Here is a 46,869-nt window from a genome sequence, read left to right as displayed (position 1 = left end):
CGCGGGGGAGAGGGGCGGCACCGGTGCGCAGGAGCTGACGGCGGCCCCACTGAGGACCGCCGGACATCAGTGCGAGCCCTCCTGGTACTTCTCGTCGGCGCCGTCGAACGCCTTCACAGTCGCCTGGACGACGGCGGTGCTGCCGTCGCCGAGGGTGAGGGTGATCTCCACGTCGGTGCCCGGCTCGAGCTTCTGGGTCAGCTCCATCAGCATGATGTGGTTGCCGCCGGGGGCCAGCTCCAGGGTGCCGCCGGCGGGCACGGTGAAGCCGCCCTCCTTCGGCTGCATCGCCATCGAGCCGTCGTCGTTCTGGATCGTCTCGTGCAGCTCGGTCATCGCGTTGACCGTGGTCGAGGCCGCGGTCACCACCACCGGCTCGTCGCCGGTGTTGGTCAGGACGCCGAAGGCCGCGGTCATCCCGCTGTCGGCGGCCTTGACCCACGGGTCGGTGACCCGCAGCGAGCCGGCCTCGTCGGTGCTGGTGGTGGTGGCGCTGCTGCTCGGCGAGCCGTTGCCGGCGTCCGTGCTCTCGTCGTCGCCGCATCCGGCGAGGGTGGTGGCCAGGCCCAGTACCAGGGCCGCGGTCAGGATCTGCTTCTTCATCAGGGGTCCGTTCGATGGGCGCGCCAGGGCGCGCAGGGGAGGACCGCGCCCGCACGCGAGGTCGGACGACGTCGCGCAGCAGCTGACCGGGAGCCGATCAGCGCGGGGCGGTGAGGAGTGAAGGAGAGAGCAGCCCGGGCGGGGCACGTGCGCCGACCCGGCCGGAGGTGAGGCGATCACGGAGCACCAGCGCACGGCCGACGGCCGTCTGCCGGGCAGCCGGGACGGCGACGCCGAGGGGCGCAGGCATCGCGAAGAGGCGCGACAGCGTCGCGCGGGCGAGCTCCACCAGCGCGCGGTCGAAGCCGAGGGCGACGATGACGGTGGCCGCCGCGACGGCAGCGTGCAGGGCCAGCATCAGTGCGGGCATGCCGACGGAGCCGCCGTGATGTCCGTGGTCGGGCGTCGCCGGAGCCATCGTGAGCGAGTAGTGGCCGACCGCCTGCGCGAGCACCGCGACCAGGGTGATCCGGGGCAGCGCCGCCCGGTCGGACCTAGCCGTGGCGACGGCCACGGGCAGGGTGATCAGGCCGACCATCAGCCCCGGCATGACGGCGACGCTGCCGCCGGCCGCGAGGTGGGCGATCAGCGCCCCGATCCCGGCCACGCCGCCGGTCACCAGGCCCCGGAGCGCGCGAAGCCCGGCGCCGCGCACAGGCGCGGAGGTCGCACTCGCCATCGGGGCTCCAGGGTCGGCAGGACGGGTGCTCCCATCGTAGGCGGGACGCCGCAGCAGCCCGGCCGGTGGTGGTGCATCCCGGCCGATCCGGTTAGCATCAGGCCGACCTGAACACCGTTCAGTTCTTTACCCGTGCCCCGTCAGGAGTCGAGATGACCACGCAGTTCGACCAGTTGGCCAGCCGCATCCTCGAGGGAGGCGCTGCGACCGAGGCCGACGCCCTCGCCGTCCTCCGAGCACCGGACGCCGAGCTGGTCGCCCTCGTCGCCGCGGCCTCCCGGTTGCGCCGCGCGCACTTCGCCAACACCGTCAAGGTCAACTACCTGGTCAACCTCAAGTCCGGGCTCTGCCCGGAGAACTGCAACTACTGCTCCCAGGCGCTCGGCTCGCAGGCGCCGATCCTCAAGTACTCCTGGCTCTCCAAGGACGAGACCCTCGATCAGGCAGGCGCCGGCCTCCGCGGGGGAGCGACCCGCGTCTGCATGGTCTCCTCGGGCCGCGGACCGTCGGATCGCGACATCGAGAAGGTCGCCGAGATGACCGAGGCGCTCAAGCAGGAGTACCCCGACGTCGAGGTGTGTGCCTGCCTCGGGCTGCTCAAGGAGGGACAGGCCGAGCGGCTGCGCGGCGCGGGGGTGGACGCCTACAACCACAACATCAACACGGCGGCCTCGCACCACGACGCCATCGTCCAGACGCACACCTACGCCGACCGGGTGGACACCATCGGCAGGGCCAAGACGGCAGGGCTCTCGCCGTGCTCGGGCCTGATCGCCGGCCTGGGGGAGAGCGACGAGCAGCTGGTGGAGGCGCTCTTCGCGTTGCGCGACCTGGACTCCGACTCGATCCCGATCAACTTCCTGATGCCCTTCGACGGCACCCCCTTCGAGAACACCTGGGAGCTCACCCCCACCCGGTGCGTGAAGATCCTCGCGATGGCCCGCTTCGTCTGCCCTGACAGGGAGGTCCGGATCGCCGGCGGCCGGGAGATGCACCTGCGCTCGCTGCAGGCTCTCGCGTTGCAGGTGGCGAACTCGCTCTTCCTCGGCGACTACCTGACCTCCGAGGGGCAGGAGGCCCAGCGCGACATCGAGATGATCCGCGACAACGGGTTCGTCGTCCTCGGGGCCGAGGAGGAGACGTCGCACGAGACCCTCGGCGAGCCCTCGATCCGGCAGCGCGGCGCGGGCACCGCCACGCCGGCCAACGCCTGACATGCTCGTCACCCGCGACGACGTCCTCGCCTTCGATCGCGAGCACCTGTGGCACCCCTATGCCTCGATCGCCGACCCGGCACCGGTGCGTCAGGTGGTCGGCGCCGCCGGGGCCCGGCTGCGGCTGGCCGACGGCGCTGAGGTGGTGGACGGGATGTCCTCGTGGTGGTCGGCGATCCACGGCTATCGGCACCCGGTCCTGGACGCCGCCGCGCACGCCCAGCTCGATGAGTTCGCCCACGTGATGTTCGGCGGCCTCACCCATGCTCCGGCGGTCGAGCTCGGACGACGACTGGTGGCGATGACGCCGGAGCCCTTGCAGCGCGTCTTCCTCGCCGACAGCGGCTCCGTCGCCGTCGAGGTGGCGATCAAGATGACGCTGCAGCACCAGCGGGGGTGCGGGCGCACCGAGCGCACCCGGATGCTCACCGTGCTGGGCGGCTACCACGGCGACACCTTCCATGCGATGAGCGTGACCGACCCGCTCGGCGGCATGCACCGGATGTGGCGCGGCATGCTGCCGGAGCAGGTCTTCGCGCCGCAGCCGCCGCGTGCGGACGCCGGCGCGTGGGAGATCGCGGCGTGGGCCGACGCGTTCCGGACAGTGGCCGCGGCGCATGCCGGCGAGCTGGCCGGGATCATCGTGGAGCCGCTGCTGCAAGGCGCCGGCGGGATGCACCCGTACCCGGCGGCCTGTCTGGAGACCTTCCGCGAGGTGGCCGACGAGCACGGGCTGGTCCTGGTCTTCGACGAGATCGCGACCGGCTTCGGACGGACCGGGCGACTCTTCGCCTCCGAGCTGGTCGTCCCCGACATCCTCTGTGTGGGCAAGGCATTGACCGGTGGCTACCTCTCGCTGGCGGCCGTCCTCACCAGCGACGAGGTCGCCCAGGGCGTCTCGGCCAGCGACTCGGGCGTGATCATGCACGGGCCCACCTTCATGGCGAACCCGTTGGCCTGCGCCATCGCGTCCGCCTCCCTGGACCTGCTGACCAGCAGCGACTGGGCCGCCTCGGTGCAGCGCATCGGCACCGCCCTGCGTGCCGGACTTGCCGGGCTGCGCGGCCTGCCGGGCGTTGCCGACGTCCGCACCATCGGCGCGGTCGGGATCGTCCAGCTCGACCATGGCGTCGAGGTCGCCGCCGCGACCGATGCCGCACTGGCCCAGGGCGTCTGGCTGCGGCCCTTCCGGGACCTGGTCTACGTGATGCCGCCGTACGTGACCAGCGACGAGGAGCTGGACCGGCTGGTGCGGGGCGTCGAAGCGGCGGTGCGGGCCGGATGAGCGGGTGGCAGCGCTGGCTGGCCGAGCAGGCCGAGGAGCGCGAGGCGGCGGGGCTGACCCGCCGGCTGCGCGAGCGTCGACTCGACGAGACCGGGCTCGACCTGGCCGGCAACGACTACCTGGGCCTTGCCCAGCACCCGGAGGTGCGCCAGGCGGCGGCCGAGGCCGCGGTGGCCTGGGGTGCCGGCGCCAGCGCCTCCCGGCTGGTCTCCGGAACCCTGTCCCTGCACGCCGAGCTCGAGACCGAGCTCGCCGGCTACCTGCGCCAGCCCACGGCGCTGGTGCTCTCCACCGGCTACCACGCCAATCTCGCGGTGGTCACCGCGTTGGCGGACCGCGACACCCGGATCATCTCGGACGCGCACATCCATGCCTCGCTGATCGACGCCGTCCGGCTCTCCCGAGCACGGCTCAGCGTGGTCGCGCACAACGCCGTCGGTGCGGTGCGCGATGCCCTGCTCCAGGCGCGGGCGGACGGCGAGCGGGCGCTGATCCTGGTCGAGTCGGTCTACTCGGTGCTCGGCGACGCCGCGCCCCTTGAGGAGCTGGCGGCACTCGCCGAGCAGTTCGGCGCGCTGCTGGTCGTCGACGAGGCGCACGGGGTCGGCGTGCACGGCGCGGGCCTGGTGGCGACGCTCGGGCTGGCCGGGCTTCCGCACGTGGTCGTCAGCGCCACCCTGTCCAAGTCGCTGGGAGCGCAGGGCGGTGCGATCCTCGGACCGGCCGCGGTCCGCGAGCAGCTGGTGAACCGGGCCCGCCCGTTCATCTTCGACACCGGGCTGGCTCCGGCGCCGACCGCGGGAGCGTTGGCGGCGCTGCGGGTGATCCGCGGGCGCCCGGAGCTCGGCGCGCTGGTCCGGCACCGGGTCCAGCAGCTGGCCGCCGCGTTGGCGGTCCCGGCTCCTGCCGGAGCGGTGCTCTCGGTTCCCCTCGGCTCGCCGGCGATCGCCCTTGCTGCACAGGCCGCAGCCGCCGGCCGCGGGCTGCGGGTGGGCTGCTTCCGCCCACCCTCGGTGCCCGACGGCGTCTCCCGTCTCCGGGTCACCGCCAGTGCCGGGATCGGCGAGGTCGACTGGCAGCATGCCGTTGCCACATTGGTCGACGTCGTCAAGGAGCATCGATGAGCAGGATCGTGCTGGTCACCGGCACCGACACCGGGGTGGGCAAGACGGTCGCCACCGCAGCCCTGGCCGCGCACGCCCGCGCGGACGGGCAGCGGGTACTGGTCCTCAAGCCGGTGCAGACCGGGATCGGCGGCGCTGACCCGGACCCGGCCGACTGTGCGGAGGTGATCCGCCTGGCCGGGGTCGAGGCGGTGGAGCTGGTCGCCCTCGACGACCCGCTGGCACCCGACACCGCCGCGCGCCGTCAGCAGGTCGCCCTCCCGTCGGTCGCCGAGCACGCGGAGCGGATCCGCGCTGCGGCGTCCGGCTACGACCTGGTCCTGGTGGAGGGCGCCGGTGGGCTGCTGGTGCGGCTCGATGGGGACGGCGGCACGCTGCTGGACCTGGCGGTGCAACTGCGGGATCGGCTGGGCGACGGCGACGCCCTCGAGGTGATGATCGTGGCGCGGGCCGGGCTCGGCACGCTCAACCACACCGAGCTGACGGCGCTCGCCCTGCGTGACAAGGGGATCGAGCCGGCCGGACTGGTCATCGGCTCCTGGCCGCAGCACCCGGGCTTGGCGGAGCGCTGCAACCGCGAGGACCTGCCCCGCGGCAGCCGGGTGCCGTTGGTGGCCGTGCTCCCCGAGGGGGCGGGGCGGTTGGCACCGGCGGCTTTCCGGGCCGCCGTGCCCACCTGGTTCGGCTGAGCGCGGGCTACCTCCGCCAGGCGCGCTGCACCCGAGCGCTGACGTGCCCCTCGCGGACCCGCTGCGGATGGTCGCCGGTGTTCACCCGGCCGACGATCCGCTCCCGCTTGTAGTCGTAGACGACGACCTGGTCGGTGCCGCTCATCGACATCCAGCAGGTGTTCGAGTACGGGCTGGTGGTGGCCCAGTAGGGCTTCAGGCCGGCGTTGAACACCTTGTGCCGCCAGGCGCCGGTGCGCAGGTTGCCGATCCGCACGATCGCGCCGTAGTCCGACATGGTGCCGGCGACGCAGAGCTTGGTGCCGCCCTTGTTGATCGCCATCCCGTGGTGCGCGGAGTCCAGCACGTACTCCTCGCGGGCCATGGTCCTCACCGACTCCTTGATCGGCAGCGGCACCAGGCGCAGGACGCGGCCGGTGCGCGGCTCGGGCACGCCGCCGAGGGTGTAGTCGACCTTGTCGTTGAGGTCGCTGCCCTGGGTGTCGAAGACGACGACGCCGTGGAAGAAGGAGACCTGCAGGTAGAGGTAGCGCTCGTTGGGCGAGATCGCCATCGGCCGCACCGCCGAGCTCATCTGCGGGTAGCCCGCCTCGGCGAGCTCCTTGCCCAGGTCCCAGCGCTGCAGGATCTTGAAGTCGGAGTTGCGCACGATCTGCAACCAGCGGTCGGCCTTGATCACGTTGCCGAGCTCGCCCAGCTCGCCGGCGTCCAGGGGCGTGTAGACGCGACCGATGCTGGCGTGCACGATCCGCTTGCCGCCGTCGATGTAGTTGGACTCGTGCGGGGTCTCGCCGGAGGCGAAGGTGCGCAGCTTCTTGCCGGTGTTGGGGTTGCCGCGTCCGCCGAGCACGTACTCGTGGACCTTCTTCGCGGTGGAGTCGGAGACCAGCAGGCGCCTGCCGTCGGGGGAGACCTCCATGTGGTCGGTGCGGAACCCCTCCATCTGCTGCTCGGCCACGATCCTGTTGCTGGCCAGGTCGATCCACACGACGTCGCCGAAGCTGGGGCGGGAGACCGCGACCAGGTTGCCGTCGCGGGTGGTGAACAGGTCGTCGACCAGCTGGTCGTGGCCCTGGCCGATCACCTGCTGGATCAGCAGGTAGAGCGCGAGCCGCAACGGGTTGGTCCAGATCTGCTGCATCTCCTCGGCCTTGTCCGGCACGATGTTCAGCGTGCGCAGGGGCCGGTAGGTGTGGGCGTCGGCGATGGTGGCGGTACCGCCCCAGTTCGCCCCGATCACCATCACCTCCCGCTTGCGGAGCCGCTTCTTGCGGGGCTTGGCGGCCGCCTCCACGGGCGCCGACGCCGCGGCGGGCACAGCGGCTGCAGCCGGTGCCGGCTGCGGGCGGGCGGGGTCGCCATCGCTGGCGATCACGCCCCAGGTGGCAGCGGTCAGCAGGGCACAGAGCGCAGCAGTCCTTCGCATGGACTCTTCAACGAGACCTGCCGCTCCCGGTCACGCACCGCCCACGTACCCGGGGGGGACGACGGCACCGAGGGTGGCGGTGCTCACCCGCTGGCTAGGCTCGGGCCATGAGCGATCCCCGTGGGAACACCGTCGATTCGATCATTCGCCGCAGCGCCGGTCGGCAGCCCGATCGGGTGGCCCTGACCTTCGCGGACCGGAGCTGGACCTACCGCGAGCTGGATGAGGCGACCAGCCGGGCAGCGGCCCACCTGCTCAGCCTTGGCCTCGCCAAGGGCGACCGGGTCGCGACGGTGGGTGCCAACTCCGACGCCTATCTCCTTGCGTACCTGGGTTGTGCCCGCGCCGGGCTGGTGCACGTGCCGGTCAACTACGCGCTGACCGGACGCGAGCTCACCTACCTGCTCGCCGACTCCGGCGCCCGGATCGCGCTGGTCGACGTCGACCTCGCGGACGCCGTCGAGGGCGTGCGGGCCGACACCGCCGTGGAGCAGGTGCTGGTGCTGCACGGCCGCGAGGACGCCGTCCTGGAGGTCTGGCGTTCCGGCGAGGTGCCCAGCCTGGACGTCGAGGTGGCCGACGGCGACCTGGTCCAGCTGCTCTACACCTCCGGCACCACCTCGGCACCGAAGGGCGCGATGATGACGCACCGCGCCCTGATGCACGAGTACCTGTCGTCGGTCCTGGCCCTCGACTTCGACGCCGACGACGCGCCCTTGCACTGCATGCCGCTCTACCACTCGGCGCAGATGCACGTGTTCCTGCTGCCGTACCTGATGGTCGGCGCCAGCAACCACCTGCTGCCGCGCCCGGACGCCGGCGCCCTGATCGCGCTGGTGGAGGCCAACCAGCACCGGGCGCTCTTCCTCGCGCCCACCGTCTGGGTGCCGCTGGTCAACCACCCCGACTACCGCCCGGAGCGCTTCGCCTCGCTGCGCAAGGCGTACTACGGCGCCTCGATCATGCCGGTCCCGGTCCGCGAGCGGTTGGGCCGTGAGCTGCCCGAGCTCGGCTTCTACAACTGCTTCGGGCAGTCCGAGATCGGTCCGCTGGCCACCGTGCTGCGTCCCGAGGAGCACGCCGAGCGGCCCGACTCGTGTGGCCGTCCGGTCACCTTCGTCGAGGTGCGGGTGGTCGACGAGGAGGGCAACGACGCCGCGCCCGGGACGCCGGGGGAGGTGCTCTACCGCTCGCCGCAGCTCTGCCTGGGCTACTGGAACAATCCCACCGCGACCGAGGAGGCCTTCCGCGACGGCTGGTTCCACTCCGGCGACCTGGTGGTCCGCGACGCCGAGGGCTACCTCGCGGTGGTGGACCGGATCAAGGACGTGATCAACACCGGCGGCGTGCTGGTGGCCTCGCGCGAGGTCGAGGACGTGCTCTACACGCACCCGGCGGTCGCCGAGGTCGCGGTGATCGGCACTCCCGACCCCAAGTGGATCGAGGCGGTGACCGCGGTCGTGGTGGTCAAGGAGGGGGCGAGCGTCACCGAGGCCGAGCTGATCGCCCACGCCCGGGAGTCGCTGGCGCCGTTCAAGCTGCCCAAGCGGGTGGTCACGGTTCCCGAGCTGCCCCGCAACCAGAGCGGCAAGCTGCTCAAGCGGGAGCTGCGCGACACCCTCGCCTAGCGCTCGGCCGGCGCGGCATTTCCCCAGATTCCGGGATGCCCCGCTCGCCGCCGGCTCATAGCGTCGCAACGTGGAGCGGGGAAGAGCGCGGGTGCGCGCCACGGTGTCGGCGGCGATCGCCGTGGCACTGGTGGCGGTCTCCTGGGTGGGCATCGGCGTCCCGCCGGCGCAGGCCGCCCCGCCCGCCACGCCGTGGACCTGGGGCGGCAACTCCTACGGCGAGCTCGGCACCGGTGGCACGGCGTCGCGGCTGACCCCGGCCGCGGTCGGCCTCGACGACGTCGTCGACCTGCACGGCGGCCGCGAGCATGTTGTCGCGCTGCGCGCCGACGGCACCGTGTGGACCTGGGGCAGCAACCAGCACGGGCAGCTCGGCACCGGCGGCACCGCGAACCGGAGCACGCCCGCCCAGGTGCCGGGGCTGAGCCAGATCGTCGCGGTCGAGACCGGGCACAACCACTCGATGGCGCTGGGTGCCGACGGCCGGGTGTGGAGCTGGGGCTACAACGCCGACGGCCAGCTCGGCGACGGCACCACGACCCTGCGCCGCACCCCGGTGCCGGTCAGCGGCCTGAATGACGCGATTGGGATCGCCGGGGGGCGCGACATGGCGTACGCGATCCGCGCCAACCGCACCGTGGTGGCGTGGGGGCGCAACGACGAGGGACAGGTCGGCGACGGCAGCACCACCCGACGCCTGACGCCGGTCGCGGTCAGCGGGCTCAGCAACGTGGTCCAGGTGGCGGGCGGGCGCGATCATGGGCTCGCGGTGCGCACCGACGGCAGCGTCTGGTCGTGGGGCTCCAACGACTACGGCCAGCTGGGCCTCGGCAACGCCGGGACGGCGACCGATCGACTGATCCCTGCGCAAGTGGTGGGCGCAGGGCAGGTCGAGGTGGCGGCGGGAGCGCACCACTCGCTGGCCAGGGCCGCCGACGGCACGGTCTCGTCGTGGGGCCGCAACTACCGGGCGAACCTGGGCGACGGCACCACCACCCAGCGCACCCGCCCGGTCGCGGTGCGCAACGTCGCCGGCGCGGTCTCGATCGGCTCGGGGCGCGACCATGCCCAGGCGGTGCTCGCCGACGGCCGGGTGATGGCGTGGGGCGAGAACGGCGCCGGCCAGATCGGTGACGGCACCACCGTCGATCGGCCGCTGGCGGTGCAGGTGCCGGGCGTTGCGGACGCGGTGGCGGCCGGCGGCGGAGGGGCTGCCTACTCGGTGGTCCTGGTCGCCGACCAGGCTGCCCCCAACGCGCCGCCGGTGGCCCGTGCGGCGGTCTCCTGCGACGGCACCTCGTGCACGTTCTCAGGTGCGGCATCGACCGACGCCGATGGCCAGATCGTCAACTGGGCCTGGGCATTCGACGACGGCGGCACCGCGAGCGGGGTCGAGGTGACGCGGACGCTCACCCCCGGCGCCCACCAGGCGACACTGACGGTCACCGACGACGACGGTGCCTCCCACAGCGCGACGATCTCCTTCGACGTCGACGAGCCGCCGGTCGGTGGCGAGGTCGCCTTCGTGGCGGGGGCGGCCCAGAACGCGAACACCACGCAGACCGCGGTGGTGGTGCCGGCCGCGGTACAGACCGGGGATCGACTGCTGATGATCGTCACCCTCAACCGGGCCGGGGCGATCACCGTCCCCGCCGGGTGGAGCAGCCTCGGCGTGGTCTCCGACGGCGTCGACGTGCGCTCGTGGGTGCTGACCCGCGCGGCGCCTGCCGGGGCGGCCGGAACGACGGTGCGCGTCAGCCTGGACGCCTACTCCAAGGCGGCCACGCATCTTGTGGCCTACCGCAGTGCAGGCGTGCCGGTGGCGACCGGGCGCGCCGAGCCCGGCAGCACCGCGGTCCATGCGGCACCGGCCGCCAGCGTGCCCGCGTCCGGCAGCGCTGCCCTCTGGCTGTGGGCCGACAAGGTCTCCGCGCCGCACGGCTGGACCCTTCCGGCCCCGGTGACCTCGCGTGGGGCCACCCAGGGCAGCGGCGGCGGGCTGCTCACCTCGGTGGCGGGGGACCGGCTGGCGCTGCCCGCGGGCGCACTCACCGCCGTCAGCGCGGACGCCGGAGTCGTTGCCAGCAAGGCGATCAGCTGGACGGTCGTGCTGCCTCCTGGGTGAGCATGCCGTTCGTGGTGCGCGGAGGCCGGATCTCGCCTAGCCTCCGAGCATGGTCGAACTGATGGTGATCCTGCTGCTCATCTTCGCCTTCGCCGCGATCTTCATCGTCTGGCTGGTGCTCCTCATCGAGGCCGTCCGCACCCCGACCGGCGTCTGGCAGGCAGCTGGGCAGAACCAGGTGGTGCACATCCTGCTGATGGTGGTGCTGGGTGCCCTGGGCACCCTGATCTATGCCCTCACCGCGCGCCCGCAATTGCGCAGCGCCGCCCAGCCGATCCGCTGAGCGGCGCTGTGCCGCGGACCTGGATCAGCGGGCGAGCACGCTGCGCGCCATCACCAGACGCTGGATCTGGTTGGTGCCCTCGTAGATCTGGGTGATCTTGGCGTCGCGCATCATCCGCTCGACCGGGAAGTCGGAGGTGTAGCCGTAGCCGCCGAGCAGCTGCACGGCGTCGGTGGTCACCTCCATCGCGATGTCGGAGGCGTAGCACTTGGCGGCGGCACCGTAGAAGCCGAGGTCGTCGTCCTCACGCTCGGACTTGGCGGCGGCCACGTAGACCATCTGCCGTGCGGTCTCCACCTTCATCGCCATGTCGGCGAGCATGAACTGCAGGGCCTGGAAGTCGGCGATCCGCTTGCCGAAGGCCTGGCGCTCCTTGACGTAGTTGGTCGCGAACTCCAACGCGCCCTGGGCGATGCCGACGGCCTGGGCGCCGATGGTGACCCGGGTGTGGTCCAGGGTGCGCAGCGCGAGCTGCAGGCCGGTGCCGGGCTCGCCGATCATCCGGTCGGCGGGGATCCGCACGTTGTCGAAGAGCAGCTCGCGGGTGGGGGAGCCCTTGATGCCCATCTTCTTCTCCTTCTCACCGAAGGTGAAGCCCTCGTCGGACTTCTCCACGATGAAGGCGGAGATGTTGCGACCGCGCGGGCCGTCGGGGTCGGTGACCGCGAGCACGGTGTAGAACTCGGAGACGCCGGCGTTGGTGATCCACGACTTCTGGCCGTTGAGCACGTAGTGGTCGCCGTCGAGCCGGGCCTTGGTCTTCATCGCCGCGGTGTCGGAGCCGGCGTGCGCCTCGGAGAGGCCGTAGGAGAAGCCGGCCTCGCCCTTGGCGAGCGGGGTCAGGTACTTCTTCTTGAGGTCCTCGTCGCCGCCGAGGATCAGCGGCATCGAGCCGAGCTTGTTGACGGCGGGGATCAGCGAGGAGGAGCCGCAGACCCGGGCGACCTCCTCGATCACGATGCAGGTGGCGAGCGCGTCGGCGCCGACGCCGCCGTACTCCTCGCCCACGTGCGGGGCGAAGAAGTCGGTCTCGATCAGCGCGTCGTGCGCCTCCTGCGGGTACCGGGCGTTCTCGTCGACGTCGGCCGCGTGCGGCGCGATCCGCGCCTCACAGACCGCGCGCACCGCATCCCGGAGCTCCTCATGGAACTCGGAGGTGCGGTAGAGGTCGAAGTCCTTGTTGCCAGCCATGCGTGGTGTTCCCCGTTCTCAGCGTGCGTCGTAGGTGTAGAAGCCCCGGCCGGTCTTGCGGCCGAGCAGGCCGGCGTCGACCATCCGGTTGAGCAGCGGGGGAGCGGCGTAGAGCTGCTCCTTGAACTCCTCGTACAGCGACTCGGCGACGGCCTTGGTGGTGTCCAGGCCGATCAGGTCGGCGAGGGCGAGCGGGCCCTGCGGGTGGGCAGCGCCCAGCACCAGGCCGTTGTCGATGTCCTCGGCACTCGCGAAGCCGGACTCGTACATCCGGATCGCGGAGAGGATGAAGGGGATCAGCAGCGCGTTGACCACGAAGCCGGCCCGGTCCTGGCAGTCGATCGCCGACTTGCCGAGGTCGTTCTCGACGAACTCGCGAGCCAGCTCGGTGACCTCCTTGGCGGTCACGATGGAGGGCACCAGCTCGACCAGCTTCAGCACCGGCACCGGGTTGAAGAAGTGGATGCCGAGCACCCGCTCGGGGCGCGAGGTGACCACGCCGAGCTTCATGATCGGGATCGAGGAGGTGTTGGAGGCGAGGATCGCGTCGGGGGAGGTGACGATCTTGTCGAGCTGGCGGAACAGGTCGGTCTTGGCGGTCTCGTCCTCGACGATCGCCTCGATCACCAGGTCGCGGTCGGCGAGCTCGTTCAGGTCCTCGACGACGCGGATCCGGGCCATCACATCGGCGGCGGAGTCGATCTTGCCGCGGGCCTCGGCGCGCTGCAGCGACTTCTCCAGGCGGGCGTGACCGGCGGCCACGGCCTGCGGCGACGACTCGGCGACCACCACGTCCTTGCCTGCGCGTGCGCACACCTCTGCGATGCCGGCCCCCATGAGCCCGCATCCGACGACGCCGATCCGCTCCATGCTGTTCCCTCCTCGGGCTCGACCGGGTAGGTCGAGAAAGAATTGTCGGTACTCCGTACCTTAGACCTGGAACTCGATACCAACAAGTGGTACTGATGGGCCTGTAGCGTTCGCGTCCGTATCGCCCAGCCACCCAGGAGGTCCCTCGATGCCCGCCACGTCGACTGCCCGCGACCGAATGGTGGCCGCCGCCTACGAGCTGTTCGAGGAGAACGGCTACGACGAGACCACCGTCGACCAGATCGCGGAGCGGGCCGGTGTCGGGCGCACCACCTTCTTCCGGATGCTCGGGTCCAAGGAGGCGGCGATCTTCCCCGAGCACGACGTGCTGACCGCCCGGATCGAGGCGCGGTTGGCGGCGGCGACGCCGCGGACCCGGCAGCTCGCCATCTTCGAGGCGGCCCGAACCGTGCTCGACCACTACCTGGCCGAGGGCGAGCTGGCGCAGGCCCGCTATCGGCTCACCCGGACCGTGCCCGCCCTGCGGGCGCGCGAGATCGCCGGCATGCAGCGCTATCAGCAGATCTTTCGCGAGCACCTCGCCGGATGGCTCGGCGAGGAGAACGCGCTGCTCGCCGAGGTCGGCGCGAACGCCGTGGTGACCGCGCACAACCATGTGCTCCGGCGCTGGCTGCGCGGGCTCACCGAGGAGCCGCATGCCGAGTTCGAGGCGGCGATGGAGCAGCTGACGGCGTTGCTCGGCACGGCGGTCCGCCAGGCCGGGGAGGGCGCCTCCTTCGCGGCGACCCCGGCCGCAGGCGGCTCGGTGGTGCTGGTGCTGCCCAGCGAGCTGAGCCCGGAGCAGGCCGCAGACGCCGTCCGCGCAGCGCTGTCCTGAGCGGCGGCGCTCAGCCGCCCATCATCCGCACCGCCAGCCGGGCGAACTCGACGGCGATCTGCTCGGTGCTCAGCTCGCCCTGCGGGCGGAACCACTGCGGCAGCGAGGTGCACATGGTGGAGACCGCGCGCAGCGCCGGCAGCGGCGTGGCGTTGGCGAAGGTGCCGTCGGCGACCGCGAGCAGGGCCTGCTCGTCGATCAGGTGCTGCAGCTCGTTGCGCCGCTGACGGATCCGGGTGGCGGCGTCGCCGTGGAAGCTGCGCATCTCGCTGGCGCCGACGAAGGCGAGATCGGGGCGATGGGCGTGGAAGAGGGCGAGGGCCTCGACCATCCGGGCGAACCGCTCGGCGGGCGTGCCGTCCTCGTCGCGCGCCGCGCCCACGCGCCAGCGCAGCTCGCTCATGGTGAGGTCCATGGCCGCCTCGAGCAGCCGGTGCTTGCTCTCGTAGTGGTGGTAGACCCCGGCCACGCTGAGGCCGGCCTCGGCGGCGATCTCGCGCATCGTGGTGGCGGCGAAGCCGTGCTGGACGAACAGGTCGAGGGCGGCGCGCAGGGCGGGGTCGAGGTCGAGGGGCGCGAAGCGGCGCCAGTCGGCATCGCCGGCGGGCCCCGAAGCCGGGGGAGCAGGGGCCGGCTGGAGGAGCCGCTCGGGGCCGACGTCGAGCGCGACGGCCAGGGCGTGCAGTCGCTCCACGGTGACGCCGACCTTGTCGTTCTCGATCGCGCTCACCGTCGCGCCGCTGACGCCGAGCGCTGCGGCGAGCGCGCGCACCGAGAGTCCGCGCTGCTCGCGCAGAGCTCGGATCGTGGCTCCCATGTGTTCAGTCATCCTGAACAGCCTAAACCTCTAGCGCTTAACTGAACAACACCGTACGATCGCTAGGTCTGTTCAGTCTGCTACTGGGAGTGACCCTGCGATGACGCACAACCCGCAGCTCGAGGAGTTGATCCGCCCCAGCGCCCTCGGGCCGGCGCTCGCCCGCGCCACCGACGACGACCGATGGATCGGCCTCGACGCCTCGCTGATCAGCGGCGGCAAGTCCAACCTGACCTTCCTGCTGACCAGCGAGGCGGGCGAGCTGGTGCTGCGACGTCCGCCGACCGGCAAGCTGCTGCCCAGCGCCCACGACATGGGGCGCGAGGCCAAGGTCCAGCGCGGCCTGGCCGGCACCGGCGTGCCGGTCGCCGAGGTCGTGCTCAGCGACGACGGCGACCTGCTCGGCCTGCCCTGCTACGTGATGGAGCGGGTGCCGGGCCACATCGTCCGCGGCGAGCTGCCGGCCGGCTACGCCGACGGCGCCGAGCAGCGCGAGGCGATGAGCTGGGCCTTCGTGGACGTGCTCGCCGACCTGCACGCCGTCGACTACGAGGCGGTCGGCCTCGGCGACTACGGTCGTCCGGCCGGCTTCCTGGAGCGCCAGGTCCGGCGCTGGACCGGGCAGTGGGAGGCCAGCCGCACCCACGACGTCCCCGACCTGGACGAGCTCGCCCGTCGCCTGGCCGGTGCCATCCCGGCCCAGCAGCGCAACGCGATCGCGCACGGCGACTACCGCTTCGACAATGTCGTCTTCGCCCCCGAGAACCCGGGCACGATCGGCGCCGTCCTCGACTGGGAGCTCTCCACGCTGGGCGACCCGCTCGCCGACCTCGGCCTGCTGATGCTGTTCTGGGCAGAGCCGGGGGAGCAGTTCCCCGCGCTGATCCCCGGCGTCACCAACCAGGAGGGCTTCCCGAGCCGGGCCGAGGTGCTGGAGCGCTATGCCAAGCGCTCGGGCGCGGACCTGACGGACCTCAATGCCTACATCGCCTTCGCGCACTTCAAGTTCGCGGTGATCGCCCAGGGCGTCGCCGCCCGCTCAGCCGCCGGAGCGATGGGCGGCCAGGACTTCGGCAACCTCGACGAGGAGATCCGCACCCTCGCCGCCGAGGGCCTCCGCCTGCTCTGATCTGCACCCGACGCCGACCCCAGGAGAACAACGATGGACTTCGCACCCTCTGCCGCCGCGGCCGAGTACACCGAGAAGATGTGGGACTTCATGATCTCCCACGTGCTGCCGGCCGAGAAGGAGTGGCACGCCTACCTCGCCGAGCACGGCGAGCATGCCTACCCGCCGATCATGGACGAGCTCAAGGCCGAGGCGCAGCGGCGCGGCCTGTGGAACCTCTTCCTGCCCCAGCTCTCCGGGCTCTCCAACCTCGAGTACGCCCAGGTCGCCGAGGTCAGCGGCTGGTCCCCGGTGATCGCGCCCGAGGCGATCAACTGCCAGGCGCCCGACACCGGGAACATGGAGACCCTCGAGCTCTTCGCCACCCCCGAGCAGCGGGAGCGCTGGCTCGAGCCGCTGCTGGCCGGCAGGATCCGCTCGGCGTTCGCGATGACCGAGCCGGAGGTGGCCTCCTCGGACGCCACCAACATCGCCACCTCGATCGTGCGCGATGGAGATGAGTACGTGATCAACGGCCGCAAGTGGTGGATCACCGGCGTCGCCGACGAGCGCTGCGAGATCTTCATCGTGATGGGCAAGACCGACCCCGAGGCGGCGCCGCACCGCCAGCAGTCGATGGTGCTGGTGCCCCGGGACACCCCGGGCCTGACCATCGAGCGGCACCTGCCGGTCTTCGGCTACCAGGACCAGCACGGCCACTCCGAGCTGGTCTTCGATGACGTCCGGGTGCCGGTCGCCAACCTGCTGGCCGAGGAGGGCGACGGCTTCAAGATCGCCCAGGCCCGCCTGGGCCCGGGCCGGATCCACCACGCGATGCGCGCGATCGGGATGGCCGAGCGGGCCTTGGCGCTGATGGTGCGTCGCGCCCAGGAGCGGGTGGCGTTCGGCAAGCCGCTGGCCGAGCAGGGCGTGGTGCAGGAGCTGATCGCCAACTCCCGCCTGGAGATCGACCAGGCCCGGCTGCTGGTGCAGAAGGCGGCCTGGCTGATCGACCACCACGGCGCCCGCGGTGCACGCACCGAGATCGCGGCGATCAAGGTGGCCGCGCCGAAGGTGGCGTGTGCGGTGATCGATCGCGCGATCGAGGTGTTCGGCGCGGCCGGCGTCTCCGACGACACCCCGCTGGCGTACTTCTACGCCTGGGCGCGGGTGCTGCGCATCGTCGACGGTCCGGATGCCGTGCACCGGCGCACGATGGCCCAGCAGGAGCTCAAGCGCGAGCGTCCTTTCGTCGGCTGAGGCGTTCCTGTCTGACCCTGTTGAGTGGTCCCGCTCTGCACCCCCGAACGAGCATTGGTGCAGAGGGGGACCACTCAACGGTTTCGGGCGCGGGACAACAGCCGACCGAGCCCACGTCGCTTGCCGGCGCCGGTCGACACCCGGCCGGCCAGGACGTCGTCGAGCAGGGTGCCGACGCTCTCGCCCGCGCAGCGCCGGTTGGTGCCGATGCCGCCCGAGGGGCCGCGCTTGATCCAGCCCGCCACATAGGCACCGCGGACGCCGTCCACTCGCCCGGCCTCGTGCGGCACGGTCGCGCTCTGCTCGTCCCAGGGCAGGCCGGGGACCGGCTGGCCGCGGTGGCCGATCGCCCGGATCACCCGCGCGGTCGCGATCTCGGTCGTCCCCACGCCGTCGCTGACGACGAGCGCGCGGGTCTCGAGGTCGCCGCGGACCTCGGTCGGAGTGGCCAGGAAGCGGACCACGATCCGGCGCCCCGGCGCCGGCGGAAGCGTCCAGTCGAAGACCCGGCGGGCCACGCCCTGGAGGGTGGCGGGCTTGCTGTCGCGGGCGGCGTCGTCGATGGTGGCGCCGATGCGGGGGTCATGGTCGTCGACGACCAGCTCGATCCCCGGCAGGTGGCGCAGTGCCAGGATCTCGGGCCGGGTCCAGGCCGCGTGCTCGGGGCCGCGGCGGGCCAGGAGCACCACCTCGCGGACCTTCGAGGTGCGCAGCGCCGTCAGGGCGTGCGGTGCGATCGCGGTCGCGGCGACGTCCTCGGGGGCGCTGAGCAGCACCCGTGCCACGTCCAGGGCGACGTTGCCGGTGCCCACCACCACGACCCGCTCGGTGTCGAGGTCGACCGCGTCGGCGGCGACGTCGGGATGGCCGTTGTACCAGCCCACGACCGTGGTCGCCGGCAGCGAGCCGGGAAGGTCCTCGCCGGGCACGCCGAGCCGGCGGTCCGCGGGGGCGCCGACCGCATAGATCACCGCATCGTGATGCTCGAGCAGGTCCTCGTGGGTCAGCCCGTCGCCGACCTCGACGCCGAGGGCCAGTCGCACCCGCGGGTGCTGGTGCAGCCGGTGGAACTTCTCGGCGACCTGCTTGGTGGCGGGGTGGTCGGGGGCGACGCCGAAGCGGACCAGCCCGTCGGGGACCGGCAGCCGGTCGATCACGGTGACCTCGGCGTCGGTGTGCAGGATCAGGTCCTCGGCCGCGTACATGCCGGCCGGGCCGCTGCCGATGACCGCGACCCGCAGTCGCGGGAAGTCGGCGCCGAGCACCCGGTCGAAGTGGGGCGCTCCCCAGGCGTGCAGGGTGGGGGAGTCCTCGGCGCGGCGCGCCGGCTCGGTGCCCTCGAAGTAGTCGGCGTTGATCGTCGCGTACGCCTGCTCCGGGCCGGTCAGGGTGAGCACCGGACGCACCGCGTCGACCGGGCAGGCGTCGGCGCAGGCCCCGCAGTCGATGCAGCTGCGGGGGTCGATGTAGAGCATCTCGGTGTTGCCGAAGGCACGCTCCTCCGGCGTCGGGTGGATGCAGTTGACCGGGCAGACGGAGACGCAGGTGGCGTCGGCGCAGCAGGTCTGGGTGATCGCGAAGGCCATCGTCGAGGCCGGTCTCAGAGCAGGTTGGCGCGCCGGTAGACGGCCATCGCGGGACGGGTGAGCAGGCCGCAGGAGTCGAGGAACTCCATCAGGCCGGCGCAGCTGGAGCGCAACATGGACGCGAAGTGCTGGTTGTCGCGAGCCTCGCGCAGCGCGCGCTTGCGGTCCAGGCCGGCGTTCTCGTAGACCGCCGGGTTCCACATGCTGTCCACGATCGCCAGCGCCGCGATCGCCACCACCAGCGCGCTGACCTGGCGGCGCAGCCAGCCGGCCGCGGCCATCTTCTGGCGGGTCTCCTCGCGGGCGAACGCCATGTGCCGCGACTCCTCGATCACGTGGATGTTGTTGATCGTGCGCACGAAGGGCACCACCCGCTCGTCGCGCATCCAGTCGCGCTGCATCACGTCGAGCACCTCCTCGGCGACCAGGATCGCGGCGTACGCCGTCTCGCCGGAGGCGATGGTCTTGAAGCCGCGGCCGAGCTCGACCACGAGCCGGTTGGGGCGGTAGGCGGGGGCGCCCAGCTTGGCCGCGCCGCGGGCGAACATGATCGAGTGGCGGCACTCGTCGGCGATCTCGGTCAGCGCCCACTGGAAGTCGGGGTCGGTCGGGTCCTTGGCGTAGAAGTCGCGCAGGATCATCTGCTGCAGGATCATCTCGAACCAGATCCCGGTGCTGGCCACCGACGCCGCCTCCTGGCGGGTCAGCGCCTTGCGCTGCTCCTCGGTGAGCTCGTCCCAGTACGCGGTGCCGTAGAGGGTGGACCACTCCGGGCTGGTGCCGTGGAACTCGGTGTCGAGCGGAGTCTCCCAGTCGACCTCGGCGATCGGGTCGCACGAGAGCATCGCCGAGGAGGCGAGCAGGCGCGGGGTGATCGACTCGTTCGGGGATGCGGCGGTGGCGGTCATGCTCGTTCCTCCAAGGCGGTGCGCGAGTGCAGACGCGACACGTTCTATGTGTCATCACCAATGTCACATAGAACGTGTCGCGTTGCAAGAGGCGGCGCGCCGCCTGCCGCGACTACTTCACCAGACTCGCCTGCAGGGTCACCTTCTGGTGATCGCGCAGCGGGGTGCCCTGGCAGGTCCAGGGGCCACCGGTGCGGCAGCGGAACGCGCGCGAGGTGTTCGCCGCGGTGAGCGTCACCTTGCTGACCCCGCGGGTGTTGAACGCCACCCGGGCCGCGCCGCGGCCCTTGCGGATCGTGATCGTGCGCTCCTTGACCGTGCCGTTCGTGCGGTGCACCAGGACCCGGGCGCGGATGTCGCTGCTGGGGCTGGTCACCACCACCCGCAGTCGCCAGGTCTTGTTCAGCCCCGACGCCGGCCGGAAGGCGTGGTTGATCGAGGTCAGGTGGTCCAGGCGCGCGCTCTGCGGCCCTGCGGTGCGCTTGCTGCGCCCGAGCGTGGCGGTGCGCGCGACCCGGGCCTTCGGGTAGGCGGCACCCTCGGCGTAGTAGTGGCGCGGGGCGTTGTTGGCGACGGCGAAGCGGAGGAACTCCGCGGACAGCGAGCTGTTGCGCGCACGCAGGGTGCGCTCGATCGCCTGCAGGCTGGTGGTCTTCTTGCGACCGAGCCGGGTCCACAGGCTGCGCACCAGCGCGTCGCCGTGGCGCTGGGTGAGGAAGCCGAAGAAGACCCAGTTCCCGTAGGCGGCGAAGCCGAGCCGGTCCAACGGCGTCCGGGTGCGGCGCAGGCTGCTCAGCCGCAGGTACTGGCGGTTGTCGTTGACCTCGTCGTAGACGACCTCCTCGATCCAGGTGGCGGTCGCCTCCATCAGCCAGGAGTCGGCGCTCTTGAGGTAGCCGAACTGGACCAGGTGGAAGAACTCGTGCGCCGCGGTGACCTTCAGCGACGACTCCGGGGGCAGGGTGAACTCGGCGAAGTCGTCGTCGAGCACGAGGTAGCCGGGCTGCCTGCCGCCCGAGGCGGCGTCCAGGGTGGCGTAGCCGTACATGCCCTTGGCGCCGATGTTGCCCAGGTAGACGTCGACCAGGTCGGGCGTGGTCACTCCGGCCGGGTTCCCACGGGTCCCGTCGCCCACCGGGCGGCGGTAGCCGAGGTCGCCGACGATCCGGTCCCAGGACTCCTCGACGACCTGCTGGGTGCGCTGCACCCACGGCGGCACGGTCGCGCCGTTGCCGTCGGAGCCGGGCGGTGCGTGCTGGGTGGTCTCGGTCCAGTGCAGGCAGACCTGGGCGCCGCAGGTCGTGAAGATCTCGGCGCCGGCGGGGTAGCGCAGCAGCTTCGTCGAGGCGCTCGGGTCCGTGGGCCGGGCCAGCAGCCGCTCGGCGGTGCGCCGCTCGGCGGTGGGCAGCTCGGTGAGGTTGGCGCCGAGGGAGGCCAACGCCGTGGTCAGCTCGCCGCTCTCCGGCTCGGCCAGCACCTGCTCGACGTCGTCCAGCGCGGCCAGTGCCTCGGCAACGGGGTCGGTAGCGGGCGGCTCGTCCGCGGGCGGGTCGGTGACGGCGGGCTGCCCCGGCAGGCTGGAGGTGTCCGCCGGAGTGCCGTCGTCGGCGACGCCTGGCGAGGCGCTCAGCGTGGTGAGCACCAGTGCCAGGGTGGTTGCGGTGGTGAGTCCGGCCAGGCCCGAGTAGACGCGCATGGGCCCCAGGCTAGGTCAGGGCCGGTGGTCGGCGTCCATCCGTGACGGCGCCCACGCCGCAGGACTCGGGGGCCGAGCCCCGAAGCTGAAGCGCGTCGGCCTCAGGCGATGCCGGAGATCTTCTCGATCAGCGCGGTGGTGGAGATGGCCGGCGTGCGCGGCAGGTAGACGACCTCGCAGATGTCGGAGAACTCGTCGAAGCGCCCGGCCCAGTCGTCGCCCATCACCAGGACGTCGGCACCGAACTTCTCGATGTACTCGCGCTTCGCCTCCAGGGACTCCTCGACGAAGACCTCGTGCACCGGCTTGAGCGCGGCGACGATGGCGAGCCGCTCGGCCTGGCTGAAGACCGGGTTGCGCCCCTTCTTGCGGAAGTTGAGGGCGTCGGCGGAGACGCCGACCACGAGCCGGTCGCCCAGCGCCGCGGCGCGCTCGATGACCCGAAGGTGTCCGACGTGGAAGACGTCGAAGGTGCCGAAGGTGATCACGGTGCGAGCCATGCGGCGCATGCTACGCGGGGGTGGCGGCACCTGACACAATCGGCCTCGATGACGATTCCGTTGATCACCCCTGCCCCCGAAGCCGATGCCGAACGCCGCCGCGCCCTGCGCCGGATGCGCAGTGTGGCCTTGGGTCTGCTGCTGTTCGCCGCCGTCGTCTTCTGGCTGACCCGCGACGGCGAGGGCTTCTGGGGCTATGTCAACGCCGGTGCCGAGGCGAGCATGGTCGGCGCGATCGCCGACTGGTTCGCGGTGACCGCGCTCTTCCGCCATCCGCTCGGCCTGCCGATCCCGCACACCGCGCTGATCCCCAAGCGCAAGGACGACCTGGGCCGCGGCCTCGAGGAGTTCGTGGGCGAGAACTTCCTGCAGCCGCAGATCATCTCCGAGCGGGTGCTCTCCGCCGAGCCCACCCGCCGGGTCGGCGCCTGGGCAGCGGAGCCGGCCAACGCCCGCCGGGTGGTGGCCGAGGGCACCGAGCTGACCACCATCGCGCTGCGCAAGGTGAAGGACCAGCACATCGTCGAACTCGTGGAGCAGGCGCTGGTGCCGCGCTTCCGCGAGGAGCCGATCGCCCCGATCCTGGGCAGCTTCGTCACCGAGGCGGTCCGCGACGACCTGCACCACGGCCTGGTCGACCTCGCCCTGGAGGAGCTGCACGGCTGGCTCAGCGAGAACCACGACACCTTCACCGAGGTGCTCAGCGAGCGCGCTCCGTGGTGGGCGCCGCCGCGCCTCAACGACGCGGTCACCACCCGGCTGCACACCGAGGCGCTGCGCTGGCTGGACGACATCCGCCAGGACCCGCGGCACCGGGCCCGTCAGGCACTCGACTCGATGCTGCGCAAGCTCGGCGAGGACCTGCTCTTCGATCCCACGACCGCGCAACGTGCGGAGAGCCTCAAGCTGCGCCTGCTCGACCACCCGCAGCTGGCCGCCACCGCGATCTCCCTGTGGAAGGGGCTGCGCAACGCGCTGCTGGAGGCGCTCAAGGATCCGAGCGGTCCGCTGGCCCGCCGGCTGGAGAGCGAGCTGGCGGCGCTCGGCGAGCGGCTGCGCGAGGACCCGGAGCTGCAGCGGCGCCTCGACGCGATGGCCGCCGACCTGGTCGTCTTCGGCGTCGAGCGCTACGGCTCCGAGGTGACCTCGGTGATCACCCAGACCATCGAGCGCTGGGACGGCGACGAGGCGGCCCGGCGGATCGAGCTGCACGTCGGGCGCGACCTGCAGTTCATCCGGATCAACGGCACCATCGTCGGCGGCCTGGTCGGCGTGCTGATCCACGCGATCGCGCACCTGCCGATCTAGGCACGCTCGCCCCGCGACCGGGGCGAGCGAGCGGCGTGGATCAGCCCAGCTTCCAGCTGTAGCGCGCGGTGTTGACCAGCTCCAGATCGCGGTCGGCACCGAAGACCGCGATGCTCGCCATCATCTCGGAGAGCCGGCGCTTGAGCTCGGCCTTGTCGCCGCCGGAGCCGTAGAAGACGTGGAGGTCGGTGGCCGCCGCCTCGTGGAACAGCTCCTCGACGATCGCCGCCACCTGCTCGCTGGCCGCGCTCGGCGCCAGCACCGCGTGCAGCACCCGGTTCTGGACGTAGCCGAAGGTGTCCTGGGTCTCGATCGCCACCGTGGTGTGCGGGCCGTGCCAGTGCGCCAGCCAGTCGGCGTAGGGCAGGTCGGCCGGCTTGCGCAGCAGGGCCAGGTTGGCCATCGAGGCGACGCGCTCGCCGTCCGGGACCGACGGCGGGGTCAGCGGCACCCGCTCCTCGACCTCCCAGCCGCCGACCAGCGCGTCGAGCCCGAGCGCATCGGTGACCGCGACGGTGACCGCGGAGGTGATCGCGGCCTCGTCCTCGCCCCACACCGTCAGCAGGCCGGTGACCTTCTCCGGGAAGGACTGCAGGGCCATCGCCTCGGCGAAGGCGGGGTCGGGCACGTTGGCCTGGACGTCGGTGGCGCCGGCGGCGCGCAGACTCTCGCGGAGCGCCTCGCTGAGCAGGAGGCCGGCGCTGTCGGAGGTCAGGGCATAGATCAGCTTCATCCGAGGAGCGTGGCAGAGGTCACGCGATCGGGGAACGGGAAGTCCCAGTCAGGGGATCCTCGCGCGGGCCGCCCGGGGCCGCGGGTGCTGGATGCGCGCGGCCGGAGTGGGAGGATGGGCGGGTGGACGTGCCCATTCGTGACGAGTCGATCCGGCTCGGTCAGTTCCTGAAGCTTGCCAACCTCGTGGACAACGGGGCCGACGCCAAGGCGATCATCGCCGAGGGGCTGGTCTCGGTCGACGGCGAGGTCGAGACCCGGCGCGGCCGGCAGCTGGTGGCCGGCAACGTGGTCAGCCTGGCCGGGCAGAGCGCGACGGTGGCCACCGGAGAGGTCGCCGACGACGACCTCCCCTGGTGACCTGTCGCTGAGGAGCTGGGTCAGCTGACCTTGAGCAGGTCGACGACGAAGATCAGCGTCTCGCCGCCCTTGATCGCGCCCGGGGCGCCGCGGTCGCCGTAGGCCAGGTGCGGCGGGATGACGAGCTGGCGACGGCCGCCCACCTTCATGCCCTGCACGCCGGTGTCCCAGCCGGAGATGACCTGACCGACGCCGAGGCGGAACTGCAGCGGGGCGCCGCGGTTGTAGGAGGCGTCGAACTCCTCGCCGGTGGAGTGGGCGACGCCGACGTAGTGCACCGACACGGTGGACCCGGCGGTGGCCTCGTCGCCATCGCCGACGGTGATGTCGGTGATCACCAGGTCGCTGGGGGGAGTGGGGTCGAAGAACTCGATCTCAGGCTTTTCCATGGCGCCCACCCTACGGTCAGTTCTGGTGCAGGTAGTGATCGAGTTGGTCGCGCTCGAACTCGAGCTCGCCGATCCGGCTCTTGACGACGTCGCCGATGCTGACGATGCCGCTGAGGCGCCCATCGGTGAGCACCGGCACGTGCCGCACCCGGTGCTCGGTCATCAGCTGCATCAGGTCCGTCACCGCGTCGGCACCGGTGCAGGTGTGCACGGTGGGCGTCATGATGTCGAGGACCCGGGCGTCGAGCACCGAGGGGTTGGCGTGCAGGTGCCGGACCACGTCGCGCTCCGAGACGATGCCCGCGACCACCCCGGGCTCGGAGCTGACGATCAACGCTCCGACGTTGTGCTCGGCCAGCAGCGCGACCAGGTCGCGCACACTGGCCCCTGGGGCGATGGTGACCACCGCGCTCTCGGCCTTGCCTCGCAGAACATCGCTGATGCGCATCGCGCCTCCTAGCGGTGAGCCGATGTGACCTGACTCACCCGAGCGTAGCGAGATGGCGCCCGCTTGGACACCCTCAGCCGAGCGGAGGCTCCTCGCTCTGCTGCCGGCGGCGCTCGCTCAGGTCGTGCACCGAGCCGCCGTGCAGCCGGGTCACGTCGGGGTCCGCGGAGTCGTGCACCGAGCCGAGGAAGGCGAGCGCGGCCTCGTGCAGGTGGCCGTTGCTGGCCACCGCATTGCCGCCCCACGGGCCCGGAGCGCCGTCGAGTGAGGTGAAGCGACCGCCGGCCTCGCGCACGATGATGTCGAGGGCGGCCATGTCGTAGAGCTCGAGCTCGGGCTCGGCGGCGATGTCGACGGCACCCTCGGCGACCATCATGTAGGACCAGAAGTCGCCGTAGGCCCGGGTGCGCCAGCAGCGACGGGTCAGCGACAGGAAGCTCTCCAGCTGCCCGCGCTCCTCCCAGCCCGAGAGCGAGGAGTAGGAGAGGGAGGCGTCCTCGAGGCGGCGGACGTCGGAGGTGTGGCACTGGCTGGCCTTGAGCAGCGAGCGGCCGGTCCACGCGCCGTTGTCCTTGCTCGCCCACCAGCGGCGCTGCAGCTGCGGCGCGGAGACCACGCTGAGCACCACCTCGTCCTCGACGGCGAGTGCGATCAGGGTCGCCCAGACCGGCACTCCGCGGACGAAGTTCTTGGTTCCGTCGATCGGGTCGACGATCCAGCGCCGGGCCGAGGTGCCGGTGCTGCCCTGCTCCTCGCCGAGGACCGCGTCGCGCGAGCGCGCCCGCGACAGGGTGCGCCGGATGCCCTCCTCGACGGCCTGGTCGGCGTCGCTGACCGGGGTCAGGTCGGGCTTGCTCATCACATGCAGGTCGAGGGCCTTGAACCGTGCCTGCGTGATGGAGTCGGCGTCATCGGCCAGCACGTGGGCCAGGCGCAGGTCGTCGGTGTAGTCGGACGGCATGGGCCAAGGGTATGCGGCGCCACGTCGGGGCGCCGACACGGCAGCCGCAGAAGGGCGGAGGGCCGACGCTAGGATTCCCGCCATGGACATCAACGGCCTCCCGGCGCACCCCCTGGTCATCCACGCTGCCGTGGTGTTCGTCCCGTTGGCCGCGCTGTTGGCCGTGACCTACGCCTGCGTGCCGCGCTGGCGCTGGTCCACCCGCTGGCCGATGATCGTCGTCTCCGCGATCGGCCTGCTCTCGGTGATCGCCGCCTGGTGGTCGGGCCGTGAGCTCAAGGACGAGCGGATCGCCGCCGGCGCCGCTGCGGCCCGCTTCCACGAGCACCAGGAGCGCGCCGACATCCTGATCTGGGTCGCGGTCGTCTTCTTCGTCTTCGTGCTGATCGCCGCCTGGGCCCTCGGCGGCCCCTCGGCGCTCTCCTCGGGCCGCGGTGCGCGCGGCCACCACGCCGCGGTGATCGAGTGGCCCACCCTGGTGATGCTGGTGATCCTGTCGGTGCTGCTGTTCACGATGGCGATCTCCACCGGCGAGGCCGGGGCCAGGCTGGTCTACGGGGGCTGACCCGGCCTCGGCTCAGGGCTGCGACTCGCGCGCGGCCAGGAGCCGGCGGAAGGACTCCACCCGCTCCGGGTCGGCGTCGCCCTCGGCGACCGCGACGTCGAGCCCGCACTCGGGCTCGTCGGTGCCGTGGGTGCACCCGCGCGGACAGTCCTCGGTCATCTCGTCGAGGTCGGGGAACGCCTCGATCAGGCTCTCCGGCTGCACATGGGCCAGGCCGAAGGAGCGGATGCCGGGGGTGTCGATGATCCAGCCGGCGTCGTCGGGCAGCGGCAGCAGGTAGGCCGACGTCGAGGTGTGCCGTCCGCGCCCAGTGACCGCGTTCACGTGGCCCACCTCACGGTTCGCGGCCGGCACCAGCGCATTGACCAGGGTGGACTTGCCCACGCCGCTGTGGCCGATCAGCACGCTGGTGTGCCCGGCCAGGTGTGCACGCAGCTCGTCGAGATCGCCGCCGCGCTGGGTGACGACGTAGCGCACGCCGAGGGAGCGGTAGGTGGAGAGCAGCTCGTCGGGGGAGCGAAGGTCCGACTTGGTCAGGCAGAGCAGGGGCTGCATCCCGGAGTCGTAGGCGGCGACCAGGGCGCGGTCGATCAGCCGGGGCCGCGGCTCGGGGTCGGCCAGCGCGGTGACCACCACCAGCTGGGTGGCGTTGGCGACGATCACCCGCTCCACCGGGTCGGTGTCGTCGGCGGTGCGGCGCAGCGTGGTGGTGCGCTCGGTGACCTCGACGATCCGGGCCAGGCTGCCGTCGTCGCCGGAGACGTCGCCGACCACCCGGACCCGGTCGCCCACCACGACGCCCTTGCGGCCCAGGTTGCGCGACTTCATCGCCATCACCGTGCGGCCGTCCAGCAGCAGGGTGAACCGGCCGCGGTCGACGGTGATCACCACCGCGTCCACGGCGTCCTCGTGGGTGGGCCGGTTCTTGGTGCGGGGACGGGTACGACGACGCGGCCGCTCGTAGTGCTCGTGGTCGTGCTCGCTGTAGCGCCCCGCCATCGCGTCAGTCCTGCGCGGCGAACAGGTCGGCCCAGAAGCCTGGGAAGTCCGGGAAGGTCTTGCTGGTGGTGGTGACGTTCTCGACCAGGACGCCGTCGACGGCGGAGCCGAGGATCACCGCGGCGTGCGCCATCCGGTGGTCGGCATAGGTGGCGAAGGTGCCGCCGTGCAGGGGCGCCGGTCGCAGGGAGAGGCCGTCGCGATGCTCGACGACGTCCGCGCCGAGCCGGCCGAGCTCGGTGGCGAGCGCGGCGAGCCGGTCGGTCTCGTGGCCGCGGATGTGCTCGATGCCGCGCAGGTGCGAGGGGCTCTCGGCCAGGGCGCACAGCGCGGCCACGGCCGGGGCCAGCTCGCCGACGTCGTGCAGGTCGAGGTCGACGCCGCTCAGGGCGCCGTTGCCGGTGACGGTGAGGCCCTCGGCGTCGAGCCGCACGGTGCAGCCCATCGCGGTCAGGATCTCGCGCAGGGCGTCGCCGGCCTGGGTGGTCCGCTGCGGCCAGTCGAGCACCCGCACGGTGCCGCCGCTGGTCGCGGCCAGCGCCAGGAACGGCGCGGCGTTGGAGAGGTCGGGCTCGATCGTCTCGTCCGCGGCCTTGATGGTGCCGGGCGCCACCCGCCAGCGGTTGGGCTCGGAGTCGTCGACCTCGACGCCGTGGGCGCGCAGCATGGCGATCGTCATCTCGATGTGCGGCTGCGAGGGGACCGGCTTGCCGTCGTGCAGGACGTCGACGCCGTCGGCGTAGCGGGCACCGGCCAGCAGCAGCGCGGAGACGAACTGGGAGGAGGCCGAGGCGTCGATGACGACCTGGCCGCCGGGCACCGAGCCGGTTCCGGTGACGGTGAACGGGAGGCGGTCGGTGGCGGTGATGGTGACGCCGAGGCTGCGCAGCGCGGCCAGCATCACGCCGACCGGGCGGTTGCGCATGTGGGCGTCGCCGTCGAAGGCGACCTCGCCCGCGAAGAGCCCGGCCACCGGGGGCACGAATCGCATCACCGTGCCGGCCAGGCCGCAGTCGACGCTCGCCGAGCCGCTGCCGAGGCCCGGCGTGACGCGCCAGTCGTCTGCGGAGGTGTCCACCTCGGTGCCGAGCGCGGCGAGCGAGGCGGCCATCAGCAGGGTGTCGCGCGAGCGCAGCGCCCGGCGCACCACCGACGGACCGTCGGCGAGGGCGGCCAGGATCAGCGCGCGGTTGGTCAGTGACTTCGAGCCCGGCAAGGAGACAACGAGATCGACAGGTCGGTTCGCGCGCGGCGCAGGCCAGGGATCGAGGATCGTCACCGGCTCAGCCTATCGGCGTTGCGTCGGCGCACTCATCGGGCGGGCGAACTCCAGGTGTTGTTGCCGTCGTCGGAGTCCTCGAAGCCGTTCGCGGTCAGGGTGAGCGTGATCTGCTCCCAGGGTCCGAGGGTCACCCAGCCCTTGAAGCCGGGACGCGTGGCGTCGAGCGTGCAGACCGCGACCGGGCTCAGCGGACCGCCGCTCTGGCAGAACGGGGGCAGCTCCGCGGTGAGGCCGAGCGGGCTGGTGCTGACGATCCGCAGCTCGGCACTGCCGCCCGGCGGGTAGCCGCTGCTGCTCACCGTGAGCATGCCGCCCGAGAAGCCGTTGGACATGTGTGCGCTGAGCACCAGGTCGCGCGGGACGGGCGTCGGGGTGGGCGTCGGTGTCGGCGTCGGCGTGGGCGTGGGCGTGGGCGTCGGGGTGGGCGTGGGCTCGTTGCTCTCGCTGGGCTGCTCCGGCTTCGGGTCCGGCGGCGTCGAGGTCGGCTCCACCGGCGCCGGCGCGCTCGTCGGCTCGCTGCTGGGCGCGGTGGTCGTGGCCGGGGCCTCCACGACCGGCTGAGCCGGAGCCTTCGTGGCGACCGGCTTGCGCGACGGCTTCGGCTTCGGCTTCGCGGGACGCGTGTCGGGTGAGGCCTCGACCGCGTCGGGGGTGGAGATCGCGGTCTGCGGCCGGTCGGACTGCGGCTTCGGGTCGCCGTTGGGGATGGTGACCGCGAGCGTGGTGCCCACCGCGACGGTGGCCGCCACCCCGGCGACGGCGACGCCCTGGGTGTTGGCGAGCACGAACTCCTTGGTGCGATCGAGCAGGAGCAGCACGCCGCCCTTGGCGGCCAGGGCACCGCTGCCGGCCAGGTAGGCGGCACCGGCGGTGCCCAGCAGCAACGGCGCCAGCAGCGCGCCCAGGCTGGAGTTGACCTCGGTCAGCTCGAGGTAGATGGCCATGCAGCGGCGGCACTCGTCGAGGTGCGCCTCGACCTTCGCGGTGTCACGCCGTGACAGGCCCTTGCGGACGTAGCCCCCGAGGTGGTCGTTGGTCCACCGGCAGCCGTCGTCCTCGATCTCCTGGGCGTGCGAGGTGAGGAACGCCTGGCGCAGGCCCTCGCGGGCCCGGTAGGCGAGTGCGGAGACGGAGTTCGCCGACATGCCGAGGATCGCGGCCACCTCGGCCGGCTTCTGGCCCTCCACCTCGGTGTGCCACAGCACCAGCTGCCAGCGCTCGGGCAGCGAGGCGAACGCCTTCGCGGCAGCCTCGTTCTCGAAGCCCTCGATGGCGGTGTCGCGGAACGGCACCCCGGGGTCGAAGGCCTCCATGTCGTCGGTGGTCTGCAGCCGGGCGTTGCCGCGGATCCGGTCCACGTGCAGACGGCGGATCGCGGTGAGCAGGTAGGCGCGGAAGGCGACGTCCGGGCCGCCGCCGTTCTGCAGCACGCGCAGCACCTTGGCGAAGGCGTCGGAGACGAGATCGTCGGCGTCCGACTGCGAGGTCAGTTGGCGGGCCAGCCGGCGGGCCGAGGCGACATGGCGCTCGAAGAGCCGGCCGTAGGCGGACACGTCGCCGTCGCGGACGGCCGAGATCAGCTCGGCATCGCCCACCAGGTCGGCATCGGCAAGGGTCTCGCTCACGTACCTTCAACGTTCGACTCAGCAATTCATGACGGGACCGAGCCTAGTCCTCGTTCTGCCTGATCGGGGACGTGATCGCGGCAGTGCCGCCATGCCGAGGAGCGGGCGGTGGCGCCGCGCGTACCCGATTTCGGCTAGCGTCCTAGGCGCGCACCTCGTTGTCGACTCGGGAGTAGGACGTGGACGCACGACTGGAACGCGGGCCCATTGCCCGTGCCCGGCGCCTTGCCGTGGTGATCGCCGCCGTCTGGGCGGGCCTGGTGGCGACGGCGCTGGTCGTTCCCGCCGCGGCGGCCGAGCCGGTCGCGACCCGGCTGACGGCGAGCTCGCCGGCGGGGCCGGCCGGAACCACGACGACGGTGCGGGTGGTGCTCGCCGAGCAGTCGGCGGCACCGGTCGCGGACGCCGAGGTGGTCCTCGAGCGGGTCCTCGACGGCACACCGGTCCGGCTCGCCGGTCGCACCGGCGCCGACGGCGTCGCCGAGGTCGCGGTGCCGATCGCGGCCACCGGTGCGGAGAACCTGCTCACCGTCAGCTTCGCCGGCACCAGCACCCATGCGCCGAGCAGCATCGAGCACCAGCTGCGGCTGACCCCGGCGAAGAGCCGGATCACGCTCCGCGCGCCGTCCGGGGTGGTGCAGGGCAAGCAGGCGACCTTCACCGCCACCTGGGTGACGCCGAGCGGGATCGCCGTCGCCGGCGTCCGGCTGAGCCTGCAGCGCAAGGACGGCTCGCGCTGGCGGCCCGCCGGCACCGGCACCACCGACCGCGCCGGCGTCGCCCGGATCGCGCTGACTCCGCGCAGCAGCGCCCGGTACCGGATCGCCGCACGGGCCACGGCGCTCGCCACCGCTCCCGCCTCCTCGGCGGTCTCGGTCCGGTTGCGCCCGACCATCGCCGCGGTCACGCTGCCCAAGGGCGCGCCCGCGCCGCGGGTGAAGCTGCCGCCGCAGCCGCTGGCCTTCTCCAGCACCGCCAACCCGGTCACCACCCGGATCCCGGACCGGGTCTGGCGCACCATGGTGGGGCGCAGCTGGCACCGCGGCTGCCTGGCGCGCAGCTCGCTGCGCCTGGTGCGGGTCAACTACTGGGACTACCGGGGCTTCCGGCGCCGGGGCGAGCTGGTGGTCGCGCGTGCGGTCGCGCCGAAGATGGCCAAGGCGTTCACCGCGCTCTACGATGCCCGGCTGCCGGTGCGCTCGATGTACCGGGTCGACCGGTTCGGCTGGTCCAAGCGGCTGCATGGCGCCGACGACTACGCCTCGATGGCCGCCGGCAACACCTCGGCGTTCAACTGCCGCAACGTGGTCGGCCGCCCGGGGGTGCTCAGCCCGCATGCGCGCGGACGCTCCCTGGACCTGAACCCGTGGGAGAACCCCTACGCCAGCCCTCGCGACGGGTGGGTGCCGAACCGCTGGTGGGTCTCGCGCTGCCACGCCACGGTCGGCTGGTGCACGTCCTCGCACCGGGTGGTGCGCACCCTGCGTGCGGCCGGACTGCGCTGGACCTACGGGACCCGCGATCGCCACCACTTCGATGGGTGAGCCTGTGCTGGATGAAAAGCCTGTGCTAGATGAAAAGAATGTGCCGAACTCCGCGTCATGGTGCCGCTGCGACGACGTCTCATCCGTGAACGACCAGGGGGCAGGACACTGAGAAGGGGGAGGGCCGTGGGCTTCTTTGCGACACGATCGCGAGGCGCCACGGGCGACCCCGGGGCCGACCAGCTGCCGGCACGGATCGCGCGCAACGTACCGCCGCGATTCCTCGCCGTCGCGGAGGCGTTGGCCGCGGGGTCGCACACTCAGGGAGCGTGCGAGGTGACCGGCCGGGCGCTGGCCCGCGACGGCATCTCGCTCAGCGAGGCGCTGGACGGGCTGCGGGAGACGGCCCACCTGGTGCTGGGGGCCGATCCGCACTTCGACGAGCTGCGGGCGTTGAGCGAGGCCTGGAGCGAGGCCACGCTGAGCTACCTGAGCCAGCTCTCGTGCACCGATCCGCTGACCGGGCTCTCCACGCTCGCCCACCTGCGCACCGCGGTGGCCGACCTCTACCGCGATCCGGCCACCGCCGTCGAGACCGACCACGCCCTCGTCGTCGTCGAGGCGCCACCGGCCAGTGCCAGCGAAGGCGCCCCGATCACCCATGCCATGCAGATGATGCGGCTGGGGGAGTCGGCGCGCACCGTCTTCGCACATGGGCAGACGATCGGCGCGGTCGGAGCCCGCCGGGTGGTGGTGCTCGCCGCCCGGGACGCCAACCTCGCGCGCCGCGCGACCCTGCTGCGCCGGATGACCGGACAGGACCGGGCCCGGGTCTGGATCGAGGGCCTGCCGGACAGCGACTTCGCCGCCGCGCTCCTGCTCGACGACCTGACCCGCGACTGACGTCGCCCGGGTGCGCCGGCACTAGGCTGGCCCCATGTGCGGTCGCTATGCATCGTCGCGTCGGGCCGAGGACCTGATCGACGAGTTCGAGGTCGAGGAGAGCGTGCTCGCCGCTCCGCTGGAGCCCGACTACAACGTCGCGCCGACCAAGGAGGTCTACGCGGTGCTGGAGCGGCCGGCCAAGCAGGAGCGTCCGCAGCAGCGCCAGCTGCGCGCGCTGCGCTGGGGTCTGGTCCCGTCCTGGGCGAAGGACGCAGCGATCGGCAACCGGATGATCAACGCCCGGATGGAGACGGTCGCCGAGAAGCCTGCCTACCGGCGGGCCTTCGCCTCGCGGCGCTGCCTGCTGCCGGCCGACGGCTACTTCGAGTGGTACCCCAGCGAGCAGCTCAACGCCAAGGGCAAGCCGATCAAGCAGCCGTTCTTCATCCATCCCGCCGACGACGGCGTCCTGGCGATGGCCGGCCTCTACGAGATCTGGCGCGACCCGGCGGTGGCGGACGGCGACCCGCAGCAGTTCCGCTGGACCTGCACGGTGATCACCACCGACGCCGAGGACTCGCTCGGCCACATCCACGACCGGATGCCGCTGATGGTGCCGCGGGAGCGCTGGTCGGACTGGCTCGACCCCCAGCCGCACGACGCCGAGAGCCTGCTCGGCCTGCTGGAGCCGGCCGCGCCCGGCCGGCTGGTGGCGCAGCCGGTCTCGCTGGCGGTCAACAACGTGCGCAACAACGGACCCGAGCTGATCGCTCCCTTGCCCGCGGAGGCCTGATGACGACGACCTCGATCGAGACGCCGGGCGGGCCCGGGCTGCTGTATCGCGCCGACGCTGCCGCGCCGGTGGCGACGCTGCTGGTCGGACACGGCGCCGGGGCCGGCGTCGACACCGCCGACCTGGAGGCGCTGGCCGATCAGCTGCCCGGTCGCGGGATCACGGTGGTCCGCTTCGAGCAGCCGTGGAAGGTGGCCGGGCGCAAGATCGCCGGCCCGCCGGCCAGCCTCGACGTCGCCTTCACCGCGGCTGCGGCCGCGCTCGAGCGCACCGTCCCGCTGATCGTCGCAGGCCGCTCCGCGGGCGCCCGCAGTGCGGCCCGCACCGCGGGTGCGCTCGGTGCTGCCGGCCTGCTGGCGCTGGCGTTCCCGCTGCACCCGCCGGGCAAGCCCGAGCGCTCCCGGCTGCCGGAGCTGCTGGACGCGGGGGTGCCGACCCGGGTGATCCAGGGCGAGCGGGACGCCTTCGGGCGCCCCGAGGAGTTCCCCGACGACGTCGACGTGGACGTGGTGCCGGTGGCTGGGGCCGACCACTCCTTCAAGGTGGCCAAGTCGGCACCGACCGACCGGGAGCAGGCGTTGGCCACGCTGGTCGAGGCCGCCGCGACGTGGATCCTCGCCCAGGTCGCCCGGAGTTGAGCGGGGTGGGAATCAATTCCGTGCGAGGTTGGTTGACCCAGACGTGCTCGCCGTACTCGATCGTCCCGACAGCGGCCCTGCCGTAGGCTGGGACGCGATGACTGAATCCCTCACCAGCGACGTCGACATGAGCGACGTCGACCTGGCCAATGAGACCGATGCCCAGCGTTCGCTGCGCTTCGAGCGCGACGCCATGCCCTACCTCGACCAGCTCTACTCGGCCGCGATGCGGATGACCCGCAACCCGGCCGACGCGGAGGACCTGGTCCAGGAGACGTTCGCGAAGGCATTCTCGGCGTTCCACCAGTACAAGCCCGGCACGAACCTCAAGGCCTGGCTGTACCGGATCCTGACCAACACCTTCATCAACACCTACCGCAAGAAGCAGCGGCAACCGCAGCAGTCCATGGCCGAAGAGGTCGAGGACTGGCAGCTGCACCGCGCCGAGTCGCACACCTCGACGGGCCTCAAGTCCGCCGAGACCGAGGCGCTGGAGCATCTGCCGGACTCGCAGGTCAAGGAGGCTCTGCAGCGGCTCCCCGAGGAGTTCCGGCTCGCCGTCTACCTCGCCGATGTGGAGGGTTTTCCGTACAAGGAGATCGCCGAGATCATGGACACTCCGATCGGCACGGTGATGTCGCGTCTGCACCGCGGACGCCGTCAGCTCCGTGACATGTTGAGCGACTACGTGCGTGACAACAGCCTGCTGCGCCTCGACCGGGAGGGTGAGGACGCATGAGCAACCTTGAACCCGAAGACTGCGCCGACTACCTCGAGCGGATCGTCTTCCTGATCGACAACGAGCTGGACGAGGCCGACTGCTCGGTGGTGCGCGTGCACCTCGAGGAGTGCGCGCCCTGCCTGCAGAAGTACGACCTCGAGCGCACCGTCAAGCAGGTCGTCGCCCGCTCCTGTGCCGAGAACGCCCCTCAGGGCCTGCGCGACCGGGTGCTGCTGCAGCTGCGCGAGGTGCAGCTGCGGATCACCGAGGGGTGAGGCCGGTCCGTCTCGTCACCGTGCCCGATTGGCACCGACGGGGCCGGACCTGAGACAATGGCGTGAGTAGTTCGATCCCAGGAGGACACCATGGGCAAGACCGGTCGCAAGCGCCGCGCGCGCAAGAAGAAGGGCGCGAACCACGGCAAGCGCCCCAACGCCTGATCGATCCGATCACGCGACAACACGTTCCCCCGAGCCAGCTGGCGGCGGGGGTTCTGTGTTCTTGCAGCCCCTGCACGCCGATGCGGCAGGATGACGCCCATGGGAACCGCCGATCCGCTCCGTGCCAGCGCCCGCTTCACCGTCACCGACGAGGACACCGCGCAGGCCGTCGGCTCAGGCAGCCTGCCCGTTCTCGGCACGCCGCGGCTGCTGGCCTGGTGCGAGTCGGTCACCTGTGCCGCGATCGAGCCGCTGCTGACCCCAGGGCGCACCAGCGTCGGCACCCGGGTCGACCTGGAGCACCTGGCTGCCAGCGGAGTCGGCGCCGAGATCGAGGTCGAGGTCTCCGCCGCCTACACCGAGCCGCGCCTGGTCCGGTTCACGGTCGCTGCCCGGATGGGCGCCAAGCTGGTCGGCTCCGGTGAGATCACCCGCGTCGTCGTCGACGCCGAGCGGTTCCTGTCCCGTCTCTCCCCGAGAGCGCAGAAATAGCACGCGAGGGCGCACCAATGGTGCGCCCTCGCGTGCCACTTCTGCGCCCTCGGGCCTACTCCCAGCCCCAGCCCAGGGTCAGGGTGTCGACGGCGATCTCGTGGCGGATGCCGACCTTGCCGCGGAAGAAGAGCATCGGGTCGCCGCCGGCGCCGAGCTCCAGGTCGGTGACCCGGCCGACGATGATGTCGTGGTCGCCGCCGGGCAGCACCTCGTGCACCTCGCAGTGCACCCGGAGCAGCACGTCGGGCAGCGACGGCGTGCCCTGGTGCGAGTAGTGCCAGTCCAGGCCCTCGAAGCGCAGGCCGCGGCTGGAGCCGAACCGGTTGACCAGGTCCTCCTGCTGCTCGGCCAGGACGTTGACGGTGAAGCGGCCGGTGGGCGCGATCTGCGGCCACGAGCGGCCGCGATGGTCCACGCAGATCAGGATCAGCGCCGGGTCGAGGGAGAGCGAGGCGAACGACTGGCAGGCGAACCCGAGGGGAGCCCCACTCTCGTCGACTCCGGTCACCACGGTGACCCCGCTGGCGAACTGACCCATGCAGGTTCGCATCAGCATGGGGTCGATGGTGGTGGCGGTAGCCATGGTGGGGCCTCCTGGGGCGGGGTCGGGATGGGTGGTCAGTTGGAGGAGCTGATGAAGCGGGTGCGCACCGAGGTGGGGGAGATCAGCACGTCGAGGTCCTCGCCCGTCGGGTAGCTCTGGGAGACCTCCAGATGCTTCAGTGCGATGGAGCGGGCGAGCTCGGCGTCGCCCGCGGCGATCGCATCGATCAGCTGGCGGTGCTCGTCGAGCGCGTGCAGCCGCTCGGTGCGGGGCAGGGAGCTGGTCTCGCGGTTGTGGCTGGCCCACTGGGACTCGTGCGAGCTCCACAGCGACTCCAGAGCACCGGCCAGCATGGCCAGGGACTCGTTGCCGCACAGGTCGACGACCGCCTCGTGGAACATCCGGGACAGGGTGGTCACCTCGACCAGGTTGTCGACCACCTTGACCGCGCGCTCGTGCAGGCGGGTGAGCACCGGGATCACCTCGATCATCCGGTCCTCGCGCAGCGCGCAGGCGGCGGCGCAGGCGGGCTCGACCTCGCGCAGCGCCTTGGCCACATCGGTGATCGGGACGCCGCGTCCGGCCAGGGCCATGCCCAGGCTGTAGGCGACGTGCTCGGCGTCGGGGCGGTGCACCACGGCGCCGCCGATCGCGCCGCGCCGGACGGTGATCAGTCCCTCCGCCTCCAGCACGCGCATCGCTTCGCGGAAGGTGGGCTTGCTGACCGCGTAGTGGCCGCGCAACGACTCCTCGACCGGGAGCTCGGTGGCCTCGGCCAGGTCTCCGACGAGGAGACGGGTGCGCAGGTCGTCGGCGATCTGCTCGGCCAGGCGGGCGAAGCGGACCGCGCCGGTCGGGGGAGCGCCTTCTCGAGGGGTCATGCCTTCCTCTCATCCACGTCGGTTAGCAGCAACTTTGGCATTCGGACACGTTGACGTTACGGGAGCGGGACCCGCTCAGGTTGCAGGACCCGGGGAACTGGTGCCGAGTCGTGTCGCCAGATCGCCGAAGATCAGGGTCATGTGCTCGGCCGCGACGGCGTCCGGCATGGCCGCCACCGAGGCCCAGAAGTAGAGGTGACGGATCGGCGCGGCGGCGCACAGCGCACCCAGGGTGCTGGCCGCGGCGTCGACGTCGACGACCCGCAGGCCGCGCGAGGCGGGGTCGAGCATCTGGCCGACCAGCTCGTCGAGGTCGGCCGGGGCCACCACGCTGCCGTCGGTGACCCGCGCCTGGGCGTAGGTGCGCAGCTGGTGGGCGTAGTGCGGTGCGACGATCCGCGCGGTGCGCTCCGGGTCGCGGGCCAGGAGCATCGGGATCATCCCGCCCATGGTGGCGATCGCGGGGTCGTGGCCGCCCTCGGCCAGCCCCTCGCGGTAGGGATCCAGCAGGGCCGCGTTCGGTGCCAGCAGTCCGACGCCGAGGCGTCCGGCGCGGCGGGCGCCCTGTGGACCCTGGTAGCCCAGCCAGAGCGGGAGCCGCTGCTGCACCGGAGGTGGGTTGAGGGCGCCGTCCCACAGGTCGGCCTTCAGCTCGCGGATCTTCTCGTCGGCCAGCGTCATCCGCTTGCCCAGGTCCTTGCCGAAGAGGGCGAACTCCTCGGCGGCATAGCCGGCGCCGACGCCGAGCTCGAGCCGGCCGCCGCTGAGCTGATCGATCAGCGCCGCCTGCTCGCTGATGTGACGAGGGTGGCGCATGCTGGCCAGCAGGACGCCGGTGCCCAGGCGGACCCGGGAGGTCCGCGCTGCGGCGGCGGCGAGGAAGGTGAGCGGCTGGCTCAGGTAGCCGTCCTCGAAGTTGTGGTGCTCGGTGGCCCAGACGGAGCCCGCGCCGAGACGCTCGGCCTCGACGACCTGGTCCAGCGCGGAGCCGATCACCGTGGACCACTCGCGACCCCAGGCTGCGGGGTTGCGGACGTCGAAGAGGAGTCCGAGCGTGGGGGTGCTCATCGGCCCTCTCCCGCGAACCAGTCCCACTGCCAGGGGGTGATCGTCTCCAGCGCGCCGACGAACCGGGTGGCGCCGGGCTGCTTGGTGGGCGCGCTCAGCGCGATCGCCGGGTCGTGGTCACGCAGTCGCTGCAGGACGACGGCAGGCGGGTCGATCTCGGTGGTCGCCCAGATCACCCGCATGATCCGCTCGTTGCCGGTGCCCTGGGCGGCCTCGCGGGCCTGCCAGGCGGCGGGCGCCAGCTCGGGGGCGCTGTGCAGCGCCCAGGCCGCACTGATCCCGGGGACCTCCGCCAGCGCCGGCAGCAGCACGTCCAACTCCCAGGCGCTGCGCTCGTGCAGTGCGCTGCGGGAGATGGCGCCGCCGATCTCGGTGGCGATCATGATCACCCCGGTAGCCGGGCGGAAGCGGAGAGCGCGCTCGTTGAGGCGCAGGGTGGGGGAGACCGCGGTGCCGACGACCTGGAAGAAGTCCATGTAGGCGCGATCCAGCAGGTCGATGTCGGGGCGTCGTCCCTCGCGGAAGGACTGCTCGGCGAACTCCGCCCAGACGTCGACGGCGGCCGGCACCGGCTCGTCGAACCAGTACAGGTTGGCGTAGTGGAAGTCGGTGAAGTCACCGGCCGCGGCGGCGGTGCGCGCCAGCTCGGGGGTCTGCACGAAGCGCTCGCCGTGGGCGACGCCTTCGAGTGCCAGGTTCTCCGGGCGATGGTCGAGCTGATGCCAGGCGTTGATGGCCTGGTGGTGGGCGACGTCCTTGGCCTTGGACAGGCTCAGGAACGCCACCCGTGGCGCGGGCAGCATGCGGCGACTCCTTTCGAAGTGAATCGTATGGAAGATTTGCACAACCAGGGACGTCTGGCAAGTGGTATGCCCAACTGTTTCTCTCGCCGTCCGCTCCGCGTGACTCCCGCGTAACGCAGGCGAGATATTCGGGCGAAAGGGAAAGTCGAGCGGCACTCCGGGTTGACATGCGTCACATAGAAGATCTAGAACATTCCACATGAGTTTGTTCGATACGGAGCAGGCCGCCGAGTTCCGGCGGCGCGGCTGGTGGAGTGACGAGACGCTGTCCGAGGCGGTAGCGGCCAACGCTGCCCGCGTTCCCGGTGGGATCGCCTACACCAGTGCGGAGCTCGCGATCACCTGGTCGCAGTTCGACCAGCGTGCCGACGAGCTCGCCCGGCGCCTTGCCGGCGCCGGGGTGACCCCGGGGAGCCGGGTCGCGGTCTGCATGAGCGACGGGATCGAGATCCACGTCGTCTTCGTCGCGATCGAGCGGCTCGGCGCCACGATCGTCGGCATCGGCGCCAAGGCCGGTGTCCGCGAGGTGGCCCACCTGGTCAACCAGAGCCAGTGCCAGGCGCTGATCACGCTGGCCCGCCACGACGGCAAGGACGCCGGCACCCTGGCCACCGATCTGGCCGAGCGGGGCATCCGGCTCACCCACCTGGTGCTGGAGCTGGACCCCGACAGCGTGCGCCTGCGCCGTGCGGCGGCCGACGACACCGAGCTGTGGGAGGTCGAGCCCGCGGCGCTGCCCGACGTCGCCGCCCATCCCGACGCGCTCTTCCTGGTCAACTCGACCTCCGGCACCACCGGCCTGCCCAAGGCCGTCATGCACACCCAGAACCGGTGGCACTACTTCCACACCCAGGCGGTGGCCAACGGTGCGCTGGAGCGGGGCGAGGTGATGCTCTCGATCGTGCCGGCGCCCTTCGGGTTCGGCCTGTGGACCTCGCACGTGACCCCGATCAAGCTGGCCGCCCAGACCGTGGTGATGCCGAAGTTCTCGCCGCGCGAGGCGGCCCGGCTGATCCAGGAGCACCGGGTGACGGTGCTGTGCTGCGTGAGCACGCAGTTCATCATGATGCTGGCCGACTCCTCGCTCGAGGAGTTCGACATGAGCTCGCTGCGCGTGGTCTTCACCGGCGGCGAGGCGGTGCCCTACGCCCAGGCGGTGGAGTTCGAGGAGCGCACCGGCGCCACCATCCTGCAGTTCTACGGCTCGAACGAGACCGGTCTGCTCAGCGGCACCAACCTCAACGACTCCGCGGAGAAGCGGTTGCGCACCGCCGGGCGGATCGCGCCGGAGATGAACGTGCGGCTCTACGAGGGCAGCACCGAGGTGACCTCCTCGGGGCGCGGCCAGCCGGCCTGCTTCGGCCCGGCGCTCTCGCTCGGCTACCTCGACGACGAGGACGCCAACACCAAGCTGTTCACCGACGACGGCTGGATGCTGATGGGCGACATCTGCGAGATCGACGACGAGGGCTACCTGAGCGTGGTCGGCCGGATCTCCGAGTTCGTGGTCCGCGGCGGCAAGAACATCAGCCTGGCCGTGGTCGAGGCCGATGCGCTCACCCACCCGGCGATCCGGCACGCCGCCGCGGTCGCGATGCCGGACCCGGTGCTCGGTGAGCGGGTCTGTCTCTTCGCCGAGCTGCACACCGGCGCCGAGCTCGACCTCGACACGCTGCTCGCCCACCTCACTGCCCAAGGCGTCTCGCGCGAGCTCTTCCCCGAGCGCCTGGAGATCACCCCCGAACTACCCCGCTCGAGCGGAGCCAAGGTCGCCAAGGGCGAGCTGCGCACGCTGATCGCCGAGAAGGTCTCGGCGGAGCTCGCCGCGCGCTGATCGCTCCGGCGTCCGCCCCCACTGCACAGGAGACATGAGATGACGAATTCCACTGCTACCTTCCACGAGGACCCGGTCCGTCGCGGCGGCCTCGACGTCTGGGCCCCCTCGGTGATGCCCCAGGTCACCGAGAAGGAGCTCACCGACGAGCAGCGCCTCGCCATCGCCTTCCGGCTGTTGGCCCGGGAGGGCTTCTCGGAGAACATGGCCGGCCACATCACCTGGCAGCGCCCCGGGGAGACCGACATGCTGGTCAACCCCTGGGGTCTGTGGTGGAGCGAGGTCGGCGCCTCCGACATCTGCGTCGTCGACGAGGACGCCTCGGTGGTCTCGGGTCGCTGGGACGTGACGCCGGCGATCCACATCCACACCGAGCTGCACCGGATGCGCGAGGACGCGCGGGTCGTGGTGCACAACCACCCCTACTACGTCTGCGTGCTGGCGGCGATCGGCAAGCTGCCGGAGCTGGTGCACCAGACCGGCTCGATGTACCTGGACGACCTGGTCTTCGTGGAGGAGTACGGCGGCGAGATCGACACCCCGCTGCTGGCCCAGGAGCTCGCCGAGCAGATCGGCGACGCCAAGGTGGCCGTGCTGGCCAACCACGGCGTGATCGTGACCGGCGCCGACGTCACCGAGGCGACCTATCGCGCGGCCTCCTTCGAGCGCGCCTGCAAGCTCGCCTACGACGTGATGGTCTCCGGCTTCACGCCGCTGCAGATGCCGCGCGGCGCGATGCTCGGGATGAAGGAGTCGCTGCTCGAGCGCGCGGCCGAGGTCTACTGGGGCGGCGCCACCCGCAGCCTGCTCCGGTCCGAGCCGGAGGTGCTGGCCTGAGCGTCAGGCGCGCTGCTCGGATCAGCTCGGTGCCGCACGCGCGCGAGTGGGCGCAGCGCAGGCTCCCGCGCCCCGTCTTCGACGTGGTCGAGGGGGCGGCGGAGCGTGAGGTCACCGAGCGCCGCAACCGATCGGCGTTCGAGGCGCTCACCTGGCAGCAACCGGTGGGCGTGCAGGTCGGCGCCGTCGACACCGGCACCGAGCTGCTCGGGCAGCGGCTCAGTGCGCCTCTGCTCACCGCACCCTGCGGACTGGCCGGCGCGGTGCACCCGGATGCCGAGCCCGGCGTCTTCGCTGCGGCTGCGGCGACGGGTGTGGGTGCGGTGCTGTCGACGACGGCGACCCGGTCCCTGGAGCAGGTCGCTGCCCGGGGCGGCCATCGCGACGGCTGGTTCCAGTGCTATTTCCTGGGTGGGCGCTCCGGCGCCGAGCAGCTCCTCGAGCGCGCCGCGGGAGCGGGCTACCGCACCTTGGTGCTCACCCTGGACACCCCCGTGCCGGGGATCCGCTACCGCGACGCGGGGCACGGGCTCACCCTGCCGATGGCCTATCGGGTGCCGACCATGGCCCGGCTCGCGCCGCAGGTGCTCACCCGCCCGCACTGGCTTGCCGGCGTGGCACGGCGCCCCTCCACCTTGGGCATGGGCAACGGCCTGCACGGCGTCGCGGGTGGGGGACTGGATCGTCTCTTCGCCGAGGTGCCCACCTGGGCCGACCTGGCCTGGGCCCGTGAGCGCTGGTCCGGGCCGATCGTGGTCAAGGGCTTGACCCGGGTCGAGGACGCCCGCCGTGCGCTGGCCGAGGGTGCCGACGCGATCGCCGTCTCCAACCACGGTGGGCGGCAGCTCGACGGCCAGCCGGCGACCATTGCGGCGCTGCCGGCGATCGTCGACGCCGTCGCCGGTGACGTGCCCGTGCTGCTCGACGGCGGAGTGCGCAGCGGTGCCGACATCGCTCGCGCGATCGCTCTGGGCGCCAGCGCGGTGATGGTCGGGCGCGCCTACCTGTACGGACTGGCGATCGCCGGCGAGGCCGGAGTGCGCCGGGTGCTCGAGCTGCTGATCCACGAGCTCACCCAGACCATGCGCCTGCTGGGCATCGCCGATCTCGACGCACTGCGCCAGGTCGAGCTCAATGTGACCTCAGCGTCGAGTTTTGCCGCAAAAGCCAGCGCTGAGGTCACATTGAGGGGTGTGCGATGAGGTTGGCACTGTTGGAGCCGGCCGGCCTGCATGCGCCGGGTGCGCGGGAGCGGCTGGTGGCCCGGCTGCGGGAGCGACTGCCCGACTGGCAGATCGACGCCTGGGCGGACGGCGAGCAGCCCCCGGCCGACTACCCCTGGGATGAGGTGCGGGCGGCCACCTGCTTCGACCTGGACGGCGAGCAGGCCAATCGGATGACCGGGCTTCAGCTCCTGCAGAGCGTGACCACCGGCGTCGAGCGGCTGCCGGTCGCCGAGTCGGCCGCCCGCGGGGTCGCGGTGTGCAACGCCGCCGGCACCGCGGCGCGGGAGATCGCCGAGTTCGTGATCGCCCGGGTGCTCGCCGATGCCAAGCGGCTCGGTGAGCTTGCCGCGGCGCAGCGCGAGCGGCGCTGGCTGGCCGGCTACGGAGAGGCGGCACACGGTGCGGAGCTGGTGCTGATCGGCTTCGGCCCGATCTGCCAGCGGATAGCCGGGCTGGCTGCCGGCCTCGGGATGACCGTGCGCGTGGTGCGCCGCACGCCTGGCCCGCGACCCGGCGACGGCGTGGTCGAGGAGGTCGCCTTCGCGGAGCTGCCGCGGCTGCTCGGCGAGGCCCGGTACGTGGTCTCGGCAGTGCCCGAGACGCCCGAGACCATCGGCCTCTTCGACGCCGAGCTGCTGGCCCGGATCGCCGACGGCGCCCTGCTGGTCAACGTCGGCCGGGGGAGCCTCGTCGACGAGCCGGCCCTGGTCGCGGAGTGCCGCTCCGGCCGCCTGCGCGCCGCGCTGGACGTCGTCGCCGTCGAGCCGCTGCCGGCCGACAGCGACCTGTGGGCGGTGCCCGGCCTGGAGATCTCCGGCCACTGCGCCAGCGTGCCCACCCGTGCGCTCGCCGCCGTCGGCGAGCTCTTCTTGGACAACGTTCTCCGCCTCCAGGCGGGCGAATCCCTACGCAACCAGATCGCCGGGCCGACCGGCGACGAGAAGGAGTCACCATGACCATGAGTTCCGTCCCCAGCGGCATCGAGGCCTACTTCCTCGGCCGCTCCTACGACGTGATGCCGATCCCGATGGACCCGGCGCACTGCGTGGAGGTGCCGGCCGGGCCGCTGCTCTTCATCGTGGAGTCCCGTCGGCTGACCGACGAGGCGATCAACGCCAACGCGATGGACCGCGGTCGCCCCGACGCCACCTACGACAGCGGCATCCACGACGGCGGCGCGTGCGTGCACGTGCTGGGCGCCGAGGACCGTCTCGAGTGGCTGCGCTTCGACTGCTTCGACAACGAGCCGCACTACCACTACATCCGCAACGCGGACCAGTCCAACGTGGTGGTCCGCTTCGACCAGTTCGCCGAGGGCGACCCGGAGGCGTGGACCGTCGGTCGCCTGCGCAACAACCTTCCGCCGATGCTCCGCCACGCCGGCGCCGAGCAGCTGGCCGACACCGTCGCGGCCGAGGATCTGAGCGCTGCGGTGGACCAGGTCGCGGGGATTCTGGCCCGTCTTCACGGCTGAGCTCAAGAATCTTTAAAAAGATCTTGAACATAATGGGCTGCCGGGCTTACGCTTGTGACTGCGATCACCCTACCGGCTCGGCGGCTCTCTCGCAGCACCCGTTGCGAGCTCTTTTTTTGCTCTGATTAATGTCCTAGAACATTTCAAGGATCAACATGAAAATTCACTCCCTTGGCTACCTGGTCGTGACGAGCACCGACCTGGCTGGCTGGAAGAAGTTCGGCACCGACATCCTCGGCATGACCGTGGGCGCCCAGGACTCCGACGCCGAGCTCTGGCTGCGTGCCGACGAGCGGGCCCACCGTGTCGTGATCGAGGCCGGCGCCAGCGACGAGGTCGCCGCCATCGGCTGGGAGGTCCGCAACGACGTCGAGCTGGAGGCGCTGGTCGCCGACTTCGACGCGGCCGGCATCTCCTACGAGCGCCCCGAGGGCCTGGCCGCTCGGCGCGCCGTGGAGGACCTGGTCCGGGTGATCGACCCCGCCGGCTACGTGCTGGAGTTCTACTGGGGCCACCAGGTCGCCCAGCAGCTCTTCTCCTCGCCCAACGCCGTCGGCGGCTTCAAGACCGGCGACCAGGGCCTGGGCCACGTGGTCCTGGCCGCTGCCCCGTTCGAGGAGAGCAACCGCTTCTACCGCCGCACGCTGGGCTTCGGCCTCACCGACTTCGCGGACATGGGAGGCACCCCCGGCCACTTCCTGCACACCAACGCGCGCCACCACAGCCTCGCGCTGATCGGCTGCGACAAGTCGGCCTGGTTCGTCAAGGGCGGCCTGATCCACCTCATGGTCGAGCTCAACGACCCCTCGGACGTCGGCCGCGCCCACGACCGCGCCAAGGCCGCCGACATCGAGTTCTTCGAGACCATCGGCCAGCACGCCAACGACGAGATGTTCTCGTTCTACATCAACTCGCCGGCCGGCTTCCCGATCGAGGTCGGCTCGGGTGCCATCGAGGTCGACCCGGCCACCCACACCTCGGTCAACATCCCCTTCCCGGACATGTGGGGCCACCAGGTCCTCAACGTCCCCCAGCAGTGAGGCACGGCGATGAGCAACACGGTTATTGAGAACCTCGAGAAGATCAAGGCCCAGGTCGCCGGCCTGGCCGAGGAGGCCGAGCAGCTCGGCAAGCTCCCCGACGAGACGGTCCGCCTGCTCAAGGGCTCCGGCCTGACCCGGATGATGCAGCCGAAGGAGTACGGCGGCATCGAGTCGACCCCCGGCGAGTACATCGAGGCCGTGATGGCGGCCGGTGCACTCGGCTGCTCGGCTGCGGGCTGGGTCGGCGGCGTCGTCGGCCTGCACCCGTGGGAGGTCGGCGTGATGGACCCGCGGGTCCAGGAGGAGGTCTGGGGCACCGACCAGGACAGCTGGATCGCCTCCCCGTACGTGGCCCTGGGCCGCGCCAAGCGCGTCGACGGAGGCTTCCGGTTCAGCGGCCGCTGGACCTTCTCCTCGGGCAGCGACCACGCCGAGTGGGTGCACCTGGGCGGCCTGATCGAGGACGCGAACGGCGAGGTCACGCTGGGAGCCGACCACCACTTCCTGATCCCGCGCAGCGACTTCCAGATCGTGCCGGACTCGTGGGACACCGTCGGTCTGCGCGGCACCGGCTCCAACGACCTGATCGTGGACGACGTCTTCGTGCCCGAGTACCGCGTGCTGGAGTACGCGACCGTGGTCGACGGCACCGCCGCCGCGAAGGTCGGCAAGGCGGACAACCCGCTCTACGCGATGCCGTGGTTCACGCTGTTCGGCAACGCCGTCAGCGCGACCGTCGTCGGCATCTGCGAGGGTGCTCTCGCAGCATGCGTGGACTACCAGCGTGAGCGCGCCGATGTCTTCGGCACCAAGATCACGCAGGACTCCTTCACCCTGCCGAGCATCGGCGAGGCGGCCTCTGAGATCCGGGCCAGCCGCCTGCAGATCCTGGACAACGTGAACCGCGTCTACGACGTCCTGGCCAAGGGCGGCACCCCGTCGCTGGCCCTGCGTGCGGAGTCGCGTCGTGACCAGGTCCGCGCCAGCTGGCGCGCGGTCGCCGCGGTGGACTCGCTGTTCGCCCGCACCGGCGGCAACGCGATCCGCTCCGACAAGCCGCTGCAGCGGCTGTGGCGCGACGCCCACGCCGGCCTCAACCACGCCGTCAACCTGCCCGGGCCGACCTACCAGGTGGCCGCGCTGTCGCTGATGGGCTTCGACCCCGAAGGCGCCCTTCTCTGAGCTGGCTCCGCAACGACCTGGT

Annotated in this window: 49 protein-coding genes; 28 read left to right on the top strand and 21 right to left on the bottom strand. The window is 71.7% G+C overall.

From position 1 onward, the window contains the following. Positions 1–66 precede the first annotated feature (66 nt). Together ABD151_RS00945 and ABD151_RS00940 are read right to left on the bottom strand one after the other, a co-directional pair. Positions 67–603 carry a copper chaperone PCu(A)C gene (locus ABD151_RS00945; RefSeq protein ID WP_343990350.1) on the bottom strand — a complete coding sequence of 179 codons (537 nt, stop codon included), beginning with the start codon at positions 601–603 and terminating at the stop codon, positions 67–69. A 97-nt stretch (positions 604–700) separates the two neighbouring features. Beyond that, entirely contained in the window at positions 701–1,282 is a 582-nt protein-coding gene (locus ABD151_RS00940) for a hypothetical protein (protein ID WP_343990347.1), read from the bottom strand. A gap of 152 nt (positions 1,283–1,434) precedes the next feature. Here ABD151_RS00940 and bioB point away from each other — a divergent pair, with 152 nt between their 5' ends. From bioB to bioD, 4 genes are read left to right on the top strand one after another with little or no spacing between them, the layout of a single operon-like run. Next, a complete protein-coding gene (gene bioB / locus ABD151_RS00935; protein ID WP_343990344.1) occupies positions 1,435–2,496 on the top strand; it encodes a biotin synthase BioB in 1,062 nt (353 codons plus the stop codon). Between the two features lies 1 nt (position 2,497). After that, complete coding sequence (locus ABD151_RS00930; protein WP_343990341.1) at positions 2,498–3,781, top strand: adenosylmethionine--8-amino-7-oxononanoate transaminase; 1,284 nt, start codon at positions 2,498–2,500, stop codon at positions 3,779–3,781. Further along, the gene (locus tag ABD151_RS00925) at positions 3,778–4,905 is read left to right on the top strand and encodes an 8-amino-7-oxononanoate synthase (protein WP_343990338.1); all 1,128 of its coding nucleotides are present in this window, start codon (positions 3,778–3,780) and stop codon (positions 4,903–4,905) included. Before ABD151_RS00930 ends, ABD151_RS00925 begins: the two co-directional genes overlap by 4 nt. Beyond that, the gene (bioD, locus tag ABD151_RS00920; protein ID WP_343990335.1) at positions 4,902–5,594 is read left to right on the top strand and encodes a dethiobiotin synthase; all 693 of its coding nucleotides are present in this window, start codon (positions 4,902–4,904) and stop codon (positions 5,592–5,594) included. Before ABD151_RS00925 ends, bioD begins: the two co-directional genes overlap by 4 nt. 7 nt (positions 5,595–5,601) lie before the next feature. Here the strand turns inward: bioD and ABD151_RS00915 are convergent, their stop codons facing one another. After that, positions 5,602–7,020: a YncE family protein gene (locus ABD151_RS00915; protein WP_343990332.1), complete on the bottom strand. Its 1,419-nt coding sequence runs from the start codon at positions 7,018–7,020 to the stop codon at positions 5,602–5,604. A 107-nt stretch (positions 7,021–7,127) separates the two neighbouring features. On the opposite strand from ABD151_RS00915, the gene ABD151_RS00910 reads away from it, so the two are divergent. The 3 genes from ABD151_RS00910 (at position 7,128) to ABD151_RS00900 (ending at position 11,056) form a co-directional block, all read left to right on the top strand. Beyond that, positions 7,128–8,648 (top strand): fatty acyl-CoA synthetase, encoded by a 1,521-nt coding sequence (locus tag ABD151_RS00910; protein ID WP_343990329.1) that lies wholly within the window; start codon positions 7,128–7,130, stop codon positions 8,646–8,648. Positions 8,649–8,718: 70 nt separating this feature from the next. Beyond that, on the top strand, positions 8,719–10,773 hold the full coding sequence (locus tag ABD151_RS00905; RefSeq protein WP_343990326.1) for an RCC1 domain-containing protein: 2,055 nt from the start codon (positions 8,719–8,721) through the stop codon (positions 10,771–10,773). A gap of 49 nt (positions 10,774–10,822) precedes the next feature. Beyond that, positions 10,823–11,056 carry a hypothetical protein gene (locus tag ABD151_RS00900; RefSeq protein ID WP_343990323.1) on the top strand — a complete coding sequence of 78 codons (234 nt, stop codon included), beginning with the start codon at positions 10,823–10,825 and terminating at the stop codon, positions 11,054–11,056. 24 nt (positions 11,057–11,080) lie between these two features. Here ABD151_RS00900 and ABD151_RS00895 read toward each other — a convergent pair whose 3' ends face one another. Continuing rightward, entirely contained in the window at positions 11,081–12,247 is a 1,167-nt protein-coding gene (locus ABD151_RS00895) for an acyl-CoA dehydrogenase family protein (protein ID WP_343990320.1), read from the bottom strand. An 18-nt stretch (positions 12,248–12,265) separates the two neighbouring features. Next, positions 12,266–13,117: a 3-hydroxybutyryl-CoA dehydrogenase gene (locus tag ABD151_RS00890; protein ID WP_343990317.1), complete on the bottom strand. Its 852-nt coding sequence runs from the start codon at positions 13,115–13,117 to the stop codon at positions 12,266–12,268. 148 nt (positions 13,118–13,265) lie between these two features. On the opposite strand from ABD151_RS00890, the gene ABD151_RS00885 reads away from it, so the two are divergent. Continuing rightward, positions 13,266–13,955 carry a TetR/AcrR family transcriptional regulator gene (locus ABD151_RS00885; protein ID WP_343990314.1) on the top strand — a complete coding sequence of 230 codons (690 nt, stop codon included), beginning with the start codon at positions 13,266–13,268 and terminating at the stop codon, positions 13,953–13,955. A gap of 10 nt (positions 13,956–13,965) precedes the next feature. Here ABD151_RS00885 and ABD151_RS00880 read toward each other — a convergent pair whose 3' ends face one another. After that, complete coding sequence (locus ABD151_RS00880) at positions 13,966–14,784, bottom strand: TetR-type transcription factor C-terminal domain-containing protein (RefSeq protein WP_343990311.1); 819 nt, start codon at positions 14,782–14,784, stop codon at positions 13,966–13,968. A gap of 88 nt (positions 14,785–14,872) precedes the next feature. Here ABD151_RS00880 and ABD151_RS00875 point away from each other — a divergent pair, with 88 nt between their 5' ends. Further along, on the top strand, positions 14,873–15,901 hold the full coding sequence (locus ABD151_RS00875; RefSeq protein ID WP_343990308.1) for a phosphotransferase family protein: 1,029 nt from the start codon (positions 14,873–14,875) through the stop codon (positions 15,899–15,901). A 33-nt stretch (positions 15,902–15,934) separates the two neighbouring features. Beyond that, positions 15,935–17,140 (top strand): acyl-CoA dehydrogenase family protein, encoded by a 1,206-nt coding sequence (locus tag ABD151_RS00870; RefSeq protein WP_343990305.1) that lies wholly within the window; start codon positions 15,935–15,937, stop codon positions 17,138–17,140. A 74-nt stretch (positions 17,141–17,214) separates the two neighbouring features. Here the strand turns inward: ABD151_RS00870 and ABD151_RS00865 are convergent, their stop codons facing one another. The 4 genes from ABD151_RS00865 to ABD151_RS00850 all read right to left on the bottom strand — a co-directional run bounded on the left by ABD151_RS00865 (position 17,215) and on the right by ABD151_RS00850 (position 21,830). Then, a complete protein-coding gene (locus tag ABD151_RS00865; RefSeq protein WP_343990302.1) occupies positions 17,215–18,726 on the bottom strand; it encodes an FAD-dependent oxidoreductase in 1,512 nt (503 codons plus the stop codon). 14 nt (positions 18,727–18,740) lie between these two features. Further along, on the bottom strand, positions 18,741–19,634 hold the full coding sequence (locus ABD151_RS00860) for an AurF N-oxygenase family protein (protein WP_343990299.1): 894 nt from the start codon (positions 19,632–19,634) through the stop codon (positions 18,741–18,743). Between the two features lie 112 nt (positions 19,635–19,746). Then, positions 19,747–21,330, bottom strand: coding sequence for an MXAN_6640 family putative metalloprotease (locus ABD151_RS00855; RefSeq protein WP_343990296.1), 1,584 nt, complete (start codon positions 21,328–21,330; stop codon positions 19,747–19,749). A 101-nt stretch (positions 21,331–21,431) separates the two neighbouring features. Further along, positions 21,432–21,830 (bottom strand): FAD synthase family protein, encoded by a 399-nt coding sequence (locus ABD151_RS00850; protein WP_343990293.1) that lies wholly within the window; start codon positions 21,828–21,830, stop codon positions 21,432–21,434. Positions 21,831–21,878: 48 nt separating this feature from the next. Here ABD151_RS00850 and ABD151_RS00845 point away from each other — a divergent pair, with 48 nt between their 5' ends. Further along, positions 21,879–23,138: a DUF445 domain-containing protein gene (locus ABD151_RS00845; RefSeq protein ID WP_343990290.1), complete on the top strand. Its 1,260-nt coding sequence runs from the start codon at positions 21,879–21,881 to the stop codon at positions 23,136–23,138. Positions 23,139–23,178: 40 nt separating this feature from the next. Here ABD151_RS00845 and ABD151_RS00840 read toward each other — a convergent pair whose 3' ends face one another. Next, positions 23,179–23,871 carry a hypothetical protein gene (locus ABD151_RS00840; protein ID WP_343990287.1) on the bottom strand — a complete coding sequence of 231 codons (693 nt, stop codon included), beginning with the start codon at positions 23,869–23,871 and terminating at the stop codon, positions 23,179–23,181. Positions 23,872–23,993: 122 nt separating this feature from the next. Here ABD151_RS00840 and ABD151_RS00835 point away from each other — a divergent pair, with 122 nt between their 5' ends. Continuing rightward, positions 23,994–24,230: an RNA-binding S4 domain-containing protein gene (locus tag ABD151_RS00835; RefSeq protein ID WP_343990284.1), complete on the top strand. Its 237-nt coding sequence runs from the start codon at positions 23,994–23,996 to the stop codon at positions 24,228–24,230. Between the two features lie 20 nt (positions 24,231–24,250). On the opposite strand, the gene ABD151_RS00830 is transcribed toward ABD151_RS00835, so the two are convergent. From ABD151_RS00830 to hisN, 3 genes are all read right to left on the bottom strand, one after another. After that, positions 24,251–24,619 carry an FKBP-type peptidyl-prolyl cis-trans isomerase gene (locus ABD151_RS00830; protein WP_343990281.1) on the bottom strand — a complete coding sequence of 123 codons (369 nt, stop codon included), beginning with the start codon at positions 24,617–24,619 and terminating at the stop codon, positions 24,251–24,253. Positions 24,620–24,635: 16 nt separating this feature from the next. Beyond that, positions 24,636–25,067 carry a CBS domain-containing protein gene (locus ABD151_RS00825; RefSeq protein ID WP_343990278.1) on the bottom strand — a complete coding sequence of 144 codons (432 nt, stop codon included), beginning with the start codon at positions 25,065–25,067 and terminating at the stop codon, positions 24,636–24,638. A gap of 73 nt (positions 25,068–25,140) precedes the next feature. After that, on the bottom strand, positions 25,141–26,028 hold the full coding sequence (hisN, locus tag ABD151_RS00820) for a histidinol-phosphatase (protein WP_343990275.1): 888 nt from the start codon (positions 26,026–26,028) through the stop codon (positions 25,141–25,143). 82 nt (positions 26,029–26,110) lie between these two features. Between hisN and ABD151_RS00815 the strand changes: the two genes are divergently transcribed. After that, positions 26,111–26,593: a hypothetical protein gene (locus tag ABD151_RS00815; protein ID WP_343990273.1), complete on the top strand. Its 483-nt coding sequence runs from the start codon at positions 26,111–26,113 to the stop codon at positions 26,591–26,593. Between the two features lie 12 nt (positions 26,594–26,605). Here the strand turns inward: ABD151_RS00815 and rsgA are convergent, their stop codons facing one another. Genes rsgA through ABD151_RS00800 form a run of 3 tightly spaced genes read right to left on the bottom strand, consistent with a single transcriptional unit; the run spans position 26,606 to position 30,499 of the window. Next, complete coding sequence (gene rsgA / locus ABD151_RS00810) at positions 26,606–27,592, bottom strand: ribosome small subunit-dependent GTPase A (RefSeq protein WP_343990270.1); 987 nt, start codon at positions 27,590–27,592, stop codon at positions 26,606–26,608. A 4-nt stretch (positions 27,593–27,596) separates the two neighbouring features. Further along, positions 27,597–28,871, bottom strand: coding sequence for a 3-phosphoshikimate 1-carboxyvinyltransferase (gene aroA, locus ABD151_RS00805; RefSeq protein WP_343990267.1), 1,275 nt, complete (start codon positions 28,869–28,871; stop codon positions 27,597–27,599). 32 nt (positions 28,872–28,903) lie between these two features. Continuing rightward, positions 28,904–30,499 carry a sigma-70 family RNA polymerase sigma factor gene (locus tag ABD151_RS00800; RefSeq protein ID WP_343990264.1) on the bottom strand — a complete coding sequence of 532 codons (1,596 nt, stop codon included), beginning with the start codon at positions 30,497–30,499 and terminating at the stop codon, positions 28,904–28,906. 179 nt (positions 30,500–30,678) lie between these two features. Between ABD151_RS00800 and ABD151_RS00795 the strand changes: the two genes are divergently transcribed. The 8 genes from ABD151_RS00795 (at position 30,679) to ABD151_RS00765 (ending at position 35,952) form a co-directional block, all read left to right on the top strand. Then, complete coding sequence (locus tag ABD151_RS00795; protein ID WP_343990261.1) at positions 30,679–32,043, top strand: M15 family metallopeptidase; 1,365 nt, start codon at positions 30,679–30,681, stop codon at positions 32,041–32,043. Positions 32,044–32,319: 276 nt separating this feature from the next. Continuing rightward, the gene (locus ABD151_RS00790) at positions 32,320–32,886 is read left to right on the top strand and encodes a hypothetical protein (RefSeq protein WP_343990258.1); all 567 of its coding nucleotides are present in this window, start codon (positions 32,320–32,322) and stop codon (positions 32,884–32,886) included. Positions 32,887–32,920: 34 nt separating this feature from the next. Continuing rightward, on the top strand, positions 32,921–33,661 hold the full coding sequence (locus tag ABD151_RS00785) for an SOS response-associated peptidase (protein ID WP_343990255.1): 741 nt from the start codon (positions 32,921–32,923) through the stop codon (positions 33,659–33,661). Continuing rightward, complete coding sequence (locus ABD151_RS00780) at positions 33,661–34,299, top strand: alpha/beta hydrolase family protein (RefSeq protein WP_343990252.1); 639 nt, start codon at positions 33,661–33,663, stop codon at positions 34,297–34,299. The genes ABD151_RS00785 and ABD151_RS00780 overlap by 1 nt, the downstream gene beginning before the upstream one ends. A gap of 97 nt (positions 34,300–34,396) precedes the next feature. Further along, the gene (locus ABD151_RS00775; protein ID WP_343990249.1) at positions 34,397–35,038 is read left to right on the top strand and encodes a sigma-70 family RNA polymerase sigma factor; all 642 of its coding nucleotides are present in this window, start codon (positions 34,397–34,399) and stop codon (positions 35,036–35,038) included. Further along, positions 35,035–35,295 (top strand): mycothiol system anti-sigma-R factor, encoded by a 261-nt coding sequence (gene rsrA, locus ABD151_RS00770; protein ID WP_343990246.1) that lies wholly within the window; start codon positions 35,035–35,037, stop codon positions 35,293–35,295. The genes ABD151_RS00775 and rsrA overlap by 4 nt, the downstream gene beginning before the upstream one ends. 90 nt (positions 35,296–35,385) lie before the next feature. Continuing rightward, complete coding sequence (locus ABD151_RS21915) at positions 35,386–35,460, top strand: 50S ribosomal protein bL37 (RefSeq protein WP_369759046.1); 75 nt, start codon at positions 35,386–35,388, stop codon at positions 35,458–35,460. A 99-nt stretch (positions 35,461–35,559) separates the two neighbouring features. Next, positions 35,560–35,952, top strand: a complete 393-nt coding sequence (locus ABD151_RS00765; protein ID WP_343990243.1) for a thioesterase family protein — start codon at positions 35,560–35,562, stop codon at positions 35,950–35,952. Positions 35,953–36,007: 55 nt separating this feature from the next. Here ABD151_RS00765 and ABD151_RS00760 read toward each other — a convergent pair whose 3' ends face one another. From ABD151_RS00760 to ABD151_RS00745, 4 genes are all read right to left on the bottom strand, one after another. Continuing rightward, entirely contained in the window at positions 36,008–36,538 is a 531-nt protein-coding gene (locus tag ABD151_RS00760) for a flavin reductase family protein (protein WP_343990239.1), read from the bottom strand. Positions 36,539–36,573: 35 nt separating this feature from the next. Then, on the bottom strand, positions 36,574–37,380 hold the full coding sequence (locus ABD151_RS00755; RefSeq protein WP_343990236.1) for a FadR/GntR family transcriptional regulator: 807 nt from the start codon (positions 37,378–37,380) through the stop codon (positions 36,574–36,576). 75 nt (positions 37,381–37,455) lie between these two features. After that, complete coding sequence (locus tag ABD151_RS00750; RefSeq protein WP_343990233.1) at positions 37,456–38,448, bottom strand: LLM class flavin-dependent oxidoreductase; 993 nt, start codon at positions 38,446–38,448, stop codon at positions 37,456–37,458. Next, complete coding sequence (locus ABD151_RS00745; protein ID WP_343990230.1) at positions 38,445–39,251, bottom strand: hypothetical protein; 807 nt, start codon at positions 39,249–39,251, stop codon at positions 38,445–38,447. The genes ABD151_RS00750 and ABD151_RS00745 overlap by 4 nt, the downstream gene beginning before the upstream one ends. A gap of 199 nt (positions 39,252–39,450) precedes the next feature. Between ABD151_RS00745 and ABD151_RS00740 the strand changes: the two genes are divergently transcribed. From ABD151_RS00740 to ABD151_RS00710, 7 genes are all read left to right on the top strand, one after another. After that, complete coding sequence (locus ABD151_RS00740; RefSeq protein WP_343990227.1) at positions 39,451–41,085, top strand: class I adenylate-forming enzyme family protein; 1,635 nt, start codon at positions 39,451–39,453, stop codon at positions 41,083–41,085. A 39-nt stretch (positions 41,086–41,124) separates the two neighbouring features. Further along, the gene (locus ABD151_RS00735; RefSeq protein WP_343990224.1) at positions 41,125–41,922 is read left to right on the top strand and encodes a class II aldolase/adducin family protein; all 798 of its coding nucleotides are present in this window, start codon (positions 41,125–41,127) and stop codon (positions 41,920–41,922) included. A gap of 29 nt (positions 41,923–41,951) precedes the next feature. Then, positions 41,952–43,124 (top strand): alpha-hydroxy acid oxidase, encoded by a 1,173-nt coding sequence (locus ABD151_RS00730; protein ID WP_343990221.1) that lies wholly within the window; start codon positions 41,952–41,954, stop codon positions 43,122–43,124. Further along, positions 43,121–44,104, top strand: a complete 984-nt coding sequence (locus tag ABD151_RS00725; protein WP_343990218.1) for an NAD(P)-dependent oxidoreductase — start codon at positions 43,121–43,123, stop codon at positions 44,102–44,104. The genes ABD151_RS00730 and ABD151_RS00725 overlap by 4 nt, the downstream gene beginning before the upstream one ends. Continuing rightward, a complete protein-coding gene (locus ABD151_RS00720; RefSeq protein WP_343990216.1) occupies positions 44,101–44,622 on the top strand; it encodes a DUF7700 domain-containing protein in 522 nt (173 codons plus the stop codon). Before ABD151_RS00725 ends, ABD151_RS00720 begins: the two co-directional genes overlap by 4 nt. 155 nt (positions 44,623–44,777) lie before the next feature. After that, the gene (locus ABD151_RS00715) at positions 44,778–45,662 is read left to right on the top strand and encodes a VOC family protein (RefSeq protein ID WP_343990214.1); all 885 of its coding nucleotides are present in this window, start codon (positions 44,778–44,780) and stop codon (positions 45,660–45,662) included. Between the two features lie 9 nt (positions 45,663–45,671). Continuing rightward, positions 45,672–46,847, top strand: coding sequence for an acyl-CoA dehydrogenase family protein (locus tag ABD151_RS00710; RefSeq protein ID WP_343990212.1), 1,176 nt, complete (start codon positions 45,672–45,674; stop codon positions 46,845–46,847). Positions 46,848–46,869: the final 22 nt, after the last annotated feature.

The sequence above is a fragment of the Nocardioides dubius genome, assembly GCF_039528155.1.
GTDB classification, from domain to species: Bacteria; Actinomycetota; Actinomycetes; order Propionibacteriales; family Nocardioidaceae; genus Nocardioides; species Nocardioides dubius.
The sequence above is the reverse complement of the archived record's forward strand: the minus strand, read 5'-3'. Positions and strand labels throughout refer to the sequence as shown.

Bases quoted from the DNA above. Each gene is read 5' to 3' on its own strand.
- ABD151_RS00945 (WP_343990350.1), bottom strand. From the start codon at position 603: ATGAAGAAGCAGATCCTGACCGCGGCCCTGGTACTGGGCCTGGCCACC.
- ABD151_RS00940 (WP_343990347.1), bottom strand. From the start codon at position 1,282: ATGGCGAGTGCGACCTCCGCGCCTGTGCGCGGCGCCGGGCTTCGCGCG.
- bioB (WP_343990344.1), top strand. From the start codon at position 1,435: ATGACCACGCAGTTCGACCAGTTGGCCAGCCGCATCCTCGAGGGAGGC.
- ABD151_RS00930 (WP_343990341.1), top strand. From the start codon at position 2,498: ATGCTCGTCACCCGCGACGACGTCCTCGCCTTCGATCGCGAGCACCTG.
- ABD151_RS00925 (WP_343990338.1), top strand. From the start codon at position 3,778: ATGAGCGGGTGGCAGCGCTGGCTGGCCGAGCAGGCCGAGGAGCGCGAG.
- bioD (WP_343990335.1), top strand. From the start codon at position 4,902: ATGAGCAGGATCGTGCTGGTCACCGGCACCGACACCGGGGTGGGCAAG.
- ABD151_RS00915 (WP_343990332.1), bottom strand. From the start codon at position 7,020: ATGCGAAGGACTGCTGCGCTCTGTGCCCTGCTGACCGCTGCCACCTGG.
- ABD151_RS00910 (WP_343990329.1), top strand. From the start codon at position 7,128: ATGAGCGATCCCCGTGGGAACACCGTCGATTCGATCATTCGCCGCAGC.
- ABD151_RS00900 (WP_343990323.1), top strand. From the start codon at position 10,823: ATGGTCGAACTGATGGTGATCCTGCTGCTCATCTTCGCCTTCGCCGCG.
- ABD151_RS00895 (WP_343990320.1), bottom strand. From the start codon at position 12,247: ATGGCTGGCAACAAGGACTTCGACCTCTACCGCACCTCCGAGTTCCAT.
- ABD151_RS00890 (WP_343990317.1), bottom strand. From the start codon at position 13,117: ATGGAGCGGATCGGCGTCGTCGGATGCGGGCTCATGGGGGCCGGCATC.
- ABD151_RS00885 (WP_343990314.1), top strand. From the start codon at position 13,266: ATGCCCGCCACGTCGACTGCCCGCGACCGAATGGTGGCCGCCGCCTAC.
- ABD151_RS00880 (WP_343990311.1), bottom strand. From the start codon at position 14,784: ATGACTGAACACATGGGAGCCACGATCCGAGCTCTGCGCGAGCAGCGC.
- ABD151_RS00875 (WP_343990308.1), top strand. From the start codon at position 14,873: ATGACGCACAACCCGCAGCTCGAGGAGTTGATCCGCCCCAGCGCCCTC.
- ABD151_RS00870 (WP_343990305.1), top strand. From the start codon at position 15,935: ATGGACTTCGCACCCTCTGCCGCCGCGGCCGAGTACACCGAGAAGATG.
- ABD151_RS00865 (WP_343990302.1), bottom strand. From the start codon at position 18,726: ATGGCCTTCGCGATCACCCAGACCTGCTGCGCCGACGCCACCTGCGTC.
- ABD151_RS00860 (WP_343990299.1), bottom strand. From the start codon at position 19,634: ATGACCGCCACCGCCGCATCCCCGAACGAGTCGATCACCCCGCGCCTG.
- ABD151_RS00855 (WP_343990296.1), bottom strand. From the start codon at position 21,330: ATGCGCGTCTACTCGGGCCTGGCCGGACTCACCACCGCAACCACCCTG.
- ABD151_RS00850 (WP_343990293.1), bottom strand. From the start codon at position 21,830: ATGGCTCGCACCGTGATCACCTTCGGCACCTTCGACGTCTTCCACGTC.
- ABD151_RS00845 (WP_343990290.1), top strand. From the start codon at position 21,879: ATGACGATTCCGTTGATCACCCCTGCCCCCGAAGCCGATGCCGAACGC.
- ABD151_RS00840 (WP_343990287.1), bottom strand. From the start codon at position 23,871: ATGAAGCTGATCTATGCCCTGACCTCCGACAGCGCCGGCCTCCTGCTC.
- ABD151_RS00830 (WP_343990281.1), bottom strand. From the start codon at position 24,619: ATGGAAAAGCCTGAGATCGAGTTCTTCGACCCCACTCCCCCCAGCGAC.
- ABD151_RS00825 (WP_343990278.1), bottom strand. From the start codon at position 25,067: ATGCGCATCAGCGATGTTCTGCGAGGCAAGGCCGAGAGCGCGGTGGTC.
- hisN (WP_343990275.1), bottom strand. From the start codon at position 26,028: ATGCCGTCCGACTACACCGACGACCTGCGCCTGGCCCACGTGCTGGCC.
- ABD151_RS00815 (WP_343990273.1), top strand. From the start codon at position 26,111: ATGGACATCAACGGCCTCCCGGCGCACCCCCTGGTCATCCACGCTGCC.
- rsgA (WP_343990270.1), bottom strand. From the start codon at position 27,592: ATGGCGGGGCGCTACAGCGAGCACGACCACGAGCACTACGAGCGGCCG.
- ABD151_RS00785 (WP_343990255.1), top strand. From the start codon at position 32,921: ATGTGCGGTCGCTATGCATCGTCGCGTCGGGCCGAGGACCTGATCGAC.
- ABD151_RS00780 (WP_343990252.1), top strand. From the start codon at position 33,661: ATGACGACGACCTCGATCGAGACGCCGGGCGGGCCCGGGCTGCTGTAT.
- ABD151_RS00775 (WP_343990249.1), top strand. From the start codon at position 34,397: ATGACTGAATCCCTCACCAGCGACGTCGACATGAGCGACGTCGACCTG.
- rsrA (WP_343990246.1), top strand. From the start codon at position 35,035: ATGAGCAACCTTGAACCCGAAGACTGCGCCGACTACCTCGAGCGGATC.
- ABD151_RS00765 (WP_343990243.1), top strand. From the start codon at position 35,560: ATGGGAACCGCCGATCCGCTCCGTGCCAGCGCCCGCTTCACCGTCACC.
- ABD151_RS00760 (WP_343990239.1), bottom strand. From the start codon at position 36,538: ATGGCTACCGCCACCACCATCGACCCCATGCTGATGCGAACCTGCATG.
- ABD151_RS00755 (WP_343990236.1), bottom strand. From the start codon at position 37,380: ATGACCCCTCGAGAAGGCGCTCCCCCGACCGGCGCGGTCCGCTTCGCC.
- ABD151_RS00750 (WP_343990233.1), bottom strand. From the start codon at position 38,448: ATGAGCACCCCCACGCTCGGACTCCTCTTCGACGTCCGCAACCCCGCA.
- ABD151_RS00745 (WP_343990230.1), bottom strand. From the start codon at position 39,251: ATGCTGCCCGCGCCACGGGTGGCGTTCCTGAGCCTGTCCAAGGCCAAG.
- ABD151_RS00740 (WP_343990227.1), top strand. From the start codon at position 39,451: ATGAGTTTGTTCGATACGGAGCAGGCCGCCGAGTTCCGGCGGCGCGGC.
- ABD151_RS00735 (WP_343990224.1), top strand. From the start codon at position 41,125: ATGACGAATTCCACTGCTACCTTCCACGAGGACCCGGTCCGTCGCGGC.
- ABD151_RS00725 (WP_343990218.1), top strand. From the start codon at position 43,121: ATGAGGTTGGCACTGTTGGAGCCGGCCGGCCTGCATGCGCCGGGTGCG.
- ABD151_RS00720 (WP_343990216.1), top strand. From the start codon at position 44,101: ATGACCATGAGTTCCGTCCCCAGCGGCATCGAGGCCTACTTCCTCGGC.
- ABD151_RS00715 (WP_343990214.1), top strand. From the start codon at position 44,778: ATGAAAATTCACTCCCTTGGCTACCTGGTCGTGACGAGCACCGACCTG.
- ABD151_RS00710 (WP_343990212.1), top strand. From the start codon at position 45,672: ATGAGCAACACGGTTATTGAGAACCTCGAGAAGATCAAGGCCCAGGTC.